This window comes from Streptomyces sp. NPDC090045, from assembly GCF_044747975.1.
Classification (GTDB): domain Bacteria; phylum Actinomycetota; class Actinomycetes; order Streptomycetales; family Streptomycetaceae; genus Streptomyces.
On the sequence record NZ_JBIVFA010000002.1, the window covers coordinates 206,259 to 261,625 of the forward strand.

Here is a 55,367-nt window from a genome sequence, read left to right on the forward strand (position 1 = left end):
CCCGACGCCGAGTGGCCCCCGCACAGCCCGATCTCCGAGATGTGCATCTCGATGTCGTGCGTGCGGTAGTCGTGGCCGCGGCCCGCGTGGAAGGTGCCGCGCGTCGGCCGCTCGGTGGTGTGCAGGATCGATTCCAGCGAGGCCACCGACTCCTCCGGGAGGTGGCTCAGCTTCAGGTACACCGGGCCGCGGTCCGAGGCGAGTTCGGCGGCGAACTCCGCCATCATCTGGCCCGACCAGTAGTCGGAGTCCACGAACCGTTCGCCGTGCCGGTTGACCTGGTAGCCGCCGAAGGGGTTCGCGACGTACGCGCACGCCGGGCCGTTGTAGTCCTTGATCAGCGGGTTGATCTGGAAGCACTCGATCCCCGTCAGCGCGGCGCCCGCGTGGTAGGCCATGGCGTAGCCGTCGCCCGCGTTGGTCGGGTTCTCGTAGGTGCCGTAGAGGTATCCGGAGGCCGGCAGGCCGAGGCGCCCGCACGGGCCGGTCGCCAGGATCACCGCCCCGGCACGCACGGTCACGAAGGCGCCGGTGCGGGTGTTGAAGGCGGCCGCGCCGATCGCCCGGCCGTCCTCGGGCGAGGTGAGGACCCGCACCGGCATCACCCGGTTCTCGATCCGGATCCGCTCCCGCATCTCGCGGCGCCGCAGCTGCCGGTAGAGGACCTTCTTGACGTCCTTGCCCTCCGGCATGGGCAGCACGTACGAGCCCGAGCGGTGGACCTGGCGCACCGCGTACTCGCCGTGCTCGTCCTTCTCGAACTTCACCCCGTACGACTCCAGGCGCTGCACCATCGCGAACCCGCGGGTGGCGGTCTGGCGGACCGTGGACTGGTCGACGATGCCGTCGTTGGCGCGGGTGATCTCGGCGACGTAGTCGTCGGGCTCGGCGCGGCCTGGGACGACGGCGTTGTTGACCCCGTCCATGCCCATGGCGAGGGCGCCGGAGTGGCGCACGTGGGCCTTCTCCAGCAGCAGGACGCGGGCCCCGTGCTCGGCGGCGGTCAGCGCCGCCATCGTGCCGGCGGTGCCGCCGCCGATGACGAGGACGTCGCAGGAGAGTTCCTCGGCGTCGCCGATCGCGGGGATGTCCACGGTGCTGCCTTTCAGAGAGAGTCGATGATCCGCTGCCGCAGGGCGGCGTGCGTCGCCGCGCGGTCGCGGTCGCGGGGGTGCGGTACGGAGACCACCTCACCGCTGCCGAGCAGGGCGACGCGGTCCCCGACGAAGAGGGCCTCGTCCACGTCGTGGGTGACGAAGACGACGGTCGCGCCGGTGCCGGCGAGGACGTCCACGAGGAGGTCCTGCATCTCGGCCCGGGTCTGCGCGTCGAGCGCCCCGAACGGCTCGTCCATCAGGACGGCGCGCGGGCGCGCGGCGAGGGCGCGGGCCAGTTGCACGCGCTGGCGCTGGCCGCCGGAGAGCTGGTGCGGGAACTTGTGCGCGTGCCCGTCCAGGCCGACCCGCTCCAGCCACTCGCCGGCGGTCCGCCGCCGGGCCCGCCGGGCGGCACGGGACGGATCGAACACGGGGGAGCGGCCAGGCCGGCCCGCCGGCACCCCGCCCTGCCCATCCTGCTCATCCCGGCCGGAGCCGCGGGACGGCCGTCCCGCGCCCTCCTCCCCGGCCGGACCCCGCGAGCGCCCGATCGCGAGCGGGAGTTCGACGTTCGCCCGGACCGTGCGCCAGGGGAGCAGGGCGTCGTCCTGGAAGACCAGCGCCCGGTCGGCGTCCGGGCCGCGGACCGGGGCGCCGTCCTGTTCCACCACGCCGTCGAGCGGCGGCAGCAGCCCCGCGAGGGTGCGCAGGAGCGTGGACTTGCCGCAGCCGGACGGGCCCACGACGGCGAGCACCTCCCCGGGCTCAACCGTCAGATCGACCCCGTCGAGCACCGTGTTCCCGCGGTGCCCGAGCCGTACGCCGCGCAGCGCGAGCCGCGCCCCGTACGGCGCGGGGTGCGCCGCGGGGCCGGGACCGGTCCGGGCATCTGCCTGCGTCAGGCTCATGGGGTCACCTCTCGGGTCTGCTCGGGGAAGGCCCTCGGTCCGGAACGCGGGCCGGCCGCGCCGGCCAGGGCCGAGGCCGGGAGCGGGGCCCGGGGCGAGCGGCCGGGGCCCCGCCCCGTACGGGTGCGGGCGGCGGAGGACGGCACGGGGCCGGAGGAGTCGAGCGACGGCAGCCACCGCGTCAGACGGCGGCCCGTGCGCTCCACCGCCGTGGACGTCAGCCAGCCCAGCGCGCCGATGGTGACCATGCCGACGAAGACGCCGGGGTAGTCGACCACCGTGTAGTCCTGCCAGGTGCGGTAGCCGACCCCGTACTCGCCGGAGATCATCTCGGCCGAGATCACACAGATCCACGACACCCCGATGCCGACCGACAGGCCCCCGAAGATGCCCGGCAGGGCCCCCGGCAGGACCACGGAGAACAGCACCCGCGCCCGCCCGCCGCCCATCGTCAGGACCGCCTCCTCCCACACCGGGGACAGCGCCCGCACCGCGTGCCGCGTCGAGACCAGCACCGGGAAGAAGGCGGCCGCGCAGGTGATGAAGACGATCCCCTGCTCGTTGGACGGGAACATCAGGATCGCCACCGGCACCAGCGCGATGGCCGGGATCGGACGCAGGACCTCCAGCAGCGGGCCCAGCACGTCGGCCGCGATCCGGGACCGGGCGACCGCCGTGCCCGCCACCACGCCCAGGACGGCGGCGAGCGCGAAGCCCGACACGATCCGGCGCAGGCTGGAGGCCAGGTCCTGCCAGTAGGCCCCGGTCCCGGCCCGCTCCGCGAACGTCGAGGCGATCTCGCCCACGGTCGGGAACTGCTCGAAGCGCAGCCACAGGTTCACGTCGAGCGAGGTCAGCCCCTGCCACAGCAGGAGCGCCGCCCCGAGCGAGGCCGCCCGCAGCAGCCAGCGGCCGCCCGTCATGACGCCAGGGCCCCGGCCTCGGCGAAGCTCAGGATCCGCGCCCCGGATCCCTGGTGCTGGTCGACGTACGCCCTCGCGCCCGCCGGCGTGACGAACGCGCGCAGCTCCGGCCCCTCGGCCACCCACACCGCCTTGTCCGCGAACCACAGCGTGCCGGTCACCGCGTCCGGCACGTACGCCGCCCGGACGTCCGCGCCGCGCGCCGCCTTCAGCAGCTCGCGGGGGGAGTCGAAGGACTGCGTCCGGGTCTGGCCCTTCAGCCACAGTTCGGACCTGGGGGCCGACGCCTTCGGGTACTCCGGCGCGCCGGCCGCCGCCCGCTTCAGGGGCTCGGGGTCCACGAAGGCGTCCACGTCCACGTCACCGACCAGCTTGCCGGCCTGCAGCACCGGCACGTCCTGCTTCAGCGCGTCGATCAGCTCCGGACGCAGCGCCGGATCGAAGGTGGCGATGCCGTTCGCCCCGTTGTAGAGGTACACCACCTCCGCCGGCAGGCCGGTCTCCTTGGCCACCGACTCGGCGGCCGCCACCGGCTCCGTGCGCAGGTGGTCGGTGGCCTTGCGCTGCGCCCGCAGGAAGTCGTCCAGTACGCCCTGCCGCTCCTTCGTGAACTTCTCGCGCACGGTGACCCCGTGGAAGGTCGGCAGGTTCAGCTCGGCGCCGTCGTAGAGGGCCTTCGCCCGCCCCTCGTACGCGAGCTGCCCCGGCCACGCCACGAACTGCGACAGGGCGTCCGCGCTGCCCGCCTGGAGGGCCGAAGCGCCCACGCTGGGCTGCTGGTTGAGCTTCTGGATGCCGCTCTCCGGGTCGATCCCGGCGCGCTGCAGGGCCCGTACGAGGGTCCCGTCGGCGGCGGAGCCCACGCTCGTCGACACCTTCTTGCCGCGCAGGTCGGCGAGGGACTCCAGCTTCGAATCCGGCGCGGTGACCACGGTGTTGAGGCCGCCGCGCAGGTTGTAGCCGGTGACGGAGACGAGGTGGGTGGGCTGCTTCAGCTCCTTGCCGCGCGCCGCGTTGATGAGGAGCGGGAAATCGCCCATCGAGCCGATGTCGATCTTCCCGGCGGTCATCTGGGCGGTGATCGGGGCGCCGGTGGCGTAGTCCTGCCACTCCACCTTGTACGTGACGCCGTCCTGCTGGCCGCGCGCGGCGAGCTCCTGCTCGAAGTAGCCGAGGGAGCGCAGCAGGGTGCCGGCGGTGACGGTGTTGATGGTCTTGGACTGGTAGCCGACGGTCACAGTGACCGTCCTGGAGCCGGACGCTCCGGAGGCGTCGCCGCCGCAGGCCGTGGCGAGCGGGGCGAGGAGCAGGACGAGCGCGGGCGCGAGAGCCTTCGTACGCATGGAGGTGGGGCCTTTCACCGGAGCAGGTAGGGCATGTTGACGGTGACCGCGCCGGTGGGACAGCGGGCGGCGCACGGGCCGCAGTACCAGCACTCGTCCACGTGCATGTAGGCCTTGCCGTTGTCCTCGCGGATCGCGAGCGAGTCGAGCGGACACATGTCGACGCAGAGGGTGCAGCCGTCGATGCACAGGGACTCGTCGATGGTCACGGGCACGTCGCCGCGCTGGGGGACCACAGGCATGGCTGTCTCCAGGGAAGGGGGTGTGGCGGAGGCTTAGAGGGAGCGGCGCAGCAGGCCGCTCATGGTGATCCGGTCGCCGCGGAAGCGGATGAACTCCAGGTCCACGGGCCGGCCGTCGCGCAGGTGGGTGAGCCGTTCCAGCATCAGGACGGCGGCCCCGCGCGGGGCCTGCAGGACGGCGGCGGAGTGCGCGTCGGCGTTGACGGCCTCGAGGGTGATCCCGGCGTGGCCGAGCGGCTGCCCGGTCAGCTGTTCCAGGAGCCGGAAGACGTCCGTGTTCTCCAGGTCGCAGCCCAGCAGCCCGGCTCCGATGTCCATCGGCACGTAGGTGAGGTCGAGGGAGAGCGGCAGTCCGTTCAGACGCCGCAGCCGCTCGATGTAGAGCACGTCGGCGTGCTCGGGCAGGCCGAGGCGCCCGGCGACGGGGGCGGGGGCGCGCACGGGCCCGACCGTACGGACCTCGTTGGTCACCCGGCCGTGCTCGTGCAGCGTCTCGGCCAGGCCCTGCAGGCGGTCCAGGCCGTGCGGGTACTTCTCGCAGACGACGACCGTGCCGACCCCCGGCCGGCGCTCCACCAGCCGCTCTCCGCGCAGCAGGTCGAGGGCCTGGCGGACGGTGTTGCGGCCGGCGCCGTAGTCGGCGGCGAGGGCGCCCTCGAGGGGGAGGACCCCGCCGGGGTAGCCGCCCGTCAGGATCTGGTGGCGGAGCAGGTCGGCGAGCTGTCGCGCCTGGTCCGCGCGCAGCCGCCGGCGGCGCGCGGCGGCGACCGGGACGGTGTGCGTGGCGGTGCGTTCGGCTGGCATGGCAGGGAACGTACCGGGGGCCCGGAGGCGGTGGTGTTGCTGCAGTGTTGCGCCACCTGACGGCGCATTCACAAGGCTCTGAGCTGCGGTTTCGGCGGGGTGGCGGAAAGATCCGCCACCCCGCCGACCGAGGGATGGACTAGCGCTGTCCCACGATGCGGCCGATGACCTCGCCGAGGCCGACGCGCGTCCCGTCCGGACCGGGGGCCCAGGCGGTGAGGGTGACGGTGTCCCCGTCCTCCAGGAAGGTGCGCTTGCCGTCGGCGAGCTCGATCGCGTCGCGGCCGTTCCAGGTCAGCTCCAGCAGCGAGCCGCGCTGGCCGGTCTCGGGGCCGCTGACGGTGCCGGAGCCGTACACGTCGCCGGTGCGCAGGGAGGCGCCGTTCACGGTCATGTGAGCGAGCTGCTGGGCGGCGGTCCAGTACATCGACGCGAACGGCGGCCGCGCCACCTCCTGCCCGTTGATGGAGACGGTGATGTGCAGGTCGAAGCCGCCGGGGCGGTCGAGCTCGGCGTCGTCCAGGTACGGCAGGAGCGGGAAGTCGCGGGCCGGCGGGGCGACGCGGGCCGCGTCCAGGGCCTCCAGCGGGGTCACCCACGCGGAGACGGAGGTGGCGAAGGACTTGCCGAGGAAGGGGCCCAGCGGCACGTACTCCCAGGCCTGGATGTCGCGCGCCGACCAGTCGTTCAGCAGGAACAGTCCGAAGACGTGGTCCTCGAAGTCCGCCAGCGGCACCGGGCGGCCCAGCTCGGAGGGCGTGCCGACGACGAAGCCGACCTCCGCCTCGATGTCGAGCTTGACGGACGGGCCGAAGACGGGCGCCGGGTCGGTGGGCGCCTTGCGCTGCCCGGAGGGCCGTACGACATCGGTCCCGGAGACCACGATCGTCCCGGAGCGGCCGTGGTAACCGATCGGCAGGTGCTTCCAGTTGGGCGTCAGCGCGTCGCCGTCCGGGCGGAACATCTTCCCGACGTTGGTGGCGTGGTGCTCGCTCGCGTAGAAGTCGACGTAGTCGGCGACCTCGTACGGCAGGTGCAGCGTGACCTCGTCGAGCGGCAGCAGGTGCGCCTCGACCGTGGCGCGGTGGCCGGGGTCGGTCACCCAGGCGGTCAGCGCGCGGCGCACGTCGCGCCAGGCGGTGCGCCCGGCGGCCAGCAGCGGGTTGAGGGAGGACTGCCCGAGCAGCCCGGCGTACGGGGAACCGAGCGCGGCGGCGGCCGCCCCCGCGTCGAGCACGTGCCCGCCGATCCGCACGCCGATCCGGCGGCGGTCCTCCGAGGAGGTCGAGAAGACGCCGTACGGGAGGTTGTGCGGCCCGAACGGGTCGCCCTCGGGGAGATCGAGGGGGCTCTGCTGGGGCATGGGGTGCTGCCTCGCTTTCGACGCGGTCCGGGGGTGTCCCGGGAGCTGGTTGACACGTTACGTGGCTGAGGGGGCGCGTGGGAGGCCGGATTCGCGCTCTATTTGTAGGACTTGTCCAAAGGGGTCCGTATCCTTGGCGCCGTGACTTCCGCCCCGCCTCCGGCCCTCCCCTATGCCTTGATCGCCACCGACCTGGACGGGACTCTGCTGCGCGCCGGGGACACCGTCTCGGCCCGCTCGCACAAGGCCCTCGCGACGGCCCGCGCCGCCGGCGCCCGCCACATCATCGTCACCGGCCGCCCGGTCCCACAGGTCCGACACGTCCTGGACGGCCTCGGCTACGAGGGGCTCGCGGTGTGCGCGCAGGGCGCGCAGGTGTACGACGCGGCGCGCGGGCGCCTGCTGCACTCCGTCTCCATGGACCGGGAACTGGCCGAGGTGGCCCTCGGCAAGATCGAGGCGGAGGTCGGCGAGGTCTACGCGGCGGTCAACCAGGAGGGTTTGGACGCCGAGATGCTGATAGGGCCCGGCTACCGGATGTGGCACCCGCACCTGCCGACGGTGTCGGTGCCGCGGCGGTCGGACCTGTGGTCCGCCCCGATCAACAAGGTGCTGCTCCAGCACCCGGAGCTGGACGACGACGAGCTGACGCGGGTGGCGCGGGCGGTCGTCGGGGACCTCGTGAACGTCACGATGGCGGGGGAGCACACGGTGGAACTCCAGCCGCCGGGCATCGACAAGGCCAGTGGGCTCGCGCGGGCGGCGGAAGTCCTGGGCGCGTCCCCGGCCGGGACGATCGCCTTCGGCGACATGCCGAACGACGTCCCGATGTTCGCGTGGGCCGCGCATGGGGTGGCCATGGCCAATTCCCACCACGAGCTGGTGGCGGTAGCCGACGAAATCACCTTGTCCAACGACGAGGACGGCATCGCGGTCGTCCTGGAACGCCTCTACGCCTGACCGCCGTCTCCGGGGGCTCCGCCCCCGTACCCCCGCGCCTCAAACGCCGGCGAGGCTGAAAGACCGGGGCTCCGCCCCCTGCCCCGCGCCTCAAACGCCGGCGGGGCTGGATTTGGCTGAGGCCGCCACTATTCAGCCCCTCCGGCGATTGAGGAGCGGGGTCCGGGGCGGAGCCCCAGCAGCGGTGCCGCGCCGGGCAGACGGCGGGACCACCCTGGATCTGCCTAGCCCGCCGCCCGAGGCAGCCGGCGTTCCCACGTCCGGTGGAAGACCACCTCGCCCCCCTCCCGGCACACCACCTCGTTCGACGTCACGAAGCCGCCCTCGTCGCACGAGGTCTCGGACCGGGTCTCCACCCGTGCGTCCCAGCCCAGTTCGGGCCGGTGGAGCCGGATCCGCCATTGCGAGCGGGCCCGCGCGGACAGCGCGTCGGCGTCCTGGATCTCGTACACCTCCTCCGCGTCCTCGCTGAACTCCAGGCCGTCCGGGTACACCCGCGTGCCCCCGTACCGCGGGTCCACCTCCAGCCGCCACGTCCCGCGCGCCACGTCCCGTACGACCACCCGCTCCGGGCGCGGTTCGTCCAGCGTGGCCGGGAAGGCGACCCCCAGCGGCGGCGCCTGCTCCGGCGGCTCGAAGACGATGCCCCCCTCCGAGGCGGACGCGGCCCGCACGGGGAGGGTCAGCGCGCTGCCCGCCGGGTCCAGGGTCCAGCCGGCCTCGGACCCGGCCCGCGGCCAGATCCACGGCCAGTACGCGGAGGACACGGCGAGCCGGATCCGGTGCCCGGGCGGGAAGGCGTGGCCGATGCCGTTCAGCTCGAAGGTGACGTCCTCGTACGAGCCCACCGGCCACGGCACGGCCCGGTCCCGGCCCTGGCGGGCCGACAGGTTCAGGGCGCCCCGCGTGACCAGCGTCGACGTGCCGTCCGGGGCGACGTCGCACAGCCGGGCCACCACCTGCCCGTACGGCACGTCGAGCCGCAGCCGCAGGGTCACCGAGGGCCGGCCGAGGATCTCCACGGGCTCCCCGCCGCCCACCGGGAACTCGAAGCAGGCCGACTTCGCGTCCTCCTCCCGCTGGTCCGGCGGCAGATCGGCGTCGTTGCCGAAGGGGAAGAAGCGGCCGGCGTCCATACCGGTGTGCTGCGGGGAGGCGACGGCCACCGGCGCGCCCTGGAACACGTACGGGACGGGGATCACGGACGCCGAGGGCCAGGCCTTCTCGCCGACCCAGCGGCCCGGGAGCTCCTCGTACACCGTCGCCGGCGGGTGCGAGTCGCTGATCCAGGCGCGCAGCAGCGGCTCGTCCATCACCCCGTTGTCCGTGCCCCTCAGCCAGTGGTCCCACCAGCGCAGGGTCTCCTGGAGGAAGCCGATCGCCGGTCCGGGCGGCAGGCCGCGGTCCGGGTACTGGTGCGACCAGGGTCCGATCAGGCCCCGTACGCGCCCGGACGGCAGGTGCTCGACCAGCCGCAGCACGGTGTCCCGGTACGGGTCGTGCCAGCCGCCCACCGCGAGCACCGCCGCGCCGATCGCCGTGTAGTCCTCGCAGACGCTGCCGTGGCGCCAGTAGGCGTCGCGGGTCTGGTGCGAGAGCCAGGTGTGGATCAGCGGTTCGACCCCCTCCAGCCGGTCCAGCCACTGCTGCCGCCAGCCGTCGCCGGCGAACAGCGGGTCCGGCGGCCGGGAGGCGAAGGCCAGCATGGTCGCGGCCCACGCGTGCATGTCCACGGCCAGCACCGAGCCGCCCATGTAGTGCACGTCGTTGTCGTACCGGTCGTCCGTCGAGCAGACGGTGACGACCGCCTTCAGCGCCTCGGGGGCCAGGGCGGCGATCTGGAGGGAGTTGAAGCCGCCCCAGGAGATCCCGAACATCCCCACCGACCCCGTGCACCACGGCTGCGCCGCCAGCCACTCCACCACCGCGACCCCGTCGGCCAGCTCGCGGGCGTCGTACTCGTCGCCGGGGCGGCCCCCGCTGCAGCCGTGGCCGCGCACGTCCACCCGTACGGAGGCGTAGCCGTGGCCCGCGTACCAGGGGTGGCGCTGCCAGTCGCGCGGCGCGGTCCAGTCGGTGAGCCGGTACGGGAGGTACTCCAGCAGCGCCGGAACCGGCTCGTCCGTCACCGGGCGCCAGATGCGCGCGTACAGCTCCACGCCGTCGGCCATCGGGATCCGGACATCCTCGTGGGTGGTCTCGTACGGGAACGCGGTACGGATGATCATGTGTGAACCACCTCAATGGACCTCGATGGACCTCAGGGGGGCCTCAGTGGACGGGGTGCGGACGAGGGTGAGGAGGTCGACGAAACGGGCCGTCGTCAGCCGGCCGGCGGCCGCCAGAAGGGTGGCGGGCACGGCGGAGGCGAGGCAGCCGCCGACGATCCGCCACACGGCCCTGCGCATCGCGGCGGGCCGTGTAGGAGAGGGCGAAGCCGGCGTCGCGCCGGTCGTCGCCCGTCAGGATGCCGCCCCAGAGCACGGCCCGGTACGAACCGAGGATGCGGTCGGCGAGCCATCCGCCGGTGACGGAGACGAGGTAGACCATGGTCCCGTAGGCCGGAGAGCGTGGCGAGGCCCCGCGGGTGGCCGGGGAAGGAGTGGTCGTCGCGGGGCGGCGGCTGGTCCTCCGCCGGATCCGCGGGCTCGTCCCACTCGGTGGCAAGTCTGGACAAAACGTATGCTCCGGTTGTTTCGGCTCCTCCAGAACATACCGGTGTGTATCGGACAGTGCTCGGGTGGTGGCCGGGAAGGCGCTCTCGGTGATCGAAAACAGACCCGATACGCTGGCTTGAGTGATGGCAGCGACACATCGACAATCCATGTGATCGTCAGCGTGATCGTCAGCAGACAGGAGTACCCCTCGTGACCGTCGTCGGGCCGTTCGGACTGAGCGTGCGGGACCAGGCTCTTGAGACCGATGTCCAGGCCGGACTGGCCGCCGTCGAGGCGGGTCTGCTGGAAGCCACCAAGAGCGAAGTCCCCTTCATCACCGAGGCCGCACAGCACCTGGTCCGGGCCGGCGGCAAGCGGTTCCGGCCGCTGCTGGTGATGCTCGCGTCCCGTTTCGGGGATCCCTACGCGCCCGGAATCGTTCCGTCCGCCGTGGTGGTCGAGCTCACCCACCTGGCGACGCTCTACCACGACGACGTCATGGACGAGGCGGACGTGCGCCGCGGCGTGGAGAGCGCCAACGCCCGCTGGGGCAACTCGGTCGCCGTCCTGACGGGTGACTTCCTCTTCGCCCGTGCCTCGCACATACTGGCCGACCTCGGACCCGAGGCCGTACGCATCCAGGCCGAGGCGTTCGAACGGCTGGTGACGGGTCAGATCCTGGAGACGGCCGGCCCGCGCGACGGCCGCGACCCCGTCGCCCACTACCTCGACGTCATCGCCGGCAAGACCGGCTCCCTGATCGCCGTCTCCGGCCGCTTCGGCGCGCTCATGGCCGGCGCCGACGAGTCGGTCGTCGACATCCTCACCCAGTACGGCGAGCGGCTCGGCACCGCCTTCCAGCTCGCCGACGACGTCCTCGACATCGCCTCCGACGCGCACGAGTCCGGCAAGACCCCGGGCACCGACCTGCGCGAGGGCATTCCGACGCTGCCCGTGCTGCGGCTGCGCGAGATGGCCGAGCGGGACGGGCGTCCCGAGGACCTGGAACTCGTACGCCTCCTGGACGGCGACCTGACGGACGACGCCCGCCACGCCGAGGTGCTGACCCGGCTGCGGGCGCACCCCGCCCTGGAGCAGGCCCGCCGCGACACCGTCCGGTACGCGGAGGAGGCGCGGGCCACGCTCGCGCCGCTGCCCGAGTGCTTCGCGAAGTCGGCGCTCGAAGAGCTCTGCGACGCCGTGGTGCACCGCGCCGGCTAGCCCCTCGGCCGTCCGCAGCATCGGAACGGGCCCTTCCGCCCAGGCGACCCCTACGGGTCCGGGCGGGAGGGCCCTTCCCGTGTCATCCCACGGTCGTACGCGCAGTTGCGTCCGGGGGCTGACGCCCCGGAGCCGGTGATTTGGTCAGATTGGAGTCATCAACCCCACCAGATCGGGTGAGCGCGGCGACACGGCGGTCGCCGCCGTCGACACAAGAGGGCAGGGCACTGACATGGCAGCGAACACGAAGACTTCTCGCAAGGTCGCCCGGTACGCCGTACCGGTGGCGGTGGCGGGTGTTGCCGCGGCGACCGTGGCGATGGTCCCGGCCTTCGCCAACGCCGGCGGGCCCGACCTGCCGAAGGTGACGGCGCAGCAGCTCATCGAGAAGGTCGCCGCCTCCGACGTGCAGCAGCTGTCGGGCACGGCCAAGATCAGCACCGACCTGGGTCTCCCGAAGATCGCGACCGGGCTGCTCGGCGGCGGTGGGGTCGCCGGCGGCTCCGCCAACCCGGAGGACAAGGTCGCGCAGCTGGCGAGCGGCACGCACACCTTCCGCGTCGCGGCGGACGGCCCGGACCGCCAGAAGCTCACGTTCCTGGACGGCAAGGACGAGTACAGCCTCATCCACAACGGCGACGACGTCTGGGGCTACGACTCCAAGTCGAACGAGGTCTTCCACGAGAAGAACCCGCAGGCGGGCAAGGAAGCCGGCAAGGACGCCGGCAAGGACCACAAGACGGCCGACCGGATGGGTGCCTCCCCGCAGAAGATCGCCGAGGAGCTCCTGAAGGCCGCCGGCCCGACCACCGACGTGAGCGTCGGCGACACCGCGCAGGTGGCCGGCCGGGACGCCTACCAGCTGGTGCTCAAGCCCAAGCAGAGCGGCTCCACGGTCGGCTCGGTCCAGATCGCGGTCGACGCCAAGAACGGCGTGCCGCTGCGCGTGCAGCTGCTCTCCTCCCAGGGCGGCAAGCCGATCGTGGACGCCGGCTTCACCAAGGTGGACTTCGCCAAGCCGGCCGCCGACACCTTCACCTTCACCGCGCCCAAGGGCGCCAAGGTGACCGAGGGCGTGGACGGCGCGGGCAAGGACGACAAGGACCAGTCCTTCAAGGCGCTGGAGTCCTTCCCGGGCCTGGACGGGCTGCTGGGCGGTCCGAACGGCCAGGGCGACGTGAAGGTGCTCGGCGAGGGCTGGGCGACCATCGCGCGGATCGACTCGGGCGCCGGCAAGGGCCTGAAGGACCTGGAGAACGACAAGAACGCCCCGAAGGAGGCCAAGCAGTTCCTCGACTCCCTCGGGGACAAGGTCACCGGGAAGTTCGGTGAGGGCCGGGTCCTGTCGACCCGCCTGGTCAACGCCCTGGTCACCGACGACGGCAAGGTCTACGTCGGCGCGGTCACCAAGGACGCGCTGGTGAAGGCGGCCGACGCCAACAAGTAGTCACCCCGCACGAGAGCGCCGCAAGGGTGGGCCGGGACTGTGTCCCTGCCCACCCTTGCGGCATTCCGGCTGTCCGTACAGCACACCCGCTGTACGGTGTTGGACATGTCGAGACACGTCACCATCCGCCTGGACGAGGACTTCCACGAACGCCTGAAGGCACGTGCGGCGGCCCTGGGGACGACGGTCACCGCGCTGATCACCGAGGTCACCGAACGCGAACTGGACGAGGACCGGAAGAACTTCCTGTCCGGCATAGAGGAGTTCGCCGACCACTGGGGCTACTTCCAGGAGCGGTTCGGGAATTGAAGATCACCATGGAGTGGGCCTGGACCGCTCTGGCCCACCATCTACCGTCCGACCCCGCCGTGTGGGATCCCTCCGGGGTGGCCGCCGCGGTCGCCCGACACCAGAACGACCTCGTCCTGGTGCCCGAACAGCCCGCCCCGGACACCGCGTGGCGGGCCGCCGCGTTTCTGCACACCCTCGCGGTGTGCCCGGCGCTGGAATCCCCGATGAACGAGTTCTACGCGGCCGCCGCGACCCGCTCGTACCTGCGCGTGGCCGGGGCCCGGCAGCTGCCCTCACCGGAGGAGCTCGGCGACCTGGTGGAGGCGGCGAAGCTGGGCCGCGCGGACATCGCGGCCGTCGCCGAGGAGCTGCGCGCCCGGATCCAGGAACCGCTGCCCGCCTCGCTGCGGGGGCGCGCCGAGGACGCGTAGGGCGTAGCCGGGGCGCCCGGTCGGGACGGAGAAGGGCTCCGGCACGATCCGGGCGGATCGTGCCGGAGCCCGTGAGCTCTGGATCAGGTGCCGCCGGTCAGCCGGTGCGCCTAGAAGGTGATCTTCCAGCTGTTGACGTAACCGACGTCCTGCGCGGCCGCGTCCTTCACCCGGAGGTTCCAGACCCCGTTCGCCACCTCGCTGGAGGCGTTGACGGTGTACGACTGCACGAGGTTGTCGGCGCTGCCGCCGGAGCGGTTGTGCAGGTTGTAGACCGTGCCGTCCGGAGCGACCAGGTCGACCACCAGGTCACCGCGGTAGGTGTGGACGATGTTCACGTCCACCTTGGTGGTGGCCGGGGCGTTGCCCGCGACACCCGAGACGGTGATCGGCGAGCTGACCGCGGCGGCCGGGGAGTCGGGGATGTTCACGTCCGTCGTGCTCTCGAAGGACTGGCCCGGCGGGACCGGGGTGCCCGCACCGAGGTTCCAGATCGCGTACGCGATGGCGTCGGCGTTGCGGTCCAGGGCGGTGTCGTTGATGTTCGCCGTGTTGTCGCAAGAGGAGTGGTAGCAGCGGTCGAAGGACTGACCGGCCGTGCCGCCCCACTTCTGGGCCTGCGCCGAGGACTTCGTGTTGCTGGCGCCGGTGAACAGGCCGCCGACCGGGATGCCCACGTTCTTGAACGAGGCGTGGTCGGAGCGGCCGTCGCCCTCGGTCTCGATCTCGGTGGGCACGCCGAGGCCCGCGTAGTAGTTCTTGAAGGTCTGCTCGATGGTCGGGTCGTCGTCGTAGACGAAGTAGCCCGGGTTCGGGGACCCGATCATGTCGAAGTTCAGGTAGCCGGAGAACTTCGCGCGCTCGGCGGTCGGCAGGTTGTTGACGTAGTACTTCGAGCCGACCAGGCCCAGCTCCTCCGCGCCCCACCAGCCGAAGCGCAGGTGCTTGGTGGGCTGGAGGCCGGCCCGGGAGACCGCGAGGGCCGTCTCCAGGACGGCCGCACTGCCCGAGCCGTTGTCGTTGATGCCCGCGCCCGAGGTCACGGAGTCGAGGTGCGCGCCCGCCATCAGCACGGAGTTGGGGTCGCCGCCCGGCCAGTCGGCGATCAGGTTGTAGCCGGTGGCACCGCTGGAGGTGAAGGTCTGCAGCGTGGTCGTGAAGCCGGCCGCGTCGAGCTTGGCCTTCACGTAGTCGATCGAGGCCTTGTAGCCGGCCCTGCCGTGGGCGCGGTTGCCGCCGTTGTTCGCGGCGATCGTGGAGAGCTGCGACAGGTGGGCCTTGACGTTGGCCAGCGGGATGTCGGGCGGGGTCGGCGCCGCGGTGACCGCCGTGGGGGCGGCGAGAGCGGCGGGGGCGGTGGAGGCGATCAGGCCCGCGACCGCGAAGGCGGTCACGGCAGCAAGGCGCCGGGAGACGGACAGGCTCATGTGGGGGCTCCGGGATTCCGCGGGGATATGACGGAACGAGCGGGATAGAGCAGGTGAGCGTTAGTGCGTCAGTGCGAGCCTGATGTTCAGCGAGAGTATGACTGTCCGTCAAGACCACAATTCGGTCAGGGCAGTTCGGAAAACGGACGATCCCCGGTACAGGTGCCCTGTACCGGGGATCGTGGGTGGGGAGCGTTTGCTGGTGCGTGCCTGCCGCAGTCCGTTACGCGGGCTCGCGGGCCGGTGCCGCCACCAGGGGCGGGGCCATCGCGAGGGCCGCCCGGGACCGCCGTGCCGTGCGCAGCGCGTCCCAGGTCAGGAGGGCGAGCGCGGCCCACACCAGGGAGAAGCCGGCCCAGCGCTCGGGCGGCATGGCCTCGTGGAAGTACAGGACGCCCAGCCCGAACTGGAAGACGGGGGCCATGTACTGGAGCAGCCCCAGGGTGGACAGCGGGACACGGATGGCCGCCGCCCCGAAGAACACCAGCGGGATCGCGGTGACCAGCCCGGTCGCGGCCAGCAGGAGCGCGTGCCCGGTGCCCTGCGAGGTGAAGGTGGACTGGCCCTGCGAGCCCAGCCACAGCAGGTAGCCCAGGGCCGGCAGGAACAGCATGGCGGTCTCGGCGGCCAGCGACTCCAGCCCGCCCATGTTGAGCTTCTTCTTGATCAGCCCGTACGTCGCGAAGGAGCAGGCCAGGACCAGCGAGATCCACGGCGGCCGCCCGTAGCCGATGGCGAGCACGAGGACGGCGACGAAGCTGATGCCGACCGCCACCCACTGCACGCGGCGCAGCCGCTCGCCGAGCACGAGCACGCCCATCGCGATGCTGACCAGCGGATTGATGAAGTAGCCGAGGCTCGATTCGACGACGTGGCCGTTGTTGACCGACCAGATGTACAGGCCCCAGTTCACGCTGATCACCGACGCGGCCAGCGCGGTCAGGCCGAGCTTGCGCGGCTGGCGCAGCAGCTCCCGGATCCAGCCCCAGCGGCGCACGGCGAGCAGCGCCAGCCCGACCACGGCCAGGGACCACGTCATGCGGTGGGCGAGGATCTCGACGGCCCCCGCGGGCGTCAGCAGTGGCCAGAAGAGTGGGACCAGCCCCCACATCCCGTATGCGCCGACTCCGTAGAGCAAACCCGCGCGCTGCTCGTTCTCCGCCTTCACGGGGGCCTCCTGTACGACTTCCAGCCAACTTCACGACCGTAGCGCCGCACGGCCCGGATGTCATGCCCGTAATCGCGAGATACTCATGACATCTTCCGGGGCTTGCGTGGACGGGCCCGTGCTGCGCCCGCCCGTGCCGGCTTCGCGCCGGCCTCGTGCCCGCCGAGGCGCGGTCCCGGATCAGGCCAGTGCGGCGCTGATCGCCTCGGCCACCGGGGTCGTCGGCCGTCCGATCAGCCGGGCCAGGTCGCCGCTGGTGCCCGCCAGCCGGCCGCGGGCGATCGCCGCGTCCACGTCGACGAGGATCGCGGCGAAGGCCTCGGGGACGCCGGCGCCGGTCAGGATCGCCAGGTGCTCGCCGGCCGGGACCTCCTCGTACGCGATCTCCCTGCCGGTCTGCTCCGACAGGGCCGCCGCGTACTCCGCGAAGCTCCAGGCGGTGTCGCCGGAGAGCTCGTAGACCCGGTTCAGGTGGCCCTCGCCGGTGAGCACCTCGGCCGCGGCGGCCGCGTAGTCGGCCCGCGCCGCCGAGGCGACCCGGCCCTCGCCCGCACTGGCCACGACCGCTCCGTGCTCCAGGGCGGCGGACAGGTTGCCCGTGTGGTTCTCGTGGTACCAGCCGTTGCGCAGGAAGGTGTACGGGACTCCGGAGTCGAGGATGGCCTGCTCGGTGCCCTTGTGGTCGAGGGCGAGGTCGAAGTCCGCCTCGGGGCCGCCGAGGATGCCGGTGTAGGCGAACTGCGCCACGCCCGCCGCCCGCGCGGCCTCCAGTACGGCGGTGTGCTGCTCCACGCGCCGCCCGACCTCGTTGCCGGAGATCAGCAGGACGCGGTCGCCGGCCCGGAAGGCGCCGGCCAGGGCTTCGGAGTCGTCGTAGTCGGCGACGCGGACCTCGACGCCGCGCTCCGCCAGGTCGGCGGCCTTCGCCTCGTCACGGACGACGACGGCGACCTGGTCGGCGGGAAGGCGGTTCAGCAGCTCCCCGACCACGAGACGGCCGAGGGCTCCGGTGGCGGCGGTGACGACGATGCTCATGATGACTCTTCCCGTGGGGTGGCGCTGGGCAGTAACACCACCCTACGGGAAGCGCTAACTTTTAGAAAGTGCTCTCTGCGGGATTGTGTACGGGCACGGGAGGGACACACGTCGAAGCCCGGATCTCCAGGGAGATCCGGGCTTCGTACGGCTTCGTACGGCTTCGTACGGCTTCGTACGGCTTCGTACGGCTTCGTACGGCTTCGTACGGCTTCGTACGTTCGTGTCCGTGTCCGTGTCCGCGTCGCGTCGTGCGGGTCAGCCGACGACGGTCCAGGTGTCGTTGCCCGTCAGCAGCGCACCCAGGTCGCCCTTGCCGCTGCGGTCGATCGCCGTGTCGAGCTGGTCGGCCATGAGCGTGTCGTAGACGGGCCGCTCGACGCTGCGGAAGACCCCGATGGGGGTGTGGTGCAGGGTGTCGGGGTCGGCCAGGCGGGAGAGCGCGAACGCCGTGGTGGCGCTGGCGGTCTTCGCGTCGTGGACCAGGATCTGCGACTCGTTGGCCGGGGTGACGTCGACGACCTCCAGGTCGCCGGTGGCCGGATTGCGCACGACGCCCTTCGCGCCGTCCGCCCCGAAACGGATCGGCCGGCCGTCCTCCAGCCGGATCACGGCCTCCAGCGCCTGGTCCTTGTCCTTGAGGACCTCGAACGCGCCGTCGTTGAAGATGTTGCAGTTCTGGTAGATCTCGACGAGCGCCGTGCCCTGGTGGTCGGCCGCCGCGCGCAGCACCTCGGTGAGGTGCTTGCGGTCGGAGTCGACGGTACGGGCGACGAAGGAGGCCTCGGCGCCGATCGCCAGCGACACCGGGTTGAAGGGCGAGTCCAGCGAGCCCATCGGCGTGGACTTGGTGATCTTGCCGACCTCGGACGTGGGGGAGTACTGCCCCTTGGTGAGCCCGTAGATCCGGTTGTTGAACAGCAGGATCTTGAGGTTGACGTTGCGGCGCAGGGCGTGGATCAGGTGGTTGCCGCCGATGGAGAGCGCGTCGCCGTCGCCCGTGACGACCCAGACGGACAGGTCGCGGCGGGAGGTGGCGAGGCCGGTGGCGATGGCGGGCGCGCGGCCGTGGATGGAGTGCATCCCGTACGTGTTCATGTAGTACGGGAAGCGGGAGGAGCAGCCGATGCCCGAGACGAAGACGATGTTCTCCTTCGCCAGCCCCAGTTCGGGCATGAAGCCCTGAACGGCGGCGAGCACGGCGTAGTCACCGCAGCCCGGGCACCAGCGGACCTCCTGGTCCGACTTGAAGTCCTTCATCGACTGCTTGGACTCGGACTTGGGCACCAGCGAAAGCAGTGTGCGAGACCCTTCGGTCACGGTCACCTCAGTCATTGATGGCCTCCTCGAGAACCTTGGCGAGCTGCTCCGCCTTGAACGGCATTCCGTTGACCTGGTTGTACGACTGGGCGTCGACCAGGTATTTCGCCCGGATCAGGGTGGCGAGCTGCCCGAGGTTCATCTCCGGCACCACTACCTTCTCGTAACGCTCCAGGACCTCGCCGAGATTCCTGGGGAAGGGGTTCAGGTGGCGCAGGTGGGCCTGGGCAATGGGGAGTCCGGCGTTCCGCAGCCGGCGGACGGCCGCGGTGATGGGGCCGTAGGTGGAACCCCAGCCGAGGACCAGGGTGGTGGCTCCGTCCGGGTCCTCGACGTCCAGGTCCGGTACCCGGATCCCGTCGATCTTGGCCTGGCGGGTGCGGACCATGAGGTCGTGGTTGGCGGGGTCGTAGGAGATGTTGCCGGTGCCGTCCTGCTTCTCGATGCCGCCGATGCGGTGTTCGAGGCCGGGCGTGCCGGGGACGGCCCACGGTCGGGCGAGCGTCTCCGGGTCCCGCTTGTACGGCCAGAAGACCTCGGTGCCGTCGGCGAGGGTGTGGTTCGCGCCGGTGGCGAACTTGACCTTCAGGTCGGGCAGGTCCGTGATCTCCGGGATCCGCCAGGGCTCGGACCCGTTGGCGAGGTAGCCGTCGGAGAGCAGGAAGACCGGAGTCCGGTAGGCGAGCGCGATCCGGGCCGCGTCGAGGGCGGCGTCGAAGCAGTCCGCGGGGGTCCGCGGGGCCACGATCGGCACGGGCGCCTCGCCGTTGCGGCCGAACATGGCCTGGAGGAGGTCCGCCTGCTCCGTCTTGGTCGGCAGGCCGGTGGACGGGCCGCCGCGCTGGATGTCCACGATCAGCAGCGGCAGCTCCAGCGACACCGCGAGACCGATCGTCTCCGACTTGAGCGCCACACCGGGCCCGGAGGTGGTGGTCACCCCGAGCGCCCCGCCGAAGGCCGCACCGAGGGCCGCGCCGATGCCGGCGATCTCGTCCTCGGCCTGGAAGGTCCGCACGCCGAAGTTCTTGTGCTTCGACAGCTCGTGCAGGATGTCCGAGGCCGGGGTGATCGGGTAGGAGCCCAGGTAGAGGGGCAGGTCGGCCTGCTGGCTGGCGGCGATGAGGCCGTAGGACAGGGCCAGGTTCCCGGAGATGTTCCGGTAGGTGCCGGTCGGGAAAGCCCTGGTCGCGGGCGCGACCTCGTAGGAGACCGCGAAGTCCTCCGTCGTCTCCCCGAAGTTCCAGCCGGCCCGGAAGGCGACGATGTTCGCCTCGGCGATCTCCGGCTTCTTCGCGAACTTCTGCCGCAGGAACTTCTCGGTGCCCTCGGTGGGCCGGTGGTACATCCACGACAGCAGGCCCAGCGCGAACATGTTCTTGCTGCGCTCGGCCTCCTTGCGGGAGAGCCCGAAGTCCTTCAGCGCCTCGACCGTCAGGGTGGTCAGCGGTACGGGGTGCAGGTTGTACGCGTCCAGGGAGCCGTCTTCCAGCGGCGAGGTCTCGTAGCCGACCTTGGCCATGGGGCGCTTGGTGAACTCATCCGTGTTGATGATGATCTCCGCGCCGCGCGGCACGTCCGCGATGTTCGCCTTCAGCGCCGCCGGATTCATCGCCACCAGCACGTTCGGGGCGTCGCCCGGCGTGAGGATGTCGTGGTCGGCGAAGTGGAGCTGGAAGGAGGAGACGCCCGGGAGGGTTCCGGCGGGGGCGCGGATCTCGGCGGGGAAGTTCGGCAGCGTCGACAGGTCGTTCCCGAACGACGCCGTCTCCGAGGTGAACCGGTCACCGGTGAGCTGCATACCGTCACCGGAGTCACCCGCGAACCGGATGATCACACGGTCGAGACGGCGTACTTCCTTGCTGCCCGGGCTCGCCGGGGTGCGTGGTCCTCCGACAACCGCACCCCCGGCCCCGTCGGCCTGCTCGGCTGGGCTGCTGACCTGGCTGGTCACTGAACTGGACCTCCTTCGAGGCGTGAGCACCCCCAGACCCACCCTACGTCGGTAGGGATCGGGCTCCCCGAAGGCGACCACATTCTGGACCGTAGGACCGCCCTTTGAGACGGCCCGACCGGTATGCCGTATCTGACAGAGTGTCAGTCGATCAAGATTTCAGGTAGGTGAGAACGGCCAGTACTCGCCGGTGATCCCCGTCACTCGGCGAGAGGCCCAGCTTCATGAAGATGTTGCTGACGTGCTTTTCCACCGCTCCGTCGCTCACGACCAGTTGTTTCGCCACCGCGGAATTGGTGCGTCCCTCGGCCATCAGCCCGAGCACCTCGCGCTCGCGCGGGGTCAGCCCCGCCAGGACGTCCTGTTTCCGGCTGCGGCCGAGCAGCTGGGCCACGACCTCGGGGTCCAGGGCCGTACCGCCCCGCGCCACCCGCACCACCGCGTCCAGGAACTCCCGCACCTCGGCCACCCGGTCCTTGAGCAGGTACCCCACCCCGGTGCTCGACCCGGCCAGCAGTTCGGTGGCGTACTGCTCCTCCACGTACTGCGACAACACGAGCACGCCTATCCCGGGGTACTCCCGGCGCAGCCGTACGGCCGCCCGTACGCCCTCGTCGGTGTGGGTCGGCGGCATCCGCACATCGGCCACCACCACATCGGGCAGCGCGCCCTCGGCCGCCAGGTCCGCGATCGTCTTGAGCAGGGCCTCAGCGTCCCCGACGCCCGCCACGACGTCGTGCCCCCGGTCGGTCAGCAGCCGGGTCAGGCCCTCACGGAGCAGCACTGAATCCTCGGCGATGACCACCCGCACCCTGTCTTCCACGATTTCGCAGCTCCCGCGTCCACTCGTTTTCCCGCACTACACGACTCAGCCAAGCATCCCAGCCTTAAGTCCTGGTGAAGGCAGAGCCGGGACAACAGGTGGGCGTCCGGCGGCAGTTTTCCCGAACCGGAAGGTCACACGCCACGGAAATTCCCTCCCCTCCAACGAATTCCAGCCCCTCGGGCGCTTGAGGCGCGGGGGGCGGCCCCGCACCCACGAAGCGCCGGCCGCGCCAAATCCAGCCCCTCCGGCGTTTGAGGAGCGGGGTACGGGGCGGAGCCCCGGTCTTTCAGCCCCGCCGGCGTTTGAGGCGCGGGGTCTGGGGCGGCGCCCCAGGAAGCGGCGCCGCAGCGGACACGCGAACGGGACCCCCGCCCACCCCGGACGGGAGTCCCGCTGACCAGCAAAAAGAAGGGGGCGGCCTCAGCCCCGGTCACGCCAAGGCAGCTCGGCCGTGACCGTGGTCCCGACCCCCTCGGGCGAATCCACCACCAGCACCCCATCCACCGCATCCAACCGCCCGGTCAGCCCCCCCAACCCGCTCCCCCCGCCGGAGGCCCCCGCTCCGCCCCTCCCATCGTCCGCGACCTGGATCAGCAGCCGCTCCCCGGACTTCCACACGTCCACGGTGGCCGACCGGGCCACCGCGTGCTTGCTGATGTTCTGCAGCAACTCCGAGACCGTGAAGTACGCGATCCCCTCGATCGCCTCCGCCGGGCGGGCCGGGAGGTCCACGGCCACCCGTACCGGCACCGCGCAGCGCGCGGCCACCGACGACAGCGCCGCGTCCAGCCCGCGGTCGGTCAGTACGGCGGGGTGGATCCCGCGGGCCAGGTCGCGCAGCTCCTGCAGGGCGATCTTCACCTCGCCGTGCGCCTCGTCCACCATGCGGGCCGCGGCCTGCGGATCCTCGGTGAGCTTCTCCTTCGCCAGCCCCAGGTCCATGGCGAGGGAGACCAGCCGGGCCTGCGCCCCGTCGTGCAGATCGCGCTCGATGCGCCGCAGGTCGGCGGCTGCGGTGTCCACCACCACGCCCCGGTCGGACTCCAGCTCGGTGACGCGGCTGTCCAGCCGGGAGCGCCCGAGCAGCCCGCCGACCATGACCCGGTCGACGGTGGTCAGGGCCCGGATCACCCACGGGGTGGCCAGGGTGATCGCGAGTCCGACGAGGCAGGCGAGGGCGATCTCGCCGGGCGAATCGACGAAGAACGAATAGTCGTCGTTCTGGAAGAGCATCATCCCGGGCTGGTCGGTGTAGGTCGGGATGACCCAGAACCAGAGCGGGTACAGCAGGAGGGTCCAACCCGACGCCCAGAACGTCAGTGCCAGGCAGAACCCGAACACCGCCCACGGGAAGTGGATCACGGAGTACAGCACGTGCCGCCAGGCGCTCCCGCTCTTGAGCAGCGCACCCATGGCGGCGAGGGGCCCGGCCTTCTTGGCCCGGATCGGCGCGGGGCCGGCGATGTCCGCCCCGAGCAGCCCGCGCACCCGGGCCCGCTCCACCGCGCCGAACCCGCGGCACATGGCGAGCACGCCGCCGAGGACCGGCACGCCGAGGAAGGTGACGAGCAGCCCGGCGCCGAGGCTCACACCGGCGATGGCGAGCGAGAAGTACAGCGTGCTCAGCGGCAGCCCGATCAGGAGGTACCCGAACTCCCGCCAGGTCCGCCCCTCGACCGGAGCCCGCAGCACCGCGCCGACACCACCGCCCGTGCCCTTGCCGTTGTCCATGATCCCGACCCGCCCTTCCAGTCCTCAGCTACACGCCCACCCTGCCGCCCCACCCCACCCCCGAACCATCCAGCGAGTCGGCCTCTACCCCGGGGGGTTAACCCCACCCCCCGGCGCGTTCGAAGCACCAGCCGCGCCAATCCCAGCCCCGTCACATTCCAGCCATCCGGCCTTTGAGGCGACCCCACCCACCCCTGGCGCGTTCGAAGCATCGGCGGCGCCAAATCCAGCCCCCCCCGGCGCTTGAGGCGCGGGGGCGGCCCCGCACCCACGAAGCGCCGGCCGCGCCAATTCCAGCCCCGCCGGCGCTTGAGGAGCGGGGCGCGGGGCGGAGCCCCGGTCTTTCAGCCCCGCCGGCTACCAATTCCAGCCCCGCCGGCGTTTGAGGCGCGGGGTCTGGGGCGGCGCCCCAGGAAGCGGCGCCGCAGCGGACACGCGAACGGGACCCCCGCCCACCCCGGACGGGAGTCCCGCTGACCAGCAAAAACAAGGGGGCGGCCTCAGCCCCGGTCACGCCAAGGCAGCTCGGCCGTGACCGTGGTCCCGACCCCCTCGGGCGAATCCACCACCAGCACCCCGTCCACCGCCCCCAACCGCTCGGAGAGCCCCGCCAACCCGCTCCCCCCGCCGGAGGCCCCCGCTCCGCCCCGCCCGTCGTCCGACACCCGTATCAGCAGCCGCGCCCCCGACCGCCACACCTCCACGCTCGCGCCCCGCGCCCCCGGCCCCGCGTGCTTGCTCACGTTCTGCAGCAGCTCGGACACCACGAAGTACGCGATCCCCTCGATCGCCTGCGCCGGCCGCGCCTCCGGCAGGTCCACCGCCACCTTCACCGGCACCACGCACCGCGACGCCACCGACGACAGCGCCGCGTCCAGCCCCCGGTCCGTCAGCACGGCCGGATGGATCCCGCGGGCGAGGTCCCGCAGTTCCTGGAGCGCCAGCTTCACCTCCCCGTGGGCCTCGTCGACCATCGCCGCCGCGCCCTCCGGGTCCTCCAGCAGCTTCTCCTTCGCCAGGCCCAGTCCCATCGCCAGCGCCACCAGCCGCGCCTGCGCCCCGTCGTGCAGGTCCCGCTCGATGCGCCGCAGGTCGGCCGCCGCGGTGTCCACGACCACGCCGCGGTCGGATTCCAGCTCCGCGATCCGCCGCTCCAGGTCGTCGGAGGGCGACAGCAGCCCCCGTACCATCGCCCGGTCCGCGTTCGCGAGCAGCCGCGCCACGTACGGAAGCACCGGCCACAGCACGAACAGGCCGGTCAGAGCTACCGTGAAGGTGAGGACGCCCCACGGCAGCCGGATCAGCTGGTACAGGACGGTCCGCCAGCCCACTGGGTCCTTGATGCTCGTCCACAGCCAGGGGAAGAATCCGCCGGACCGCTTCGGTCCGGGGATCGGGGTCGGCTCGTCCACCCGTACGCCCAGCAGCGCGCGGGCGCGTGCCCGGTCCAGCCGTCCCATTTGCCGAGACAGATAGAGACCGCATGCGAGCAGGGGAATTCCGATCGCGGTCACGGAAAGACCGCCCGTGATGGAAACCATGACAACCGCGTAAACAAATCCGACGATCGCCAACGGCAGGTTGGTCAGCAGATGGGCGATCTCCTTCCACGTCACGGCGCTGAAGGCGGCGCGTACGGGCGGAGGCCGATCGTTGTCGGGGATGGCATGGCTCGTGGTCATGGGCCACAGCCTGTCAAGCGCGGCCCGCCGATGCCATGGGGTGTCCGGGGTGCTGTGAACGGGGGATAACCCCACCCCGTGTGAGGCAGGCCCTAGACTCCCGTCCGTACCAGATCGTCGACAGTGACCGAGGAGCGAGGAACGGACGTGCCCGAACCAACGGTATCGACCGTAACCGTGCTCGCGGCGGACTACTTCCGGAGTTATTCGGTCGTCGGTCTGCTGGCCGCCCTCGGTGTGCTCTTCGTGGCCGTGGCCTTCGGCGCCGGCCGCCTGCTGAGGCCCGTGGTCCCGACCCACGAGAAGCTGCTGACGTACGAATGCGGCGTGGACCCGGTCGGCGAGGGCTGGGCGCACACCCAGGTCCGCTACTACGTCTACGCCTTCCTCTACGTCATCTTCGCCGTCGACTCGATCTTCCTGTTCCCGTGGGCGACGGTGTTCGCCGCCGCCGGTTACGGCGCCACGACGCTGGTGGAGATGTTCATCTTCCTGGGCTTCCTGGCCGTCGGCCTGCTCTATGCGTACAAGAAGGGCGTCCTCGAATGGACGTGACACCTCAGCCGGAGCTGCTCCCGGAGCCCAAGCGCCTGGGAGTCCTCTCCCGTCTGGCCCCGGAACCCATGAAGGTGGTCCTGAACTGGGGCCGCCGGTACAGCCTGTGGGTCTTCAACTTCGGTCTGGCCTGCTGTGCGATCGAGTTCATCGCCGCGTCCATGGCCCGGCACGACTTCATCCGCCTCGGCGTGATCCCCTTCGCGCCGGGGCCGCGCCAGGCTGACCTCATGATCGTCTCGGGCACCGTCACGGACAAGATGGCCCCGGCCGTGAAGCGGCTCTACGAGCAGATGCCGGAGCCGAAGTACGTCATCTCCTTCGGCGCCTGCTCCAACTGCGGCGGCCCGTACTGGGACTCGTACTCGGTGACGAAGGGCGTCGACCAGATCATCCCCGTCGACGTCTACGTGCCGGGCTGCCCGCCGCGCCCCGAGGCCCTCCTCCAGGGCATTCTCAAGCTCCAGGAGAAGATCGCCCGCGAGTCGCTGGCCGACCGCTACGCCGCCGGGCCGTCCGTCTCCCAGCTCACCAGCGGCCTGGTCACGGCCCCGCCGGCCCCCGGGAGCGGTGCGTGAACCTCTACGACTCCCTCCCCGACGCGGCGCCGACGGTCTTCGGAGCCGAGGCCGTCGCCGAGCTCTCGTACGACGTCCTCACGGTGGACGTGCCCGTCGGCAGCTGGATCTCCGCCCTCGAAATCGCCCGGGACAAGCTGGGCTGCACGTACTTCGACTGGCTGAGCGCCGTCGACGAGCCCGGCACCGGCTTCAAGATCTGCGCGCACGTCGCCTCGCTGGAGAACCACCGCGTACGGCGTCTCCTGCTGCGCACGACCGTCCCGCACAGCGCCCCCTCCCTGCCGTCGGCGGTCGCCGTCTACGCGGGAGCCGAATGGCACGAGCGCGAGACGTACGAGATGTTCGGGATCGTCTTCACCGACCACCCGCACCTCGTCCACCTCCTCCTCCCGGAGAACTTCGAAGGACACCCGCTGCGCAAGGACTTCGTCCTGGCCGCACGGGTCGCCAAGGCCTGGCCCGGCGCCAAGGAACCGGGCGAGGCCCACGATCCCGACGCGCCGAAGCGCCGACAGATGCTCCCGCCGGGCGTCCCGGACCCCAACGACTGGGGCCCGATGAAGGGCCAGCTCCCGCCGGCCCCCGCCCGCACCCCCCGTACCCCGCGCGCCGCCGGCGCGGCGGGCGCCGCCGCACGCACCCCGCGCGAGGGCGCCCCGCCCCGCCGCACCCGCTCGGTGACGGAAGGCTCGGCCACCCAGCCCCCAACCCCGGACGCCGAAGCCCCAGCCCGCCCCCCACGCCGCACCCGCTCGGCGACGGAAGGCTCGGCCAGCCAGGCCCCCGAAGCCGCCGCGACTCCGGACACGGAAGCCCCGGCCCGCCGCATCCCCTCCGCACCGGAGGCCCCGGCGACCCCGGACGCCGAAGCCCCGGCCCGCCCGCCCCGCCGCACCCGCACCGCAAGCGAGGGTTCCGCGAGCCAGACCCCGGCCACCGCGGAGCCGGGGGAGCCCTCGACGCCCGAAGCCGCCGAGCCCCGCTCGGTGACGGACGGCTCGGCCAGCCAGGCCCCTGCGACCGCCCCGGCCCCCGAAGCCGCCGCGACTCCGGACACGGAAGCCCCGGCCCGCCGCACCCGCAGCGCGAGCGACGGTTCCGCGAGCCAGGCGCCGGACGCGCCGCAGCCCGCGCCCCGCCGGGTCGCGCCGCGCAGCTCGGACGCCCCCTGGCACGACCCGAAGCCCGCCTTCGACGACCAACCGTCACCCAAGCCCCACCCCACGGAGCCTCCGCCAGAGGCAGACACGGCGAAGCCGCCGACCACGGGCAGGCAGGCGGAGACCCCGCAGGCCGCGCCGGAGGCAGACGCCCCCCACACCCACCCCACCACCGACAACGGAGGCGACGCGTGAACGACGTCCTCGACGTCGCCCTGCGGCTGATCGTCGTCTTCGCCGTCTTCCTCGTGCTCCCGCTCGTCGTCGGGCAGACCGAGCACAAGGTGATGGCCCACATGCAGGGCCGCCTCGGCCCCATGTACGCAGGCGGCTTCCACGGCTGGGCCCAGCTCGTCGCCGACGGCGTGAAGTTCGCGCAGAAGGAAGACATCGTCCCGGCCAACGCCGACCGGCGGATCTTCCAGCTGGCCCCCGCCGTCGCCCTGCTGCCGTACCTCCTCGTTCTCCTCGCCATCCCCATCGGGCCGGGCGAGGGCGCGGTCGGCCAGGTCATCGACGCGGGCCTGTTCTTCGTGCTCGCCGTCATGGGCGTCGGAGTCCTCGGCTCCCTCATGGCCGGCTGGGCCTCCGCGAACAAGTTCTCCCTGCTCGGCGGCCTGCGCACCGCCGCCCAGCTGCTCGCCTACGAGCTCCCCATGCTGCTCGCCGCCGCCTCCGTCGCGATGGCCGCCGGGACGGTCTCCCTCCCCGGGATCGTCGAGAGCTTCCAGTGGTGGTGGCTGCCCTGGCAGATCGTCGGCGCGCTCGTCTTCTTCACCGCCGGCCTCGCCGAACTCCAGCGGCCCCCCTTCGACATGCCCGTCGCCGACTCCGAGATCATCTTCGGCGCGTACACCGAGTACACCGGCCTGCGCTTCGCGCTGTTCCTCCTCGCCGAGTACGCCGGCATCGTCGTCCTCTGCTTCCTCACCACCGTCCTCTTCCTCGGCGGCTGGCACGGCCCCTTCGGCGCCGAAGGCCTCGGCTGGGTCTGGACCCTGCTCAAGACCGGGATCCTCGCCTTCGTCGTCATCTGGCTCCGCGTGAGCTACCCGCGCCTGCGCGAGGACCAGCTCCAGAAGCTCGCCTGGACCACGCTCATCCCGCTCGCGCTCGCCCAGATCGCGCTCACCGGCATCGTGAAGGTGGCGATGAACTGATGCCCATCCCCGGATCCGGCCTCGCCAAGGGCCTGGCCGTCACGCTGCGCACGATGACGAAGCGCTCGCACACGGCCCAGTACCCCGAGGTCCAGCCCGCACTCCCGCCCCGCTCCCGCGGGGTCATCGGCCTGTTCGAGGAGAACTGCACGGTCTGCATGCTCTGCGCCCGTGAGTGCCCCGACTGGTGCATCTACATCGACTCCCACAAGGAGACGGTCCCCGCGTCCACCCCCGGCGGGCGCGAGCGCAGCCGTAACGTCCTCGACCGCTTCGCCATCGACTTCTCCCTCTGCATGTACTGCGGCATCTGCATCGAGGTGTGCCCCTTCGACGCCCTCTTCTGGTCGCCGGAGTTCGAGTACGCGGAGACCGACATCCACGAGCTGACCCACGAGCGCGACAAGCTCCGCGAGTGGATGTGGACCGTCCCGGCCCCGCCCGCACTGGACCCGGCCGCCGAGGAGCCCAAGGAGATCGCCGCCGCCCGCAAGGCAGTGGAGAAGGCCGAAGCAGCGGCTGCCGCCGCCGCAGCCGCCGCGGCAGCCGAAGCCGCCGCGTCCGCCGCCGCGGCCGAAGGCGGAACCGAACCCCCGACCACCCCGACCCCGGAGGGAGACGCGTGACCCCCGCGACCACCCTGGCCGCAGCCCAAGCCGCCGCCACCGGGCCCGGTTTCCTCTCCCCGACCGGCGTCGAGATCGCCTTCGTGCTCGTCGGACTCGCCACCCTCGGCGCGGCCCTCGTCACGGTCACCACCCGGCAACTGGTGCACGCCGCCCTCTGGCTGGTCGTCGCACTCGGCGGCATCGCCGTCGAGTACCTGCTGCTGACCGCCGAGTTCATCGCCTGGGTGCAGGTCCTCATCTACCTCGGATCCGTGGTCGTCCTCCTCCTCTTCGGGCTGATGCTCACCAAGGCACCCATCGGCCGCTCCCCGGACGCGGACTCCGGCAACCGCTGGGTCGCCCTCGGCGTCGCCGTCGTCGCCGCCGTGGCACTGGTCTGGGTCGTCGTGGACGCCTTCCGCACGACCTGGATCGACCTCGACGGGCCGGTCCAGGGCTCCACGAAGGTCTCCGGCGAGATCCTCTTCCAGCACTGGGTGCTGCCCTTCGAGGCGCTCTCCGTCCTCCTCCTCGCGGCCCTGATCGGCGCCATCGTGCTGTCCCGCAGGAACAGTCCCGCCGAAGACGGCGTCACCAGTGACAAGGGGCAGCGCTGATGCACCTCGCCTACCCCGCGGTCCTCGCGGCGCTCCTCTTCTGCACGGGCCTGTACGGCGTACTCGCCCGCCGCAACGCCATCCTGGTCCTGATGTCCGTCGAGCTGATGCTCAACGCCGTCAACCTCAACCTGGTGGCCTTCGACGTCTGGCTGCGCGACGCCCTGCACGCCGGCCAGGCCCTCACCCTCTTCACCATCGCCATCGCCGCCGCCGAGATCGGCATCGGCCTCGCGATCGTGCTGATGGTCTACCGCAACCGCGGCACCTCCGACGTCGACCGGCTGCGCGACACCGCCGAAGGCCACGAGCCCGCCCCGAACACCCCGAACCACCAGAGCGAGGTCACCGCGTGAGCACCACGACCCTCGCCGTCCTCGTCCCGCTGCTCCCCTTCCTGGGCGCGGTGGCGGGACTGCTCTTCGGCCGCACCGCCCCCGGATTCGTCCGGCCGCTCGCGATCCTGCCGACGCTCGGTGCCGCCGTACTGGCCGTGATCGTCGCCGTCCGCCAGGGCGGCGGCCCGGCGATCAGCACCGCGACCGAGCTGACCCCGACCGGCTCGGTGCCGATCGACCTCTCGCTGTACCTGGACGGCTTCGCCGTGCTGGTCGCCGTGCTGGTCGGACTCGTCGCCACCTGCGTACAGCTCTACTCGACGGCGTACCTCCGTGAAGACCCGCGCTACCCGTCGTATGCCGCTCTCGTCTCACTGTTCACCTCCGCCATGCTGCTCGTCGTCTACTCCGGCGACCTGATGGTGCTGCTGGTCGGCTGGGAGGTCATGGGCATCTGCTCGTACTTCCTGGTGGGCCACTACTGGGAGACCGAGGCGGCCCGCTCCGCCTCCCTGAAGGCCTTCCTCGTCACCAAGCTCGGCGACGTCCCCTTCCTGATCGGCCTGTTCGCACTCGCCGCCGACGCCGGCTCCTTCCAGATCACGAAGATCCTGGGCACCGTCGCCGCCGGCGGACTCGACCACCCGACGCTGATCGCGCTGCTCCTGCTCGCCGGAGTCGCGGGCAAGTCCGCGCAGTTCCCGCTGCACACCTGGCTCCCCGACGCCATGGCGGGCCCCACCCCGGTCTCCGCGCTGATCCACGCCGCGACGATGGTCGCCGCCGGTGTCTACTTCATCGCCCGCCTCCTCCCCGTCTTCGCGGCGTCCCGCGCCGCGCTGGTGGTCATGGCCGTCATGGCGGCCGTCACGATGGTCGGCTCCGCCCTCGCCGCCCTCGCCCAGGACGACATCAAGCGGGTGCTCGCCTACTCCACGATCGGGCAGCTCGGCTACATGACCGGCGCCCTGGCCGTCGGCGACCGCGGCGCCGCGATCTTCCACCTCCTGTCCCACGGTGTCTTCAAGGCACTCCTCTTCCTCGGTGCGGGCGTGATCATCCACGCCGCCGGTACGAACTCCCTGGCCGCCATGTCCCGGATGGACGGCCTGACCAAGCGCATCCCCGACGCCTTCTGGACGATGACGATCGCGCTGCTCGCGCTCGCCGCGATCCCGCCCTTCGCCGGCTTCTTCTCCAAGGAAGCCGTCCTCGTCGCCGCCGAGCAGACCGCCACCGGCCACTCGGACTTCGCCCCCGCCGGCGCCGGCTGGCTGGTGCTGGTCGCCGGCGTGCTGACCGCCCTGCTCACCGCCGCCTACGCCACCCGGCTGTGGCTGATGGCCTTCCGCGGCCGGGGCGCAGCCGCCCCCGACCACGGCAAGGAGCCCGTCGCCATGACCGGCGTGCTGTGGCTGCTCGCGGTCCCGTCGATCGGCTTCGGCCTCGCGGCGGGCCCCATCGCCGACTGGTTCGACGGCGAGGAGCTCACCCCGACCGTGGTCACCTCGGTCCTCGGCACGGGCGCCGCGGTCATCGGCGTGATGCTCACCTACGCCCTCTGGCAGCGCGCCGCGGCCCGGCCGGCCACGGCCCTGGCCCCGGCCGGCGCGTCCGCGGCCACCGCCGCCGCCGTGTCCGCGGCCGAGACCCCCGAGGTCGCCGAGGTGACCCACGACCACCCCGCCGTCCCGGCCGGACCCGCCCCCGACCCCGGTCGCGCGCTCCTGGGCCCGCTGCACCGCCACGCCGCCGACGGCTTCCACCTCGACGCCGTCTACGACCGGCTCTTCGTCCGCCCCGTCCGGGCGGCGGCAAGCCTCGTCCGCTTCCTCGACCGCGAGGTCGTGGACACGTACGTCCGCGGCGCGGGCGCCGGCCCCCGGCTGCTCGGCAGCCTCGTACGCCGTGCCCAGACCGGCAACGTGCAGAGCTACCTGAGCGCCCTGCTCGCCGGCGCCGTGGTCCTGGCGATCGCCACCGCCGTCCTCGCCAACGTCAACGCCGGATCGTGAGCCGTGAGTCAGCCGTGATTGATATCAGCCCGTCCGTGATGCAGTTCCTTCTGGCGTTCATCGTGGCCGCACCGCTCCTCGGCGCCGCCGCGGCCCTCCTGCCGGCCCCGCCCGGCCTCAAGGGCAAGAGCCCCGAACAGGCCGTGCTCCGCCACGGCGTGACCGTGACCGGCGTGATCCTCGCCGCGGCCATCGCCCTCACCCTGGGCTTCGACCACGACGCCCCGTCCCGCTTCCAGGCGACGACGGACATCAGCTGGATCCCGGCGCTCGACGTCCGGATCCACCTCGGTGTCGACGGCATTTCGCTCCCCCTCCTCCTGATGACCGCGCTGCTGTTCTTCCTCTGCGCGCTCTACAGCTACTTCAAGCTCCCCGCAGGCCCCTCCCCGAAGGCCTTCGTCGCGCTGCTCCTCGTCCTCGAGTCCGGCACCCTCGCGACCTTCGCCGTCCTCGACCTGCTGCTCTTCTTCCTCGCCTTCGAGATGGTCCTCATCCCGATGTACTTCCTCATCGCCCGCTGGGGCGGTGCCCAGCGGCAGGCGTCCGCCTGGAAGTTCATCCTCTACACGCTGCTCGGCTCCGTCGTCATGCTGCTCGGCCTGCTCCTGATCGGGCTGCAGAGCGGCACATTCGACATGGTGGCACTCGCCACTGACAACGGCCGCGAACTGACCTACACCACCCAGCTGCTGGCCGTCCTCGCCATCGGCATCGGCCTCGCCGTGAAGACCCCGATGTGGCCGCTGCACAGCTGGCTGCCGGACGCGCACACGGCCGCCCCCACCGTCGGATCCGTCCTGCTGGCCGGCGTTCTGCTCAAGATGGGCACGTACGGGTTCGTCCGCATCCTGCTCCCCATCACCCCCGACGGCATGGCCACCTTCGCCCCCTACCTGGGCGCCTTCGCCGCCATCGGCATCGTCTACGGATCGCTCGCCTGCCTCGCGCTGGCCCGCAAGGGGAACAAGGGCGACCTCAAGCGCCTCATCGCGTACTCCTCCGTCGGCCACATGGGCTTCGTCCTCCTCGGCATCGCGTCCATGACCCCCACCGGAGTCAACGGCGCGCTCTTCGCCAACATCGCCCACGGCCTGATCACCGGCCTCCTCTTCTTCCTGGTCGGCGCCCTCAAGGACCGCTACGGCACGGCCGACCTCGACACCCTCGCCGGGGCCACCGGCGCCGCCCTCTACGGCCGCGCCCCCCGCATGGGCGCCTTCCTCGCCTTCGCCGCCGTCGCCTCCCTCGGCCTGCCGGGCCTGGCCGGCTTCTGGGGCGAGATGCTGGCCCTCTTCGGCGCCTTCGACCCCGCCGAGGGCCTGTCCCGCCCCGCCTTCCTCACCTTCATGGCCATCGGCGCCTTCGGCACCCTGCTCACCGCCGCCTACCTGCTGATCGTCGTGCGGCGCGTCTGCATGGGAGACCCGAAGGAAGGCCCCGAGCTCGCCGTCGCGGACATCCGGCACTACGAGTTCGCCGCCTGGACCCCGCTCGTCGCCCTCACCGTCCTCGCCGGCCTGTGGCCCGCGGTCCTCCTCGGCCTCACCGACCCGGCCGTCCAGAAGCTCCTCGCAGGAGGCAACTCATGACGGCCCTGACGGTCCTCGCCGCCGAGACCCCCAGCCTGGTCCAGTCCGTCGACTGGCTCGCCATCGCACCCGTGGTGATCACCGCCGGCGTCGGCCTGCTCGTCCTCGTCGCCGACCTCTTCGTGTCCGAGCGCCACAAGCCGCTCCTCGGCTGGATCTCCGTCGCCGGCCTGGCCGCCGCGACGGCCACCCTGCTGCCGCTGCGCGCCGGCGACCGCACCACCTTCTGCCTCACCAACGACCCGGTGGCCTGCAGCTACGTCGCCGACCACTTCACGCTCGTCATCCAGTTCCTGGTGCTGGCCGGAGCCCTGGTCACCGCCCTGCTGTCGGTCACCGCCGTCCGCGACGCGCGCATGCCCGCCGGCGAGTACTGGTTCCTGCTGCTCTCCTCCGCAGCCGGCGCGGCCCTGCTGCCCGCATCCCGCGACCTCGCCACCCTCATCGTCGCCCTCGAAGTCGCCTCGCTGCCCGCCTTCGCCCTCGTCGGCATGCGCCGCGGCGACCGGCTCTCCTCCGAGGCCGCCCTCAAGTTCTTCCTGTCCTCCGTCACCGCCACCGCCGTGTCGCTGATGGGCGTCAGCTTCGTCTACGGGGCCACCGGCTCCCTGCACCTCACCCAGATCGCCGAACGCCTCGAAGACGTCCCCGGACAGCTCGACACCCTCGCCATGGCCGGCGTCGCGCTCACCCTCGTCGGCTTCGCCTTCAAGACCGCGGCCGTCCCCTTCCACTTCTGGGTCCCCGACACCTACGTCGGCGCCCCGCTGCCCATCGCCGGCTACCTCTCCGTGATCGGCAAGGCCGTTGGCTTCACCGGCCTCGTCCTCGTCACGGTGATCGCCTTCCCGGCGTACTCCGACATCTGGGGCCCGGCCCTCGCCGTCCTGGCCGCGCTCACCATGACCGTGGGCAACGTCGGTGCACTGCGCCAGTCCGCCGACCGCCCGAACAGCGCCGTACGGCTGCTCGCCTGGTCCTCGGTCGGCCAGGCCGGCTACCTGCTGGTCCCGATCGCCGCGGCCGCGTACTCCGGCCGCGACCAGATCGGCTCCACCGTCGCCTACGCCCTCATGTACGCCGCCGTGAACCTCGGCGCCTTCGCCGTGGCCGCCCTGGTCGCCCGCAACAAGCCCCTCCACCGGATCAGCGACTACCGCGGCCTGTACGCCGAGCGTCCGCTGGCCGCCCTCACGCTGGCCTTCTTCCTGCTCTGCCTGGCGGGCCTGCCGCCCGGCATCATCGGGCTCTTCGCCAAGGTCACCGTCTTCCGGTCCGCGGTCGACGCGGGCCTGGGCTGGCTCGCCGTGGTCATGGCGATCAACGTCGTCATCGCCCTGTACTACTACCTGCGGTGGACCGCGCTCCTCTTCCGCGGGCCCGAGCCCGCCGAGGGCTCCGAGGGCGCGCAGCCCCGTACGAAGGCCCCCTGGCCGGTGACGGCCGCCATCGTCGTCACCGCGATCACCGCGGTCGTCCTCTCGGGCGCCCCGCAGCTGATCCTGCGCTTCGCGTCGGGCAGCCTCTTCGCGCAGTAGCCCGCACGAGGCGGCCCCGCCCTCACCCGTCCGGAGCAACGCCCGCCGCGGCCCCGCCGCCCCCCGGGAAGGGGCGGCGGCGGGCGGCCGCCGCCGTGCGCCCGGGGAACCAGACGCCCTCACCTCGCGTTGACCAGGAAGGGAGGGTCCACTGGACCGTAGACCCTCAGACCCATGACGGGGCTCCCCCTGCCGCACCATTTGGAGGGCGTACCGTGCACCGCCGGCACAACGGGCTCAAGACCGCCGTACTCCTCGGCGGGATGTCCGCACTCATCATCCTCATCGGAAGCTTCTTCGGGCGGGGCGGCCTGATCGTCGCCGTGGTCATCGCCCTCGGGACGAACGCCTACGCGTACTGGAACAGCGACAAGCTGGCTCTACGCGCGATGCGCGCCCGCCCCGTCAGCGAGTTCGAGGCCCCCCAGCTCTACCGCATGGTGCGCGAGCTCTCCACGTCCGCGCGCCAGCCCATGCCACGCCTCTACATCTCGCCCACCGAGGCACCCAACGCCTTCGCCACCGGCCGCAACCCGCGCAACGCCGCGGTCTGCTGCACCGAGGGCATCCTGCGCATCCTCGACGAACGCGAGCTGCGCGGGGTCATCGGCCACGAGCTCAGCCACGTCTACAACCGCGACATCCTGATCTCGTCGGTCGCCGGCGCCCTCGCCTCGGTGATCATGTTCCTGGTGAACTTCGCCTGGCTGATTCCGGTCGGCCGGTCGAACGACGACGAGGGCCCCGGCCTCTTCGGCATGCTGCTGATCATGATCCTGGGCCCGCTGGCCGCCTCCGTGATTCAGCTGGCCATCAGCCGCTCGCGCGAGTACGAGGCCGACGCGTCCGGCGCCCAGCTCACCGGGGACCCGCTCGCCCTGGCCAGCGCCCTGCGCAAACTCGACGCGGGCACCAAGCAGCTCCCGCTGCCCGCGGAGCCCCGGCTGGAGACGGCGAGCCACATGATGATCGCCAACCCGTTCCGTCCCGGTGAGGGCCTTTCTAAGATGTTCTCCACACACCCTCCGATGGCCGAGCGCATCGCCCGGCTCGAACAGATGGCAGGCCGCCCCCAATGAAGACAATCCTGAACGTCATCTGGCTCGTCCTGAGCGGCGTCTGGCTGTTCCTGGGGTACCTCCTCGCAGGCGTACTGCTCTGCATCACCATCATCGGCATCCCCTTCGGCATCGCCGCCTTCCGCATCGCGGTCTACGCCCTCTGGCCCTTCGGCTACACCACGGTCGAGCGCCACGACGCGGGCGCCGGCTCCTGCATCGGCAACGTCCTGTGGCTGATCCTGGCGGGCTGGTGGCTGGCCCTGAGCCACATCGTCACGGGCATCGCCCTCTGCATCACTCTCATCGGCATCCCGTTCGGCATCGCCAACTTCAAGATGGTCCCGCTCGCGCTGCTCCCCCTCGGCCGCGAAATCGTCCCGACGGACGCCCCGTTCGCCTCCCGCTGACGGAGTTGTCCACAGGCCCGGCGGGTTGTCGGTGGGGTGCGTCACCATGAACGCATGAACGAGACCGAGCAGTTGCTGGAGCAAGTCGCAGACCGCGTACGCAACTCCGCGCGCGGGCACGGAGGGCCGCTGCCCGCGCCGCTGGGCAGCGGGGAGATCGCCCGGGCCGAGGGCATACTCGGCTTCACCCTGCCGCCGCTGCTCACCGCGCTCTACACCCGCATCGGCGACGGCGGATTCGGACCCGAATGCGGGCTGCTCTCCCTGCGCCAGACCGTCCAGAGCTACGAGGCGCACCGCGCTTCCGGATGGCGCTGGCCCGAGGGCGTGCTGCCGATAGCCGACTTCGGCTGCACCATGTACGTCTGCGTGGACTGCCGCTCCGAAACCGCCCAGGTGCTGCTGTTCGACCCGAGCCTCGGCGAGCCCGATCTCGCCTGGTCCATCGACACCCCGAGCCTGGCCGGCTGGCTGCGCGGCTGGCTCGACGGCACCGCCTGGTTCTGCGAGGAGTCGGAACTGGGGGAGGAGCACGACCTGGAGCTGGCGCCCTGGGCCGAATTCAGATCCCGGATCTGAGCCGGCTGCGCACCCCGTAGGCCAGCGCGCCGAGTGCCAGCACCACCGCCCCCGCGACCGCCGACGCGAGGGGCAGCGCACAGGCCAGCACCACACAACCGGACAGCCCGACCGCTGCCACGGTCCGCCCCTTGACACCTGAATCGAGAGTCCACGCGGAGACGTTCGCGATCGCGTAGTAGGCCAGCACTCCGAAGGAGGAGAAACCGATCGCGCCCCGCACATCGGCGGTGGCCGCGAGCACCGCCACGACCGCACCCACTGCCAGCTCCGCATGGTGCGGCACCTGATGCCGGGGATGTACGGCGGCCAGCGCGCGCGGGAGATGACCGTCCCGGGCCATCGCCAGCACGGTCCGCGACACCCCGAGCACGAGGGCCAGCAGCGAGCCCAGCGCGGCCAGGGCCGCGCCACCCCGGACGACCGGGGCCAGTTCGGGCCGGCCGGCCGCCCGGACCGCGTCGGCGAGCGGGGCCGCCGACCGCGCCAGCCCGTCGGCGCCGAGCACCGACAGCGCCGCCACCGCCACCGCGGCGTACACCAGCAGCGCGATCCCCAGAGCGAGCGGCACCGCCCGCGGGATCGTCCGTTCCGGGTCGCGCACCTCCTCGCCCAGGGTGGTGATCCGGGCGTAGCCCGCGAAGGCGAAGAACAGCAGACCGGCGCCCTCCAACAGCCCGGCGGCGGCCCAGTCCGAGCCGCTCAGCCGCCCCGCTCCGGCCGCACCGGAGGACAGGCACACCACGACCACCCCGGCCAGCACCGCCAGCACCACCGCCACGATCAGCCGGGCGATCCGGGCGGACTTCTGGACACCGCCGTAGCTCGCGGCGGTCAGCGCCACCACCGCCGCGACGGCCACCGCATGCTGCTGCCCCGGCCAGACGTACGCCCCCACGGTGAGGGCCATCGCCGCGCAGGACGCGGTCTTGCCGATCACGAACCCCCAGCCGGCCAGATGGCCCCAGAAGGGCCCGAGTCGCTCGCGCCCGTAGACGTAGGTGCCGCCCGACGCCGGGTAGCGGGCGGCGAGCCGCGCCGAGGAGTGCGCGTTGCAATAGGCCACGAGCGCCGCCAAGGCGAGCGCGACGAGCAGCGCCTCGCCCGCGGCCCCCGCCGCCGGGGCGAGGGCCGCGAAGATACCGGCGCCGACCATCGCGCCGAGCCCGACGACGACGGCGTCGGAAACGCCCAGGGTGCGCTTCAGCTGGTGGTCCACGGGCGGAGAGTAACCCGGCTAGATGACGCCCTCCCGGCCGGGGAGCGGCGTCCGCATCCGCTCCCAGCCCTCGAGGGCGGTCAGGCAGGCGTGGTCGAGGTGGCGCAGCCCGCTGAGGTCGAGCCGTACCGGCTGCCCGTGCGGCAACGAGTCCAGCGCGTCGAGCAGTTTGGGCAGCCGCAGGAAGCTGGCGTTCCCCACGATCCGCACGGACAGCCCCTCGTCCTCCCACACCTCCTCGATGTGCACGTGGGAGGTCTCCCAGGCCGCCTTGGCGACGGCGAGCCCCAGCCCGACCAGCACCCCCTCGAAGAGGTTGGTGACCACGATCGCGGAGGCCGTGGCCAGCAGCACCACCGCCTCACCCCGGTGCGTCCGCCACAGCGCGGCCACCGCCTTGGCCGGCAGCAGCTTCCAGCCCGCGTGCAGCAGCACCCCGGCCAGCGCGGCGAGCGGCACGATCTCCAGCACCTGGGGGAACGCCACCGCGAACAGCAACAGCCAGCCGCCGTGCATCACCCTGGCCGCCCGCGTACGCGCACCGGCCTCCACATTGGCGGCGCTGCGCACGATCACGGCGGTCATCGGCAGCGCCCCGAGCAGCCCGCACACGCTGTTGCCCACGCCCTGGGCGATGAGCTCCCGGTCGTACTCCGTCCGCGGCCCGTCGTGCATGCGGTCCACGGCGGCTGCGCTGAACAGCGTCTCGGCGGAGGCGATCAGCGCCAGGGCGACCACGGTCCCGGCCGCCCCGACGGAGGCCAGCACCTCGAAATCGCCCCAGCCGGGCGGGGACACGGCCTCCAGCACCCCCGTCACCCGCACCTTCTCGACGGGCAGCCGCAGCAGGGCGGCAGCGACGGTGGCGGCGGCCACCCCGACGAGCGCCCCGGGCACGATCCGCAGCCGGGCGGGCACCCGGCGCCAGACGACCATGGCGGCGATCGTCCCGACCCCGAGCAGCACGGCGACCCAGTCGGCCTGCGCCCCGAGTACGTGCACACCGCCCAGCTTCGCCAGGGTCTGACCCGGAGCCTCCACGCTCCCCAGGGCATACAACTGCCCGGAGATCAGGACCAGCCCGATCCCGGCCAGCATCCCGTGGACGACGGCCACCGAGATCGCCCGGAACCACCGCCCGAGCCGCAGCACCCCCATACCCAGCTGCAGTACCCCCGCGGTCAGCACCAGCACCCCGAGCGCGGGCAGGCCGTACGTCTGCACCGCCTCGTAGACGAGCACGGTGAGCCCGGCCGCGGGCCCGCTCACCTGCAGCGAGCTCCCGCGGAACCATCCGGTGACCAGCCCGCCGACCACCCCGGTGACGATCCCCAGCTCGGCCGGCACCCCGGAGGCGACCGCCACCCCCACGCACAGCGGCAACGCGACCAGCGCGACGACGACGGACGCCCCGAAGTCATCCCGAAACGTGCCGGCCCCTGACATGCGAGAACCCCCTGCCGCGCGGTGATGCGATGCCCTCAGCCTGGTGGGCGCACTCACCACGGCCCAAGTGCCCACAGGAGTCCACGGTGGCGCGTGCGCCGCACACGCCCCGCACACACCCCCGCACCCCCGCACACGCCGCGGCCCGGCGGTCGGTGAGGACCGCCGGGCCGGCGTGGTGGCAGGTCTGGGACCTGGGTCAGCGGTAGTTCACGAACTGGATCGCGAAGTCCAGGTCCTTGCCCTTGAGCAGCGCCTGGACCTCCTGCAGGTCGTCACGGCTCTTGGAGCTGACGCGCAGCTCCTCGCCCTGGACCTGGGCCTTGACGCCCTTGGGACCCTCGTCCCGGATGATCTTCGCGACCTTCTTGGCGTTCTCCTGGGAGATGCCCTCCTCGATCGTGGCGAAGATCTTGTACTCCTTGCCGGACAGCTGGGGCTCGCCGGCGTCCAGCGCCTTGAGCGAGATCCCGCGCTTGACCAGCTTGGTCTCGAAGACGTCGAGGACGGCCTTCACGCGCTCCTCGGAGTTCGCCTCCATGAGGATCTTCTCGCCGGACCAGGCGATCGTGGCGCCGGTGCCCTTGAAGTCGTAGCGCTGCGAGAGCTCCTTGGCGGCCTGGTTGAGGGCGTTGTCGACCTCCTGCCGCTCGACCTTCGAGACGATGTCGAAACTGGAGTCGGCCATGTGCTGTGGCTCCTTGAAATCGGTTGTGATCGCCCCGGAGGGCGCGGCCGGACATCCCCGGCCCGCTCCGCAAAGCCTAGCCACCGCGCCCACCCGCAACGCTGATCAATCCGGTGGCGAAGCACCCCCGGTCATCAGGTATCGTTTACGTCGTTGCCAGGGAGCGCCGCCGCAAGGCGGAAAAAATGGCAGCAAATCTTGGCGGTGTGCCCGAGTGGCCAAAGGGAGCAGACTGTAAATCTGCCGGCTCAGCCTACCCAGGTTCGAACCCTGGCGCCGCCACGCGAAAGAAGCCCCTCTGATCTGCGGAAACGCAGACCAGAGGGGCTTCCTCGTTAACGCCGGGACCACGGGGCTAAGGCCGCGCCGGCTTCAGCGCCGCGGCGGGGGCCTCAGGAGCAGCCGGGGACCGTGCCGGCGCAGTTCTCGGGCAGGTTCTTGATGATCTTGCTCTCCTTGAGGGTCACGACCGCGCCGGCCTGGTTGTTGATGCCGCCGCCGACGCCCGCGGCACGGTTCTCCGCCACCGTCGTGTGCTCCAGGGTCAGCTGCGTGGCGTCGCCGCCCACCTCCTGCGCGTTGTTGATGCCGCCGCCGTCGCGACCGGCCGAGTTCGACTCGACCTTGGTCTTCTTCAGCTTCGCGGTGCCGGCGTTGTTGACGGCGCCGCCGTCGTTGCCCGCCTTGTTGTTGGCGAGGGTGGACTGCTGGATCTCCAGGGTCCCGCCCAGGGCGTTGTTGACGGCCCCACCGTTCTGACCGGCCCAGTTTTCGATGAGGTTGCTGTGCTTGATCTTCGCGGTGCCCAGGTTGTTGATGGCGCCGCCGTTGCCGTCACGGGCCTCGTTGTTCGTGATGAGGCTGTGCTCGACGGTCAGGGCGCCCTCGTTCTGGATGCCACCGCCGTTGTCGTCCGCCGTGTTGCCGGCGACGGTGCTCTTGTGGAGCTTGAGGGTGCCGGCCGCGCTGTTGCTGAGACCGCCGCCGTTGCCGGGGAGATCCGTGGCGGACGTGGCCACGTTGGTCAGGATCTCGGTGTCGACGAGGGTGACGTCACCGCCCTCGTTGGCGATGCCGCCGCCGTTCCCGCGGGCCTGGTTGCCGGCGACCTTGCTGTCCTCCAGACGCAGGGTGCCCGCGTTGGCGATGCCGCCGCCGTAGCTGTCGATACGGCCACCGGTCACGGTGAGGCCCTTGAGGGTCAGGGTTCCGCCCTCGTCTACCGAGAGGAGACGGAAGAGGGGGCTGCCGCCGGTCACCGAGCGGATCAGGGTCGAGTTGTGACCGACGAGCGCGACGTTCCCGCTGATGGCCGGCAGGGCATTCTCCGAACCCTCGAAGCCGCCCGTGAACCGGTACGCGCAGTCCTTGGCCAGGTTGATCGTGCCGCCCGCGGCATTCGTATTCGCCGCCCCGACGGCGGTGATGAGCGCGGCGACGTCGCCACAGGCGATGTTCACCTTCTTCGGGGTCTGCGCCATGGCCGGCGAGGCCGCCATGCACATGCCCACGCTCGCCACAACGGCACATCCGGCGAGTACGAGACGATTCTTCATCGATGCTTTTCCTCTCGGTTACAAGCCGGGCAGCCCTCCTGCTCCTCTCCCTGCACGTGGAGAGGAGGAGGAACTGATCTTGGAGCCCGGCGAGACGTACGAGTGGTATCGCTCGCGTCGGGTCATTTCCTGCACCCTGGTTCGGACGCTCTGAGATTGCATTCGAATGGCGGTCGCCCGTTCGTCCCCCGGCCCTGCGCACCAAGGCCCCGCCCCGCGCCGAATCCGGGGGCGGGGCGCCGACGTCGCCGACCCACACGTCATCTCTGGCGGCCCCGGAAGCGCTGGAAACGATTCCCAGCCTCGAATTGCTCCGGTCAGATGAACTACTCACCTGCCTGGGTCACAGCCTCGGCCCTGCCAGCGCCACCGCCGCGTCGGCAGCGGGTCGGATGGGCGGCGCGTGAAGAACTCACAGGGCCACAGGGCAAACCCGCGGTCCACGCACCCTCCCCTCGCACTCCCGCGGCAGCCCTCGGCGTCGGCGGGTAAGGAAGCCATGAACCTGAAGCATCAGACGGCGACGATTCGACGGCCCCGGGGGCGTTCCCGGGTTCTGCTCGCCTCCATCGCCACAGCGGCGGCCCTGACCGGCCAGCTGATCGCGGTGGCACCGACCGCGGCCGCGGACGATCCCAAGCCGTCGGACCACACCAAGGTGGCCGAGCCCAAGAAGCACGGCCATGGAGACCACAAGAAGCTCCCCGAGGTCCTCCACGGTCTGCAGCAGTTCACCTCGGACAACACCTTCACGGCCCCGCCGGGCGTCACCTCGGTGTTCGTCCAGGCGTGGGGCGCCGGCGGTGGCGGCGGTGGTGGCGGCGGCTCGGCCCGCAACAACGGAAACGGGAACGGAAACGGGAACCCGAACGGAAACGGAAACGGGAACCCGAACGCCGGCAACCCCGCGGGCGGCAACCCGGCCTCGGACGGAGACGGTGTCGCCGCCGAAGCCCCGCGCAACAACACCGGCGGCACCGGTGGGGGCGGTGGTGGCGGCGGCTTCACCTGGTGCGTCATCGAGGTCACCCCCGGAACGAACTACGGGGTCGACGTCGGCACCGGCGGCGCCAACGGCCTCGGCGGCGCGCCGGGCGCGAACGGCACCGCCGGCGGCGCGGGCACCACCACGTCCCTCATCGTGGCCTCGACCGGCACCGCGCTCCTGACCGCCACCGGCGGCACCGGAGGCGGGGGCGGCGGCGCCGCGGACCGCGGTCCCGGCGACCCCGGCACGCCGGGGCAGGGCGGCGACGGATGGTGCTCCTCGGGCGGCGTCAACGTGTCCGGTGACCCGGGCAACGCCGACGGCACCGGTGGCGGCACCGCCGACGGCATCGTCGAGCTCCCGGCAGGTGCCGCAATCGGTGGCGACGGCGGCCGGGGCGGCGGCGCCACCCGGGCCATCGGCCACTCCGGCTCCCGCGGCAAGGACGGCGGCGACGGGTACGCGGTCATCTACTGGTAACCCTGGTAACCCCACCCGCTGACCGCAACCGGCCAGAAGCCCGTCCCGCGCCCGACGACCAGGGCCGGGCGGGCTTCCCGCCATCGCCCCGGCGGAAAAACACCGGGCGGCGGCACCGCGGCTACGGCATGCTGACCGCGTGACCAACAACAGCAGCCGAAAGGCCCGTGCCGCGTAAGGCACCTTCGCAGGTCAGGATGGACCTGCCCGTCAGAACGCCCCGGCCGGCCCAGCGCGGCGTCGTTCCAGGGGTCTCCTCGCGCACGCTCGCCGCGATAGCCCGCGTCGAACGCCGCCGGTACTGCCACGGCATGACGTACAGCGCCGTGAACCACTGGCGCCGGACCGTGTACCAGCGGGGACCGTGGATCATCTACCCCGGCATGGACGAAGACCCCGGGTGCTGTGACTCGCTGCTCTACTGCCGCGACTCGCTGGAGACCGTCTGCCTCCTCCTCCCGCCGCGTGCCCGGCGCGAGTTGCGTGCGGTGCTCGCACCGCTCGACGCGCGGTTCCTAGCCCGTACCCTCAACGACCCGTACGCCGCCCGTGACGAACCCTGGTGGGGGCGGCGCCTGCGGAGTCCATGACGGCCGCCGGCCCGGCCCGTGGGCCACCGACGGCCCACCGTCGGCGACCGCTGGCCCACCGTCGCCCACCGGCAGCCCACCGTCGGCCCATCGACCGCATCGTCGCGAGCTCCTGTTCGTTCACCCGGAGTGAAATGGACATCTGATACACGGGGGAAGGTCGGCGGCGGGGTGCTCGTCGCCCTGCTCGGCGCGGGGATTCCCGCTCTGATGGGAGCGGCCCTGCACACGGACGTGGGGAAGCCGTACCAGGAGACCCGGCTGTACTTCGGCACCGAACGCGCCGACGGCCGAGGCCCCGTCGAGGAGCGGGAGTTCATGCGGTTCCTCGACGCGGAGATCACCCCCGCCTTCCCCGAGGGACTGACCCTCCACGACGGATACGGCCAGTGGCGGGGCAAGGACGGCAAGACCGTCCGCGAGACCTCGTACGAGGTGGTCCTCCTGTACCCCGAGAAGGAGGCCGACGAGCGCAGCACGCGCATCGAACGGATCCGGCAGGCCTACGAGGACCGGTACCAGCAGGATTCGGTCGGGCGGTCCGACGACAAGGTCAACGCCGGGTTCTGAGCCACCGTCCGAGCCCTCGGACGAGCCCTGGGACGAGCCCTCGGACGAACCCTCGTCCTCACCACGTTCCGAACCAACGCCCGGGTGGCCGTCAGTTGCCCGCCACGTCCTTGACGGCCACCTGGACCGGGGTCGAACCGGAGATCAGCTCCAGCGTCAGGCCCGCCGTCGCCGGGGTCTCGACCAGCTCGGCCAGCACCGCCGCCACGTCGTCGCGCGGAACGGCCCCACGGCCCGTCTGCGCCTCCAGACGGACCAGACCCGTCCCGGCGTCGTCGATCAGCGAGCCGGGGCGCAGGACCGTCCACTCCAGGCCCAGCCGGGTGCGTACGTGGTCGTCGGCCTCGCCCTTGGCCCGCAGATAGGCGTCGAAGACCTCGTCGCCGCCGTGGTGGGCGTCCGCGCCCATCGAAGAGACCATCAGGAAGCGCCGCACACGGGCCCGTTCGGCCGCATCGGAGAAGAGCACCGCCGCGCCCCGGTCCACGGTGTCCTTGCGCCCGATGCCGCTGCCGGGGCCCGCGCCCGCCGCGAACACCGCCACGTCCGCGCCCTGCAGGATCCCGGCCACGTGTTCCACCGAGGCCGACTCCAGGTCGCAGAGCACCGGCTCGGCGCCCGCCTCCCTGAGGTCGTCGCCCTGTGCCGGGTCGCGGATGATGCCCGCGACCTCGTACCCGCGCGCGGCGAGCAGGCGCTCCAGCCGCAGCGCGATCTGACCGTGTCCACCCGCGATGACGATGCGCATGCCCCGACCGTACGACGAGCCGGGCGCCCACGCCCGCGAACGCACGGCGAACTTCAGGGACCGGGCTCCGTACGGCCCTGCCGGGGCAGGTCGAGCGCCACCGCTACCGCCGAGTCGCAGTACTCCCGGACGGCACTCGTACGGGCTACCACCCGCCCGCGGTGGATGACGATCCGGCTGTACGCGAGGGACAGCACGCCCGCGATCCGGTCCCCGCGTACGGCGAGCAGCTCCGCCGGGAAGCCGGCCTCCACCCGCACCTCCGGCAGGCCCATGGCCTCGCGGGCGCAGGCGCTGACCGAGTCGTAGGCCTCGCCGGCCCGGAGCCCGCCCTGGGAGGCCAGCAGGTACGCGGCTTCCAGCGGGTCGCCGCGGCCGACCGGGTTCCCGGCGTCCCGCAGGGCCCCGCTGCCGGCCGCGACCCGTACGCCGGAGGCCCGCAGCAGGCGTACGGGCGCGGTGCGCAGGCCGCGGCGCTCCAGGGCCGCGCAGTCGCCCTGGGGCAGGCAGGTCACCCGTACGCCGGCCGCCGCCAGCTGGTCGGCGGCGCGGGCCGCCGCGTCCAGGGGGAGCCGGGACAGGCCCCCGCAGGGGCCGATGGTCACCCCGGGGCGCAGCCCGCCGGCCATCGCCGCGAGCCGGGAGAGGCGGCCGGGATCGTCACCGTCCGTGTGCAGATCCACGGGGCAGCCGTGCTCGGCGGCGAGTTCCAGGACGGCTTCGAGGAAGCCCGTCGGGTCCGGGTCCAGGTCCGGGCAGCCGCCGATCACGGAGGCGCCCATCTTGACCGCGTCCCGGAGCATGGCGAGCCCGTCCGCGCCGGCCACCCCGGTCAGCAGCCGGGGGACGGCCACGGCGGTGAGGTCGGTGAGCCCGCGCAGGGAGCGCCGGGCCTGGAGCACGGCCTCCATCGGGCCGAGGCCGTGCATGTCGCCGATGCGGACGTGGGAGCGGACCGCGGTGGCGCCGTGGCCGAGCTGGAGCAGGGCGGCCTCGGTGGCCCGGCGCTGGACCTCGTCGGGGGTGTAGGAGACCGGTCCCTCGCCGTCGGCGGTGAGTGCGGTGTCCCCGTGGGCGTGCGGTTCGGCGGGGGCGGGGAGCAGCAGGTAGCCGCCCAGGTCGACCCGGGAGAGCGCGGGGGCGGGGAGGCTGCCCGCGGTGCCGACGGCCTGGATCCGGCCGCCGCTCAGGCGGACGTCGACGGTCCGGCCGTCGGTGAGGCGGGCCCCGGCGAGCAGCAGGGTGGTGGCCTCGGCTGCGGCCGCGTTGCCGTTGCCACTACGGGGGGACTGGAACGGCTGCTGCGGCTGGCTGTCGGACATCGCGCTCCTGCGGTGGCTCGGGCGGTTCCTGGGCCCTGGCCGCGGCCCACGACCCAAGATCACGCAGCGTGCTCAGAGCCTAGGGCGCGGCGCACCCCGCTTCACGGAAGAGCGCAATAGTCGTACCGGTGTGGTGCCCGTACGCCGGGGCGCCTGGGTACGCCGCGGCGCCCGTTGGCCGGGCGCGTGCGCCCCCCCGCTCCCTAGCCCCCCGCTCCCCCGCCCCCCGTGTGGATGTGAGCCCGCACACATTCCGGCTGAAAGGTGGGGTGGGAGTGGTCGGTGGGTTGATCGAGAAGGGCCGCGCGACCCCCTCGGAGCCCGGTCCCCGCAAAGGATTTGGGCGATCGGCGGGCAACCGTGTAATGTCTTCATCGCTCGCCCCAATAGCTCAGTCGGTAGAGCGTCTCCATGGTAAGGAGAAGGTCTGCGGTTCGATTCCGCATTGGGGCTCTGGTGAGAGAGGTTCCCCACCCTCGGGTGGGGAGCTGATCACATCAAAGCGGCGTAGCTCAGTCGGTAGAGCAAGCGGCTCATAATCGCTGTGTCACCGGTTCAAGTCCGGTCGCCGCTACACACAGTAGCCGATTGCGGGGTCGGTCTCCCGGTCGGCTACTCTTGTATGCGTTCATCCGTCCCAATTTCCGTCAAGGAGCACTCACGTGGCTGCCACCGACGTCCGCCCGAAGATCACGCTGGCCTGCGTGGAGTGCAAGGAGCGGAACTACATCACCAAGAAGAACCGGCGTAACAACCCGGACCGTCTTGAGATGAAGAAGCACTGCCCGCGCTGCAACTCGCACACCGCGCACCGCGAGACCCGCTGACCCCAGCGAAGTCTCAAATACAGGCACCGTCATGAGGTCGTCCCCTTCATCGGGGGGCGGCCTTGTGTCGTTTCCGTGCCTGGCCTTGCCCTTCTTCTCTCGTCCTTCTTCTCGTAGTTGTTCTCGTTTTTGTTCTTGTTCCTGTGTCTTTCGTGTCCCTTCAACAGGAGGTAGTGAGCATGGCTCTCGACCAGTCCTTCGTGGGGCGGAGCTACCCGCCCACCGATCCGTACGAGGTCGGCCGGGAGAAGATCCGCGAATTCGCGGTTGCGGTGGGTGACGCCAATCCCGTCTACACCGACCCCGAGGCAGCCAAGTCGTACGGCTACTCCGATGTGATCGCGCCGCCGACTTTTGTGTTCGCCATCACTTTCAAGGCGGCCGGCCAGGTCATCGAGGACCCGCAGCTGGGTCTGGACTACAGCCGAGTCGTGCACGGCGACCAGAAGTTCGCGTACTCCCGCCCGGTGCGCGCGGGTGACCGACTCTCGGTGACCTCCACCATCGAGGCCGTGAAGTCGATGGCGGGCAACGACATCATCGACATCCGCGGCGAGGTCCACGACGAGACCGGCGAACACGTGGTGACGGCGTGGACGAAGCTCGTCTCCCGCGCCCCCGAGGAGGCCTGACATGGCAGCGCAGATCCAGTACGCCGACGTCGAGGTCGGCACCGAGCTGCCGGCGGCGTCCTTCCCCGTGACGCGCGCCACGCTCGTCCAGTACGCCGGTGCCTCGGGCGACTTCAACCCGATCCACTGGAACGAGAAGTTCGCCAAGGAGGTCGGACTGCCGGACGTGATCGCGCACGGCATGTTCACCATGGCCGAGGCGATCCGCGTGGTCACCGACTGGGTCGGCGACCCGGGTGCGGTCGTCGAATACGGCGTGCGCTTCACCAAGCCCGTCGTGGTCCCGAACGACGACCGGGGCGGGCTGATCGAGGTCACGGCCAAGGTCGCCGCGAAGCTGGACGGCAACCGCGTCCGGGTCGACGTGACGGCCATGAGCGCGGGCCAGAAGGTCCTGGGCATGTCGCGCGCGGTGGTCGAACTCGCCTGAGGCGGGTGGGTGGGGGTGCCGGGGTGTCGGGTGCCTCCGCTGGGGCTCGGGGGTTTCCCGTCGCTCTTATCGTCTTCCGTGGCGGGACGGTCCCTCAAGGGCGCTCCTTCGTCGCGTCGCTGCGCGATGGCCTGCGGCCACCCTTGACCGACCGTCCCGCCACGGAAAATCGAAGACGGCCGGGAAACCCCCAGAAGAACGGGCCGGGCGAACGGGACAGGGACGGGCGTGTCGGCCACACCCGGCCCGGTCGGGGGGCGCGTCAGATCGCTACGCGGTTGCGCACGTCTTGGCGGCTGCCGGCCGTCTGGGGCCGGACATAAGCCGCCACCGATCGGTGCTTGGTTCGCGCGTTCTGGCGGCTGCCGGCAGTCTGGGGCTGGGCGTGAGCCGCCATCGCTTCCGTGCGCGGCGGCCGTGGCCGCCCGGGCCTTTCGTCTTGCCCCGTGGTCCCCTTGACGAAGTTAGTGATTGAGCACTAACTTTGGGGCATGGCAAGGATGAGTGCAGATGAGCGGCGGGAGAGTGTGATTCGTGCGGCGATGCACGAGTTCGCGCGCGGGGGTTACTACGGGACCTCCACCGAGGCGATCGCCAAGCGGGTGGGCGTCTCGCAGCCGTATCTCTTCCGGCTCTTCCCGAACAAGCCCGCCATCTTCCTCGCCGCTGCCGAACGCTGCATGCGGGATACGCGGGCGGTCTTCGCCGAGGCTGCCGAAGGGCTGCACGGTGAGGAGGCCACCCTTGCCATGGCGAACGCCTACAGCCGGCTGATCGCCGAGGATCCCGACAAGCTCCAGATGCAGCTCCAGATGTACGTCACCGTCGCCGCCGCCGAGGCGGCCGGGGATCACGAGCTCGGCGAGATCGTGCGCAAGGGCTGGATGGAGCTCTGGGACACGGTCCACGTGCCCTTTGGCGGGGACGTCGGCGAGACCACGACCTTCATGGCGTACGGAATGCTGATCAATACGCTCGCCGCCATGGGGTTCCCGCCCGAGCACCGGGTCTGGGAGGGTCTGAACCCGTCGGCCCGCGCCAAGGGGCATTCGGAGAAGTGAGGGCGCGCGAGATCCGCTCGCGCGCATTTTCATGGCCACGGAAGTTAGTCAGCAATAACTAACAAGTTGCAGGGGGAATCGTGAACACGCACGACACGGACACCAAGCTCCGGGGGCCCGCCGTCTGGGCCCTCGTCCTCACCGGCGTGGCCAGCTTCATGGCCGCACTCGACAACCTGGTCGTCACCACCGCCCTCCCCGCCATCCGCGAGGACCTCGGCGGCCGGCTGGAGGACCTGGAGTGGACGGTGAACGCGTACACGCTCACCTTTGCCGTCCTCCTGATGTTCGGCGCCGCGCTGGGGGACCGGTTCGGGCGCCGGCGGCTGTTCATCGCCGGGCTGGCGGTGTTCACCGGAGCCTCCGCCGCCGCCGCGCTCTCGCCCGGCATCGACGCGCTGATCGCCGCCCGCGCCGTGCAGGGCGTCGGCGCCGCGATCATGATGCCGCTCACGCTCACCCTGCTCACCGCCGCCGTACCGGCCGCCCGCCGCGGCATGGCCCTCGGCATCTACGGAGCCGTCACCGGCCTCGCGGTCGCCAGCGGCCCCCTCATCGGTGGCAGTCTCACCGAGCACATCTCCTGGCAGTGGATCTTCTGGCTGAACGTCCCGATCGGTCTGGCGCTCATACCGCTCGCCCGTCTGCGGCTCGCCGAGTCCACCGCCCCGGGCGCCCGCCTCGACATCCCCGGCACCCTGCTCATCAGCGGCGGCCTCTTCGGCATCGTCTACGCCCTCGTCAACGCCAACTCCGAGGGCTGGACCAGTGCTCCCGTACTCACCGGCCTGATCGTCGGGGCGGCGCTCGTCGGTGGCTTCATCCGCCACGGCTTCACCAACGCCAACCCGATGCTCCCCATGCGGCTCTTCCAGAACCGCGGCTTCCTCGGGATCAACGTCGCCAGCCTGCTGATGTTCCTGGGCATGTTCGGCTCGATCTTCCTGCTCAGCCAGTTCCTCCAGGGCGTCGCCGGGTACTCGCCGACCGAGGCCGGGCTGCGCATGCTCCCCTGGACCGGGATGCCGATGGTCGTCGCGCCGCTGGCCGGGATCCTCTCCGACCGCATCGGCGGCCGTCCCGTCGTTGCCGCCGGCCTGGCGTTCCAGGCCCTCGGCCTCGGCTGGTTCGCGGCGGTCCTGAGCACGGACGTCTCGTACGTCGCCCAGCTCCCGCCGCTGATCCTCAGCGGGATCGGCATGGCCCTCTACTTCGCCCCCGCCGCCAACGTCCTGATGTCCACCGTGGCCCCCGCCGACCAGGGCCGGGCCTCCGGCACCAACAACGCCCTGCGCGAGGTCGGCGGAGCCCTCGGCGTCGCCGTCCTGGCCTCGGTCTTCTCCGCACAGGGCGGCTACGAATCCCCGCAGGCCTTCACCGACGGCACCATCCCCGCCCTGTGGATCGGGGCCGGCGCCGTCGCCCTGGCCGCCTGCTTCGCCCTGCTCCTGCCGCGCCGGGCGACGTCCGCCCCGGCTCCCGTCGCCGTCGGGGCCGGCGCGACACCCGAGAAGGTGCCCGCCGCCCGCTGACCGGACCGACCCCGCTCGCCGGCCGGGGGTCGCGCGGGGGCCGGCCGGGAGGAGCGCAGCGCCGCCCGCGCACGAAGATCCGTACGACTCATCGTGAAGGAGTGCCCGCCATGCCTGACATCCCCTGGTCCACGCCCACCCAGGCAGCCCCCGACGCCGAGGTCTACGTCATGGCCTCCCGCTTCGAGACCGCCGGCCTTGTTGGTGCCTTCAGGTTCTTCCTCAAGGCCCCCGGCATCATCCTGCAGATCCGCAAGGCTCCCGGCGCCCACGGAGCCGCCCTGCGGGCCCGCGTCCTGCGGCGCACCTTCCTGACCCTTTCCGCCTGGGAGGACCGGGACGCGCTCTACCGCTTCGCCGGCAGCGAGCCGCACCGGTCCAGTTCCCGCGCGGCCGCCGCGTTCATGAAGGAATCCGCCTTCACCTTCTGGACCGTGCGCGCCTCCGAGCTGCCCATCGGCTGGGAGGAGGCCGAGCGGCGCCTCGCCGAACAGAAAGCCGCCTCGTGAGGCACGGTCCGTGGCCCCGCAGGGATGCGGAGGGCACGGACCGTACTCTTGTCCACGTGCAGGAACTCCACGACGCCCCCCTCGCCCCGCTGACCACCTTCCGTCTCGGTGGTCCCGCTGCCCGTCTGGTCACCGCGACCACCGATGCCGAGGTCGTCGCCGCCGTGCGCGCCGCGGACGAGAGCGGGACCCCGCTCCTGGTCATCGGCGGCGGCAGCAACCTGGTCATCGGCGACCAGGGCTTCGACGGCACCGCCCTGCGCATCGCGACCACCGGCTTCCACCTGGACGGGACGCGGCTGGAGCTCGCCGCCGGCGAGAACTGGAGCGACGCCGTCGCCCGCACCGTCGAGGCAGGCCTCGCCGGGATCGAGTGCCTCGCCGGGATCCCCGGCTCGGCCGGCGCCACCCCGATCCAGAACGTCGGGGCGTACGGCCAGGAGGTCTGCGACACGATCACCGAGGTCGTCGCCTACGACCGCACCACCGGGGAAACGGTCACGCTGAGCGCCGCCGAGTGCGCCTTCCGGTACCGCAACAGCACCTTCAAGGACCAGCCCGAGCGCTACGTCGTCCTGCGCGTCCGCTTCGCCCTGGAGGACGCGGGCGGCCTCTCCGCGCCGATCAAGTACCCCGAGACCGCCCGCGCCCTCGGCGTCGAGGCCGGCGACCGGGTCCCGGCCGCCACCGCCCGCGAGACCGTGCTGCGCCTGCGCGCCGGGAAGGGCATGGTCCTCGACCCCGCCGACCACGACACCTGGTCGGCCGGCTCCTTCTTCCACAACCCGATCCTGACCGACGAGGCGTACGCCGCCTTCCTCGCCCGCGTCCAGGACCGCCTCGGCGCCGACACCGCCCCGCCCGCGTACCCCGCCGGCGACGGCCGTACGAAGACCAGCGCCGCCTGGCTGATCGACAAGGCCGGCTTCACCAAGGGCTACGGCACAGGCCCCGCGCGCATCTCCACCAAGCACACCCTCGCCCTCACCAACCGCGGCGAGGCCACCACCGAGGATCTCCTCGCCCTGGCCCGCGAGGTCGTCGCGGGTGTCCACGCGGCCTTCGGCGTCACCCTCGTCAACGAGCCGGTGACGGTCGGCGTCAGCATCTGAGGAGTCCCGGCCGCCCATGCTCTGTCCCCTGCACGGGGCCGGTACGGACCCCACCCGCCTCGTGGGCCGCACGCTCAGCAGAGTCGTCGCGTCCTGGCACATCAGCGACGGTGAGCGCTCCGAGGCGCCCCTCGACGTCTGGCTGATCGACAGCGTCGGCGACTCGATCCGCATCACCACCGGGTCCGACCAGTGCCTCATCGTCGAGTCCGCGGCGCCCCACGAGCCCTACGACATGGGGGAGTGGGGCCGCATCGAGGTCGGCGAGGACCTCGGCGACCACCCCTTCCTGCGCCACCTCGGCGAGACCGTCGCCTCGGTCGCCGAGTTCGCGCTGCCCGAGCAGGGTCGCACCCACCTGGAGATCGGCTTCCAGGACGGGCACCGGGTGCGCGCCGACTGCTACGAGGGGGACCTGCGGCTCACCCGGTGAGCCAGTGGTCGATCCCGGCCAGCAACTTCTCCTGTACGTCGGCGGGCGCGGCCGAGCCGCGGACGGACTGGCGGGCCAGCTCGGCGAGCTCCGGGTCCGTGAAACCGTGGTGGCGGCGGGCGATCTCGTACTGGGCGGCGAGCCGGGACCCGAAGAGCAGCGGGTCGTCCGCGCCCAGCGCCATCGGCACGCCGGCCTCGAAGAGGGTGCGCAGCGGGACGTCCTCGGGCCGCTCGTACACCCCGAGGGCGACGTTGGAGGCCGGGCAGACCTCGCAGGTGATCTGCCGGTCGGCGAGCCGCTTCAGCAGGCGGGGGTCCTCCGCGGCCCGAACGCCGTGCCCGATGCGGGCGGCGTGCAGATCGTCGAGGCAGTCGCGGACCGAGGAGGGGCCGGTGAGCTCGCCGCCGTGCGGGGCGGCGAGGAGGCCGCCCTCGCGGGCGATGGCGAAGGCCCGGTCGAAGTCGCGGGCCATGCCGCGGCGCTCGTCGTTGGAGAGCCCGAAGCCGACGACCCCGCGGTCGGCGTAGCGGACGGCGAGGCGGGCCAGGGTGCGGGCGTCGAGGGGGTGCTTCATGCGGTTGGCGGCGATGAGGACCCGCATGCCGAGGCCGGTCTCGCGGGAGGCCGCGTCGACGGCGTCGAGGATGATCTCGACGGCCGGGATCATCCCGCCGAGCAGGGGGGCGTAGGAGGTGGGATCCACCTGGATCTCCAGCCAGCCGCTGCCGTCCCGTACGTCCTCCTCCGCGGCCTCGCGGACCAGGCGGCGGATGTCGTCGGGCTCGCGGAGGCAGGAACGGGCGGCGTCGTAGAGCCGCTGGAACCGGAACCAGCCGCGCTCGTCGGTGGCGCGGAGCTTCGGGGGCTCGCCGGCGGTGAGGGCGTCCGGGAGGCGCACGCCGTACTTGTCGGCGAGCTCCAGGAGGGTCGATGGTCGCATCGAGCCGGTGAAGTGCAGGTGGAGGTGGGCTTTCGGCAGAAGCGTGAGATCGCGTACGTGCTCCATCCAGTGATCCTGCCGTACCGCTGCGCTCGGCGGGAGGGGGTTTTACCTTTCGGGGGCTTGCTCGAACGCGAGAGCGGGGCCGTCAGGGGTGCCGGGCGCCGCCCGGACCGCGCCTCAATCGCCGGCGGGGCTCAAAGATCGGGGCTCCGCCCCGGACCCCGCGCCTCAATCGCCGGCGGGGCTGGATTTGGCCCTGCCCGTACGAGGGTGCGGCATCAAGCGCCGTCAGGCGGCATCAGCCACATCCAGCCTCTCCGGCGTTTGAGTGGGGGTCCCCCCGGACGAAGTCTGGGGGAGGGTCCGGGCGGAGCCCGGGAAGCCGCGTGCAGCGGCAGCCCGCACCCCGAACATGGCTGAGCGGCGCCGCCCCGGTCAGGGGGAGACGCCGCTCAGGGGTGGCTGCGGGCCGCTCTAAGCCTTGGCCTCCGCCAGGAGCTTCTGGATGCGGGAGACGCCCTCGACCAGGTCCTCGTCGCCCAGGGCGTAGGAGAGGCGCAGGTAGCCGGGGGTGCCGAAGGCCTCGCCCGGGACGACCGCGACCTCGACCTCGTCCAGGATCAGGGCGGCGAGCTCGACGGAGCTCTGCGGGCGCTTGCCGCGGATCTCCTTGCCGATGAGCTCCTTGACCGACGGGTACGCGTAGAACGCGCCCTCGGGGGTCGGGCAGAAGACGCCGTCGATCTCGTTCAGCATCCTGACCATCGTCTGGCGGCGGCGGTCGAAGGCCTTGCGCATCTCGGCGACCGCGTCGAGGTTGCCCGAGACGGCGGCCAGCGCGGCGACCTGGGCCACGTTGGAGACGTTGGAGGTGGCGTGCGACTGCAGGTTGGTCGCCGCCTTGATGACGTCCTGCGGGGCGATGACCCAGCCCACGCGCCAGCCGGTCATCGCGTACGTCTTGGCGACGCCGTTGACGATGATGCACTTGTCGCGCAGGGCCGGGACCAGGACCGGCAGCGAGGTGAACTTCGCGTCGCCGTAGACCAGGTGCTCGTAGATCTCGTCCGTCAGCACCCACAGGCCGTGCTCGGCGGCCCACTCGCCGATCGCCTTCGCGTCGGCCTCGCTGTAGACCGAACCGGTCGGGTTGGACGGGGAGACGAAGAGGACGACCTTGGTGCGCTCGGTGCGGGCCGCTTCGAGCTGCTCGACGGAGACGCGGTAGCCGGTGGTCTCG

General features: G+C 71.8%; 53 protein-coding genes, 3 tRNA genes and 1 pseudogene (2 of these 57 cut by a window edge). 32 read left to right on the top strand and 25 right to left on the bottom strand.

The annotated features are described in order from the left end of the window. The 7 genes from ACIPYQ_RS05885 to fahA form a co-directional block, all read right to left on the bottom strand. Positions 1 to 1,094 carry the start of a fumarate reductase/succinate dehydrogenase flavoprotein subunit gene (locus ACIPYQ_RS05885; RefSeq protein ID WP_401246583.1) on the bottom strand. Its footprint begins 1,639 nt before the window's first position, so the window shows 1,094 of its 2,733 coding nt (coding positions 1–1,094); the start codon lies at positions 1,092 to 1,094; its stop codon lies off the left edge, out of view. An 11-nt stretch (positions 1,095 to 1,105) separates the two neighbouring features. After that, positions 1,106 to 2,005: an ABC transporter ATP-binding protein gene (locus ACIPYQ_RS05890; RefSeq protein WP_401246585.1), complete on the bottom strand. Its 900-nt coding sequence runs from the start codon at positions 2,003 to 2,005 to the stop codon at positions 1,106 to 1,108. Next, positions 2,002 to 2,928, bottom strand: coding sequence for an ABC transporter permease (locus ACIPYQ_RS05895; RefSeq protein WP_401246587.1), 927 nt, complete (start codon positions 2,926 to 2,928; stop codon positions 2,002 to 2,004). Before ACIPYQ_RS05895 ends, ACIPYQ_RS05890 begins: the two co-directional genes overlap by 4 nt. Next, positions 2,925 to 4,271 (bottom strand): ABC transporter substrate-binding protein, encoded by a 1,347-nt coding sequence (locus tag ACIPYQ_RS05900; RefSeq protein ID WP_401246590.1) that lies wholly within the window; start codon positions 4,269 to 4,271, stop codon positions 2,925 to 2,927. Before ACIPYQ_RS05900 ends, ACIPYQ_RS05895 begins: the two co-directional genes overlap by 4 nt. Before the next feature lie 14 nt (positions 4,272 to 4,285). Further along, entirely contained in the window at positions 4,286 to 4,513 is a 228-nt protein-coding gene (locus ACIPYQ_RS05905) for a ferredoxin family protein (RefSeq protein WP_030011381.1), read from the bottom strand. A gap of 33 nt (positions 4,514 to 4,546) precedes the next feature. Continuing rightward, on the bottom strand, positions 4,547 to 5,317 hold the full coding sequence (locus ACIPYQ_RS05910; RefSeq protein ID WP_401246594.1) for a GntR family transcriptional regulator: 771 nt from the start codon (positions 5,315 to 5,317) through the stop codon (positions 4,547 to 4,549). A gap of 139 nt (positions 5,318 to 5,456) precedes the next feature. After that, positions 5,457 to 6,680, bottom strand: a complete 1,224-nt coding sequence (gene fahA / locus ACIPYQ_RS05915; RefSeq protein ID WP_401246597.1) for a fumarylacetoacetase — start codon at positions 6,678 to 6,680, stop codon at positions 5,457 to 5,459. A 141-nt stretch (positions 6,681 to 6,821) separates the two neighbouring features. Between fahA and ACIPYQ_RS05920 the strand changes: the two genes are divergently transcribed. Beyond that, positions 6,822 to 7,640 carry an HAD family hydrolase gene (locus ACIPYQ_RS05920; protein WP_401246600.1) on the top strand — a complete coding sequence of 273 codons (819 nt, stop codon included), beginning with the start codon at positions 6,822 to 6,824 and terminating at the stop codon, positions 7,638 to 7,640. Positions 7,641 to 7,864: 224 nt separating this feature from the next. Here ACIPYQ_RS05920 and ACIPYQ_RS05925 read toward each other — a convergent pair whose 3' ends face one another. Beyond that, positions 7,865 to 9,868: a CocE/NonD family hydrolase gene (locus ACIPYQ_RS05925; protein WP_401246603.1), complete on the bottom strand. Its 2,004-nt coding sequence runs from the start codon at positions 9,866 to 9,868 to the stop codon at positions 7,865 to 7,867. 60 nt (positions 9,869 to 9,928) lie between these two features. Further along, positions 9,929 to 10,317: pseudogene (locus tag ACIPYQ_RS05930) on the bottom strand (hypothetical protein); the annotation flags it as partial. A 190-nt stretch (positions 10,318 to 10,507) separates the two neighbouring features. Between ACIPYQ_RS05930 and ACIPYQ_RS05935 the strand changes: the two are divergent. From ACIPYQ_RS05935 to ACIPYQ_RS05950, 4 genes are all read left to right on the top strand, one after another. Beyond that, on the top strand, positions 10,508 to 11,518 hold the full coding sequence (locus ACIPYQ_RS05935; protein ID WP_319722222.1) for a polyprenyl synthetase family protein: 1,011 nt from the start codon (positions 10,508 to 10,510) through the stop codon (positions 11,516 to 11,518). 232 nt (positions 11,519 to 11,750) lie between these two features. Beyond that, positions 11,751 to 12,965, top strand: a complete 1,215-nt coding sequence (locus ACIPYQ_RS05940; protein WP_401246606.1) for an outer membrane lipoprotein carrier protein LolA — start codon at positions 11,751 to 11,753, stop codon at positions 12,963 to 12,965. Between the two features lie 105 nt (positions 12,966 to 13,070). Next, on the top strand, positions 13,071 to 13,274 hold the full coding sequence (locus ACIPYQ_RS05945; protein WP_326588561.1) for a hypothetical protein: 204 nt from the start codon (positions 13,071 to 13,073) through the stop codon (positions 13,272 to 13,274). Further along, a complete protein-coding gene (locus ACIPYQ_RS05950) occupies positions 13,271 to 13,687 on the top strand; it encodes a hypothetical protein (protein WP_327415760.1) in 417 nt (138 codons plus the stop codon). Before ACIPYQ_RS05945 ends, ACIPYQ_RS05950 begins: the two co-directional genes overlap by 4 nt. Positions 13,688 to 13,797: 110 nt before the next feature. On the opposite strand, the gene ACIPYQ_RS05955 is transcribed toward ACIPYQ_RS05950, so the two are convergent. The 8 genes from ACIPYQ_RS05955 to ACIPYQ_RS05990 form a co-directional block, all read right to left on the bottom strand. Continuing rightward, positions 13,798 to 15,114, bottom strand: coding sequence for a M28 family metallopeptidase (locus tag ACIPYQ_RS05955; RefSeq protein ID WP_401246608.1), 1,317 nt, complete (start codon positions 15,112 to 15,114; stop codon positions 13,798 to 13,800). A 223-nt stretch (positions 15,115 to 15,337) separates the two neighbouring features. Continuing rightward, positions 15,338 to 16,282: an EamA family transporter RarD gene (rarD, locus tag ACIPYQ_RS05960; RefSeq protein WP_401246611.1), complete on the bottom strand. Its 945-nt coding sequence runs from the start codon at positions 16,280 to 16,282 to the stop codon at positions 15,338 to 15,340. A 180-nt stretch (positions 16,283 to 16,462) separates the two neighbouring features. After that, positions 16,463 to 17,317, bottom strand: a complete 855-nt coding sequence (locus ACIPYQ_RS05965) for an SDR family oxidoreductase (RefSeq protein WP_401246614.1) — start codon at positions 17,315 to 17,317, stop codon at positions 16,463 to 16,465. Between the two features lie 258 nt (positions 17,318 to 17,575). Continuing rightward, positions 17,576 to 18,652 carry a 2-oxoacid:ferredoxin oxidoreductase subunit beta gene (locus ACIPYQ_RS05970; protein ID WP_401246617.1) on the bottom strand — a complete coding sequence of 359 codons (1,077 nt, stop codon included), beginning with the start codon at positions 18,650 to 18,652 and terminating at the stop codon, positions 17,576 to 17,578. After that, positions 18,645 to 20,588: a 2-oxoacid:acceptor oxidoreductase subunit alpha gene (locus tag ACIPYQ_RS05975; RefSeq protein ID WP_401246620.1), complete on the bottom strand. Its 1,944-nt coding sequence runs from the start codon at positions 20,586 to 20,588 to the stop codon at positions 18,645 to 18,647. Before ACIPYQ_RS05975 ends, ACIPYQ_RS05970 begins: the two co-directional genes overlap by 8 nt. 151 nt (positions 20,589 to 20,739) lie before the next feature. Continuing rightward, positions 20,740 to 21,399 (bottom strand): response regulator transcription factor, encoded by a 660-nt coding sequence (locus ACIPYQ_RS05980; protein ID WP_361753816.1) that lies wholly within the window; start codon positions 21,397 to 21,399, stop codon positions 20,740 to 20,742. Positions 21,400 to 21,834: 435 nt separating this feature from the next. Further along, positions 21,835 to 23,145: a sensor histidine kinase gene (locus ACIPYQ_RS05985; protein WP_401246623.1), complete on the bottom strand. Its 1,311-nt coding sequence runs from the start codon at positions 23,143 to 23,145 to the stop codon at positions 21,835 to 21,837. A gap of 500 nt (positions 23,146 to 23,645) precedes the next feature. After that, a complete protein-coding gene (locus ACIPYQ_RS05990) occupies positions 23,646 to 24,827 on the bottom strand; it encodes a sensor histidine kinase (RefSeq protein ID WP_401246625.1) in 1,182 nt (393 codons plus the stop codon). Positions 24,828 to 24,974: 147 nt separating this feature from the next. On the opposite strand from ACIPYQ_RS05990, the gene ACIPYQ_RS05995 reads away from it, so the two are divergent. The 13 genes from ACIPYQ_RS05995 (at position 24,975) to ACIPYQ_RS06055 (ending at position 37,038) form a co-directional block, all read left to right on the top strand. Continuing rightward, a complete protein-coding gene (locus tag ACIPYQ_RS05995; protein ID WP_030710243.1) occupies positions 24,975 to 25,382 on the top strand; it encodes an NADH-quinone oxidoreductase subunit A in 408 nt (135 codons plus the stop codon). Next, the gene (locus tag ACIPYQ_RS06000; protein ID WP_361753679.1) at positions 25,373 to 25,960 is read left to right on the top strand and encodes an NADH-quinone oxidoreductase subunit B family protein; all 588 of its coding nucleotides are present in this window, start codon (positions 25,373 to 25,375) and stop codon (positions 25,958 to 25,960) included. The genes ACIPYQ_RS05995 and ACIPYQ_RS06000 overlap by 10 nt, the downstream gene beginning before the upstream one ends. After that, positions 25,957 to 27,318 (top strand): NADH-quinone oxidoreductase subunit C, encoded by a 1,362-nt coding sequence (locus ACIPYQ_RS06005; protein ID WP_401246628.1) that lies wholly within the window; start codon positions 25,957 to 25,959, stop codon positions 27,316 to 27,318. The genes ACIPYQ_RS06000 and ACIPYQ_RS06005 overlap by 4 nt, the downstream gene beginning before the upstream one ends. Beyond that, complete coding sequence (locus ACIPYQ_RS06010) at positions 27,315 to 28,283, top strand: NADH-quinone oxidoreductase subunit H (RefSeq protein WP_401246631.1); 969 nt, start codon at positions 27,315 to 27,317, stop codon at positions 28,281 to 28,283. The genes ACIPYQ_RS06005 and ACIPYQ_RS06010 overlap by 4 nt, the downstream gene beginning before the upstream one ends. After that, on the top strand, positions 28,280 to 28,909 hold the full coding sequence (locus tag ACIPYQ_RS06015) for a NuoI/complex I 23 kDa subunit family protein (protein ID WP_401247669.1): 630 nt from the start codon (positions 28,280 to 28,282) through the stop codon (positions 28,907 to 28,909). The genes ACIPYQ_RS06010 and ACIPYQ_RS06015 overlap by 4 nt, the downstream gene beginning before the upstream one ends. Further along, complete coding sequence (locus ACIPYQ_RS06020) at positions 28,906 to 29,508, top strand: NADH-quinone oxidoreductase subunit J (protein ID WP_401246634.1); 603 nt, start codon at positions 28,906 to 28,908, stop codon at positions 29,506 to 29,508. Before ACIPYQ_RS06015 ends, ACIPYQ_RS06020 begins: the two co-directional genes overlap by 4 nt. Next, complete coding sequence (nuoK, locus tag ACIPYQ_RS06025; RefSeq protein ID WP_361753671.1) at positions 29,508 to 29,864, top strand: NADH-quinone oxidoreductase subunit NuoK; 357 nt, start codon at positions 29,508 to 29,510, stop codon at positions 29,862 to 29,864. The genes ACIPYQ_RS06020 and nuoK overlap by 1 nt, the downstream gene beginning before the upstream one ends. Further along, complete coding sequence (locus ACIPYQ_RS06030) at positions 29,861 to 31,861, top strand: NADH-quinone oxidoreductase subunit L (protein WP_401246637.1); 2,001 nt, start codon at positions 29,861 to 29,863, stop codon at positions 31,859 to 31,861. Before nuoK ends, ACIPYQ_RS06030 begins: the two co-directional genes overlap by 4 nt. Before the next feature lie 38 nt (positions 31,862 to 31,899). Beyond that, the gene (locus ACIPYQ_RS06035) at positions 31,900 to 33,453 is read left to right on the top strand and encodes an NADH-quinone oxidoreductase subunit M (protein WP_361753812.1); all 1,554 of its coding nucleotides are present in this window, start codon (positions 31,900 to 31,902) and stop codon (positions 33,451 to 33,453) included. Then, positions 33,450 to 34,991, top strand: a complete 1,542-nt coding sequence (locus ACIPYQ_RS06040; RefSeq protein ID WP_401246640.1) for an NADH-quinone oxidoreductase subunit N — start codon at positions 33,450 to 33,452, stop codon at positions 34,989 to 34,991. The genes ACIPYQ_RS06035 and ACIPYQ_RS06040 overlap by 4 nt, the downstream gene beginning before the upstream one ends. A gap of 215 nt (positions 34,992 to 35,206) precedes the next feature. Continuing rightward, positions 35,207 to 36,070, top strand: coding sequence for a zinc metalloprotease HtpX (htpX, locus tag ACIPYQ_RS06045; protein WP_361753665.1), 864 nt, complete (start codon positions 35,207 to 35,209; stop codon positions 36,068 to 36,070). After that, positions 36,067 to 36,459, top strand: a complete 393-nt coding sequence (locus ACIPYQ_RS06050; RefSeq protein ID WP_361753664.1) for a YccF domain-containing protein — start codon at positions 36,067 to 36,069, stop codon at positions 36,457 to 36,459. The genes htpX and ACIPYQ_RS06050 overlap by 4 nt, the downstream gene beginning before the upstream one ends. Before the next feature lie 54 nt (positions 36,460 to 36,513). After that, complete coding sequence (locus ACIPYQ_RS06055) at positions 36,514 to 37,038, top strand: SMI1/KNR4 family protein (RefSeq protein ID WP_401246644.1); 525 nt, start codon at positions 36,514 to 36,516, stop codon at positions 37,036 to 37,038. Here ACIPYQ_RS06055 and ACIPYQ_RS06060 read toward each other — a convergent pair. The 3 genes from ACIPYQ_RS06060 to ACIPYQ_RS06070 all read right to left on the bottom strand — a co-directional run bounded on the left by ACIPYQ_RS06060 (position 37,022) and on the right by ACIPYQ_RS06070 (position 40,391). Continuing rightward, a complete protein-coding gene (locus ACIPYQ_RS06060) occupies positions 37,022 to 38,257 on the bottom strand; it encodes an APC family permease (RefSeq protein WP_401246647.1) in 1,236 nt (411 codons plus the stop codon). The genes ACIPYQ_RS06055 and ACIPYQ_RS06060 overlap by 17 nt on opposite strands. Positions 38,258 to 38,275: 18 nt before the next feature. Next, on the bottom strand, positions 38,276 to 39,703 hold the full coding sequence (locus tag ACIPYQ_RS06065; protein WP_401246649.1) for a SulP family inorganic anion transporter: 1,428 nt from the start codon (positions 39,701 to 39,703) through the stop codon (positions 38,276 to 38,278). A gap of 199 nt (positions 39,704 to 39,902) precedes the next feature. Next, the gene (locus ACIPYQ_RS06070; RefSeq protein ID WP_030009008.1) at positions 39,903 to 40,391 is read right to left on the bottom strand and encodes a YajQ family cyclic di-GMP-binding protein; all 489 of its coding nucleotides are present in this window, start codon (positions 40,389 to 40,391) and stop codon (positions 39,903 to 39,905) included. A 200-nt stretch (positions 40,392 to 40,591) separates the two neighbouring features. Here ACIPYQ_RS06070 and ACIPYQ_RS06075 point away from each other — a divergent pair. Then, a tRNA-Tyr gene (locus ACIPYQ_RS06075) sits at positions 40,592 to 40,673 on the top strand. 110 nt (positions 40,674 to 40,783) lie between these two features. Here ACIPYQ_RS06075 and ACIPYQ_RS06080 read toward each other — a convergent pair. Continuing rightward, positions 40,784 to 41,947: a hypothetical protein gene (locus ACIPYQ_RS06080; RefSeq protein WP_401246652.1), complete on the bottom strand. Its 1,164-nt coding sequence runs from the start codon at positions 41,945 to 41,947 to the stop codon at positions 40,784 to 40,786. A gap of 499 nt (positions 41,948 to 42,446) precedes the next feature. Here ACIPYQ_RS06080 and ACIPYQ_RS06085 point away from each other — a divergent pair, with 499 nt between their 5' ends. The 3 genes from ACIPYQ_RS06085 to ACIPYQ_RS06095 all read left to right on the top strand — a co-directional run bounded on the left by ACIPYQ_RS06085 (position 42,447) and on the right by ACIPYQ_RS06095 (position 44,575). Further along, entirely contained in the window at positions 42,447 to 43,415 is a 969-nt protein-coding gene (locus tag ACIPYQ_RS06085) for a hypothetical protein (RefSeq protein WP_401246655.1), read from the top strand. A gap of 197 nt (positions 43,416 to 43,612) precedes the next feature. Continuing rightward, a complete protein-coding gene (locus tag ACIPYQ_RS06090) occupies positions 43,613 to 44,005 on the top strand; it encodes a hypothetical protein (RefSeq protein WP_401246657.1) in 393 nt (130 codons plus the stop codon). Between the two features lie 171 nt (positions 44,006 to 44,176). Continuing rightward, on the top strand, positions 44,177 to 44,575 hold the full coding sequence (locus ACIPYQ_RS06095; protein WP_362234899.1) for a DUF3574 domain-containing protein: 399 nt from the start codon (positions 44,177 to 44,179) through the stop codon (positions 44,573 to 44,575). A gap of 91 nt (positions 44,576 to 44,666) precedes the next feature. Here the strand turns inward: ACIPYQ_RS06095 and ACIPYQ_RS06100 are convergent, their stop codons facing one another. Both ACIPYQ_RS06100 and ACIPYQ_RS06105 read right to left on the bottom strand, forming a co-directional pair. Then, the gene (locus ACIPYQ_RS06100; RefSeq protein WP_361753648.1) at positions 44,667 to 45,323 is read right to left on the bottom strand and encodes an SDR family oxidoreductase; all 657 of its coding nucleotides are present in this window, start codon (positions 45,321 to 45,323) and stop codon (positions 44,667 to 44,669) included. A 53-nt stretch (positions 45,324 to 45,376) separates the two neighbouring features. Further along, entirely contained in the window at positions 45,377 to 46,645 is a 1,269-nt protein-coding gene (locus ACIPYQ_RS06105; protein WP_401246661.1) for an amidohydrolase family protein, read from the bottom strand. 380 nt (positions 46,646 to 47,025) lie between these two features. Between ACIPYQ_RS06105 and ACIPYQ_RS06110 the strand changes: the two genes are divergently transcribed. The 10 genes from ACIPYQ_RS06110 to ACIPYQ_RS06155 all read left to right on the top strand — a co-directional run bounded on the left by ACIPYQ_RS06110 (position 47,026) and on the right by ACIPYQ_RS06155 (position 53,181). Further along, positions 47,026 to 47,098: transfer RNA gene (locus tag ACIPYQ_RS06110), tRNA-Thr, on the top strand. Positions 47,099 to 47,146: 48 nt separating this feature from the next. After that, positions 47,147 to 47,219 (top strand) — tRNA-Met (locus tag ACIPYQ_RS06115). Positions 47,220 to 47,307: 88 nt separating this feature from the next. Continuing rightward, positions 47,308 to 47,472: a 50S ribosomal protein L33 gene (gene rpmG, locus ACIPYQ_RS06120; protein ID WP_003956487.1), complete on the top strand. Its 165-nt coding sequence runs from the start codon at positions 47,308 to 47,310 to the stop codon at positions 47,470 to 47,472. A gap of 179 nt (positions 47,473 to 47,651) precedes the next feature. Then, positions 47,652 to 48,104, top strand: a complete 453-nt coding sequence (locus ACIPYQ_RS06125; RefSeq protein WP_361753644.1) for a MaoC family dehydratase N-terminal domain-containing protein — start codon at positions 47,652 to 47,654, stop codon at positions 48,102 to 48,104. Between the two features lies 1 nt (position 48,105). Then, positions 48,106 to 48,534 (top strand): MaoC family dehydratase, encoded by a 429-nt coding sequence (locus ACIPYQ_RS06130; protein ID WP_401246664.1) that lies wholly within the window; start codon positions 48,106 to 48,108, stop codon positions 48,532 to 48,534. 491 nt (positions 48,535 to 49,025) lie between these two features. After that, positions 49,026 to 49,595, top strand: a complete 570-nt coding sequence (locus ACIPYQ_RS06135; protein WP_401246667.1) for a TetR/AcrR family transcriptional regulator — start codon at positions 49,026 to 49,028, stop codon at positions 49,593 to 49,595. 80 nt (positions 49,596 to 49,675) lie between these two features. Beyond that, positions 49,676 to 51,127: a DHA2 family efflux MFS transporter permease subunit gene (locus ACIPYQ_RS06140; protein ID WP_401246670.1), complete on the top strand. Its 1,452-nt coding sequence runs from the start codon at positions 49,676 to 49,678 to the stop codon at positions 51,125 to 51,127. 110 nt (positions 51,128 to 51,237) lie between these two features. Beyond that, a complete protein-coding gene (locus tag ACIPYQ_RS06145) occupies positions 51,238 to 51,636 on the top strand; it encodes a DUF3291 domain-containing protein (RefSeq protein WP_401246673.1) in 399 nt (132 codons plus the stop codon). Then, positions 51,633 to 52,748 (top strand): UDP-N-acetylmuramate dehydrogenase, encoded by a 1,116-nt coding sequence (locus ACIPYQ_RS06150; protein ID WP_401246676.1) that lies wholly within the window; start codon positions 51,633 to 51,635, stop codon positions 52,746 to 52,748. The genes ACIPYQ_RS06145 and ACIPYQ_RS06150 overlap by 4 nt, the downstream gene beginning before the upstream one ends. Before the next feature lie 16 nt (positions 52,749 to 52,764). After that, on the top strand, positions 52,765 to 53,181 hold the full coding sequence (locus ACIPYQ_RS06155) for a hypothetical protein (protein ID WP_361753632.1): 417 nt from the start codon (positions 52,765 to 52,767) through the stop codon (positions 53,179 to 53,181). Here the strand turns inward: ACIPYQ_RS06155 and ACIPYQ_RS06160 are convergent. Next, entirely contained in the window at positions 53,171 to 54,190 is a 1,020-nt protein-coding gene (locus tag ACIPYQ_RS06160; protein WP_401246680.1) for an adenosine deaminase, read from the bottom strand. The genes ACIPYQ_RS06155 and ACIPYQ_RS06160 overlap by 11 nt on opposite strands. A 411-nt stretch (positions 54,191 to 54,601) precedes the next feature. Continuing rightward, a protein-coding gene (locus ACIPYQ_RS06165; RefSeq protein ID WP_361753628.1) for a pyridoxal phosphate-dependent aminotransferase crosses the window boundary here: on the bottom strand, positions 54,602 to 55,367 show its 3' portion. It continues 461 nt past the right edge of the window; the window shows 766 of its 1,227 coding nt (coding positions 462–1,227); the start codon falls outside the window, past its right edge; it ends in the stop codon at positions 54,602 to 54,604.

Excerpts from the sequence above, each read along its gene's own strand:
- ACIPYQ_RS05890 (WP_401246585.1), bottom strand. The coding sequence starts at position 2,005 with ATGAGCCTGACGCAGGCAGATGCCCGGACCGGTCCCGGCCCCGCGGCG.
- ACIPYQ_RS05895 (WP_401246587.1), bottom strand. The coding sequence starts at position 2,928 with ATGACGGGCGGCCGCTGGCTGCTGCGGGCGGCCTCGCTCGGGGCGGCG.
- ACIPYQ_RS05900 (WP_401246590.1), bottom strand. The coding sequence starts at position 4,271 with ATGCGTACGAAGGCTCTCGCGCCCGCGCTCGTCCTGCTCCTCGCCCCG.
- ACIPYQ_RS05905 (WP_030011381.1), bottom strand. The coding sequence starts at position 4,513 with ATGCCTGTGGTCCCCCAGCGCGGCGACGTGCCCGTGACCATCGACGAG.
- ACIPYQ_RS05910 (WP_401246594.1), bottom strand. The coding sequence starts at position 5,317 with ATGCCAGCCGAACGCACCGCCACGCACACCGTCCCGGTCGCCGCCGCG.
- fahA (WP_401246597.1), bottom strand. The coding sequence starts at position 6,680 with ATGCCCCAGCAGAGCCCCCTCGATCTCCCCGAGGGCGACCCGTTCGGG.
- ACIPYQ_RS05925 (WP_401246603.1), bottom strand. The coding sequence starts at position 9,868 with ATGATCATCCGTACCGCGTTCCCGTACGAGACCACCCACGAGGATGTC.
- ACIPYQ_RS05940 (WP_401246606.1), top strand. The coding sequence starts at position 11,751 with ATGGCAGCGAACACGAAGACTTCTCGCAAGGTCGCCCGGTACGCCGTA.
- ACIPYQ_RS05945 (WP_326588561.1), top strand. The coding sequence starts at position 13,071 with ATGTCGAGACACGTCACCATCCGCCTGGACGAGGACTTCCACGAACGC.
- ACIPYQ_RS05955 (WP_401246608.1), bottom strand. The coding sequence starts at position 15,114 with ATGAGCCTGTCCGTCTCCCGGCGCCTTGCTGCCGTGACCGCCTTCGCG.
- ACIPYQ_RS05965 (WP_401246614.1), bottom strand. The coding sequence starts at position 17,317 with ATGAGCATCGTCGTCACCGCCGCCACCGGAGCCCTCGGCCGTCTCGTG.
- ACIPYQ_RS05970 (WP_401246617.1), bottom strand. The coding sequence starts at position 18,652 with ATGACTGAGGTGACCGTGACCGAAGGGTCTCGCACACTGCTTTCGCTG.
- ACIPYQ_RS05985 (WP_401246623.1), bottom strand. The coding sequence starts at position 23,145 with ATGGACAACGGCAAGGGCACGGGCGGTGGTGTCGGCGCGGTGCTGCGG.
- ACIPYQ_RS05990 (WP_401246625.1), bottom strand. The coding sequence starts at position 24,827 with ATGACCACGAGCCATGCCATCCCCGACAACGATCGGCCTCCGCCCGTA.
- ACIPYQ_RS06000 (WP_361753679.1), top strand. The coding sequence starts at position 25,373 with ATGGACGTGACACCTCAGCCGGAGCTGCTCCCGGAGCCCAAGCGCCTG.
- nuoK (WP_361753671.1), top strand. The coding sequence starts at position 29,508 with ATGCACCTCGCCTACCCCGCGGTCCTCGCGGCGCTCCTCTTCTGCACG.
- ACIPYQ_RS06035 (WP_361753812.1), top strand. The coding sequence starts at position 31,900 with ATGCAGTTCCTTCTGGCGTTCATCGTGGCCGCACCGCTCCTCGGCGCC.
- ACIPYQ_RS06040 (WP_401246640.1), top strand. The coding sequence starts at position 33,450 with ATGACGGCCCTGACGGTCCTCGCCGCCGAGACCCCCAGCCTGGTCCAG.
- ACIPYQ_RS06050 (WP_361753664.1), top strand. The coding sequence starts at position 36,067 with ATGAAGACAATCCTGAACGTCATCTGGCTCGTCCTGAGCGGCGTCTGG.
- ACIPYQ_RS06055 (WP_401246644.1), top strand. The coding sequence starts at position 36,514 with ATGAACGAGACCGAGCAGTTGCTGGAGCAAGTCGCAGACCGCGTACGC.
- ACIPYQ_RS06065 (WP_401246649.1), bottom strand. The coding sequence starts at position 39,703 with ATGTCAGGGGCCGGCACGTTTCGGGATGACTTCGGGGCGTCCGTCGTC.
- ACIPYQ_RS06070 (WP_030009008.1), bottom strand. The coding sequence starts at position 40,391 with ATGGCCGACTCCAGTTTCGACATCGTCTCGAAGGTCGAGCGGCAGGAG.
- ACIPYQ_RS06080 (WP_401246652.1), bottom strand. The coding sequence starts at position 41,947 with ATGAAGAATCGTCTCGTACTCGCCGGATGTGCCGTTGTGGCGAGCGTG.
- ACIPYQ_RS06085 (WP_401246655.1), top strand. The coding sequence starts at position 42,447 with ATGAACCTGAAGCATCAGACGGCGACGATTCGACGGCCCCGGGGGCGT.
- ACIPYQ_RS06090 (WP_401246657.1), top strand. The coding sequence starts at position 43,613 with ATGGACCTGCCCGTCAGAACGCCCCGGCCGGCCCAGCGCGGCGTCGTT.
- ACIPYQ_RS06100 (WP_361753648.1), bottom strand. The coding sequence starts at position 45,323 with ATGCGCATCGTCATCGCGGGTGGACACGGTCAGATCGCGCTGCGGCTG.
- ACIPYQ_RS06105 (WP_401246661.1), bottom strand. The coding sequence starts at position 46,645 with ATGTCCGACAGCCAGCCGCAGCAGCCGTTCCAGTCCCCCCGTAGTGGC.
- ACIPYQ_RS06125 (WP_361753644.1), top strand. The coding sequence starts at position 47,652 with ATGGCTCTCGACCAGTCCTTCGTGGGGCGGAGCTACCCGCCCACCGAT.
- ACIPYQ_RS06130 (WP_401246664.1), top strand. The coding sequence starts at position 48,106 with ATGGCAGCGCAGATCCAGTACGCCGACGTCGAGGTCGGCACCGAGCTG.
- ACIPYQ_RS06135 (WP_401246667.1), top strand. The coding sequence starts at position 49,026 with ATGGCAAGGATGAGTGCAGATGAGCGGCGGGAGAGTGTGATTCGTGCG.
- ACIPYQ_RS06145 (WP_401246673.1), top strand. The coding sequence starts at position 51,238 with ATGCCTGACATCCCCTGGTCCACGCCCACCCAGGCAGCCCCCGACGCC.
- ACIPYQ_RS06155 (WP_361753632.1), top strand. The coding sequence starts at position 52,765 with ATGCTCTGTCCCCTGCACGGGGCCGGTACGGACCCCACCCGCCTCGTG.
- ACIPYQ_RS06160 (WP_401246680.1), bottom strand. The coding sequence starts at position 54,190 with ATGGAGCACGTACGCGATCTCACGCTTCTGCCGAAAGCCCACCTCCAC.